The 57,671-nt window shown below is 41.5% G+C and carries 57 protein-coding genes (1 of these 57 running past the window's edge); 29 read left to right on the forward strand and 28 right to left on the reverse strand.

Annotated elements, in window-relative coordinates; translation table 11 throughout:
• Nucleotides 1-202 precede the first annotated feature (202 nt).
• The 3 genes from hppD to uvrC form a co-directional block, all read right to left on the reverse strand.
• A complete protein-coding gene (gene hppD, locus Q0993_RS11515) occupies nucleotides 203-1,345 on the reverse strand; it encodes a 4-hydroxyphenylpyruvate dioxygenase (RefSeq protein ID WP_299533119.1) in 1,143 nt (380 codons plus the stop codon).
• A 280-nt stretch (nucleotides 1,346-1,625) separates the two neighbouring features.
• Nucleotides 1,626-3,890 carry a patatin-like phospholipase family protein gene (locus tag Q0993_RS11520; protein ID WP_299534004.1) on the reverse strand — a complete coding sequence of 755 codons (2,265 nt, stop codon included), beginning with the start codon at nucleotides 3,888-3,890 and terminating at the stop codon, nucleotides 1,626-1,628.
• Between the two features lie 23 nt (nucleotides 3,891-3,913).
• Complete coding sequence (uvrC, locus tag Q0993_RS11525; RefSeq protein WP_299533121.1) at nucleotides 3,914-5,701, reverse strand: excinuclease ABC subunit UvrC; 1,788 nt, start codon at nucleotides 5,699-5,701, stop codon at nucleotides 3,914-3,916.
• A gap of 526 nt (nucleotides 5,702-6,227) precedes the next feature.
• Here uvrC and Q0993_RS11530 point away from each other — a divergent pair.
• On the forward strand, nucleotides 6,228-6,797 hold the full coding sequence (locus tag Q0993_RS11530) for a 5-formyltetrahydrofolate cyclo-ligase (RefSeq protein WP_299533123.1): 570 nt from the start codon (nucleotides 6,228-6,230) through the stop codon (nucleotides 6,795-6,797).
• Here the strand turns inward: Q0993_RS11530 and Q0993_RS11535 are convergent.
• From Q0993_RS11535 to ileS, 3 genes are all read right to left on the reverse strand, one after another.
• The gene (locus Q0993_RS11535; RefSeq protein WP_299533125.1) at nucleotides 6,776-7,438 is read right to left on the reverse strand and encodes a lipoprotein signal peptidase; all 663 of its coding nucleotides are present in this window, start codon (nucleotides 7,436-7,438) and stop codon (nucleotides 6,776-6,778) included. The genes Q0993_RS11530 and Q0993_RS11535 overlap by 22 nt on opposite strands.
• Nucleotides 7,439-7,722: 284 nt before the next feature.
• The gene (locus tag Q0993_RS11540) at nucleotides 7,723-8,106 is read right to left on the reverse strand and encodes a TraR/DksA C4-type zinc finger protein (protein ID WP_299533128.1); all 384 of its coding nucleotides are present in this window, start codon (nucleotides 8,104-8,106) and stop codon (nucleotides 7,723-7,725) included.
• 4 nt (nucleotides 8,107-8,110) lie between these two features.
• Nucleotides 8,111-11,512 (reverse strand): isoleucine--tRNA ligase, encoded by a 3,402-nt coding sequence (gene ileS / locus Q0993_RS11545; protein WP_299533130.1) that lies wholly within the window; start codon nucleotides 11,510-11,512, stop codon nucleotides 8,111-8,113.
• Nucleotides 11,513-11,707: 195 nt separating this feature from the next.
• On the opposite strand from ileS, the gene Q0993_RS11550 reads away from it, so the two are divergent.
• Entirely contained in the window at nucleotides 11,708-12,037 is a 330-nt protein-coding gene (locus Q0993_RS11550) for a hypothetical protein (RefSeq protein ID WP_299533132.1), read from the forward strand.
• Nucleotides 12,038-12,091: 54 nt separating this feature from the next.
• On the opposite strand, the gene Q0993_RS11555 is transcribed toward Q0993_RS11550, so the two are convergent.
• The 4 genes from Q0993_RS11555 to Q0993_RS11570 form a co-directional block, all read right to left on the reverse strand.
• On the reverse strand, nucleotides 12,092-14,521 hold the full coding sequence (locus tag Q0993_RS11555; RefSeq protein WP_299533135.1) for a TonB-dependent siderophore receptor: 2,430 nt from the start codon (nucleotides 14,519-14,521) through the stop codon (nucleotides 12,092-12,094).
• Nucleotides 14,505-15,224 (reverse strand): DNA repair protein RecO, encoded by a 720-nt coding sequence (gene recO / locus Q0993_RS11560; protein WP_299533137.1) that lies wholly within the window; start codon nucleotides 15,222-15,224, stop codon nucleotides 14,505-14,507. Before recO ends, Q0993_RS11555 begins: the two co-directional genes overlap by 17 nt.
• Before the next feature lie 107 nt (nucleotides 15,225-15,331).
• Nucleotides 15,332-16,675: an NADP-specific glutamate dehydrogenase gene (gene gdhA / locus Q0993_RS11565; protein ID WP_299533139.1), complete on the reverse strand. Its 1,344-nt coding sequence runs from the start codon at nucleotides 16,673-16,675 to the stop codon at nucleotides 15,332-15,334.
• 367 nt (nucleotides 16,676-17,042) lie between these two features.
• Nucleotides 17,043-18,197 (reverse strand): cystathionine gamma-synthase, encoded by a 1,155-nt coding sequence (locus Q0993_RS11570; protein WP_299533141.1) that lies wholly within the window; start codon nucleotides 18,195-18,197, stop codon nucleotides 17,043-17,045.
• A gap of 81 nt (nucleotides 18,198-18,278) precedes the next feature.
• On the opposite strand from Q0993_RS11570, the gene Q0993_RS11575 reads away from it, so the two are divergent.
• Nucleotides 18,279-19,022: a DUF3298 and DUF4163 domain-containing protein gene (locus Q0993_RS11575; RefSeq protein ID WP_299533143.1), complete on the forward strand. Its 744-nt coding sequence runs from the start codon at nucleotides 18,279-18,281 to the stop codon at nucleotides 19,020-19,022.
• A gap of 1 nt (nucleotide 19,023) precedes the next feature.
• Here Q0993_RS11575 and Q0993_RS11580 read toward each other — a convergent pair whose 3' ends face one another.
• Nucleotides 19,024-19,485: a DinB family protein gene (locus Q0993_RS11580; protein WP_299533145.1), complete on the reverse strand. Its 462-nt coding sequence runs from the start codon at nucleotides 19,483-19,485 to the stop codon at nucleotides 19,024-19,026.
• A 74-nt stretch (nucleotides 19,486-19,559) separates the two neighbouring features.
• Here Q0993_RS11580 and Q0993_RS11585 point away from each other — a divergent pair, with 74 nt between their 5' ends.
• From Q0993_RS11585 to Q0993_RS11605, 5 genes are all read left to right on the forward strand, one after another.
• Nucleotides 19,560-19,862: a helix-turn-helix transcriptional regulator gene (locus Q0993_RS11585; protein ID WP_299533147.1), complete on the forward strand. Its 303-nt coding sequence runs from the start codon at nucleotides 19,560-19,562 to the stop codon at nucleotides 19,860-19,862.
• 68 nt (nucleotides 19,863-19,930) lie between these two features.
• Nucleotides 19,931-20,071 (forward strand): hypothetical protein, encoded by a 141-nt coding sequence (locus Q0993_RS11590; protein ID WP_299533149.1) that lies wholly within the window; start codon nucleotides 19,931-19,933, stop codon nucleotides 20,069-20,071.
• Between the two features lie 199 nt (nucleotides 20,072-20,270).
• Nucleotides 20,271-20,969, forward strand: a complete 699-nt coding sequence (locus tag Q0993_RS11595; protein ID WP_299533151.1) for an aspartate/glutamate racemase family protein — start codon at nucleotides 20,271-20,273, stop codon at nucleotides 20,967-20,969.
• 148 nt (nucleotides 20,970-21,117) lie between these two features.
• Nucleotides 21,118-21,471: an arsenate reductase family protein gene (locus tag Q0993_RS11600; protein WP_299533153.1), complete on the forward strand. Its 354-nt coding sequence runs from the start codon at nucleotides 21,118-21,120 to the stop codon at nucleotides 21,469-21,471.
• Nucleotides 21,468-22,364: a DMT family transporter gene (locus Q0993_RS11605; protein ID WP_299533156.1), complete on the forward strand. Its 897-nt coding sequence runs from the start codon at nucleotides 21,468-21,470 to the stop codon at nucleotides 22,362-22,364. The genes Q0993_RS11600 and Q0993_RS11605 overlap by 4 nt, the downstream gene beginning before the upstream one ends.
• Nucleotides 22,365-22,409: 45 nt before the next feature.
• On the opposite strand, the gene Q0993_RS11610 is transcribed toward Q0993_RS11605, so the two are convergent.
• The 10 genes from Q0993_RS11610 to Q0993_RS11655 all read right to left on the reverse strand — a co-directional run bounded on the left by Q0993_RS11610 (nucleotide 22,410) and on the right by Q0993_RS11655 (nucleotide 33,008).
• The gene (locus tag Q0993_RS11610; RefSeq protein WP_299533159.1) at nucleotides 22,410-23,369 is read right to left on the reverse strand and encodes a sugar phosphate isomerase/epimerase; all 960 of its coding nucleotides are present in this window, start codon (nucleotides 23,367-23,369) and stop codon (nucleotides 22,410-22,412) included.
• Nucleotides 23,370-23,444: 75 nt separating this feature from the next.
• On the reverse strand, nucleotides 23,445-23,987 hold the full coding sequence (locus Q0993_RS11615) for a D-lyxose/D-mannose family sugar isomerase (RefSeq protein WP_299533161.1): 543 nt from the start codon (nucleotides 23,985-23,987) through the stop codon (nucleotides 23,445-23,447).
• 13 nt (nucleotides 23,988-24,000) lie between these two features.
• The gene (locus tag Q0993_RS11620) at nucleotides 24,001-24,417 is read right to left on the reverse strand and encodes a VOC family protein (RefSeq protein WP_299533163.1); all 417 of its coding nucleotides are present in this window, start codon (nucleotides 24,415-24,417) and stop codon (nucleotides 24,001-24,003) included.
• Between the two features lie 56 nt (nucleotides 24,418-24,473).
• Nucleotides 24,474-25,757 (reverse strand): MFS transporter, encoded by a 1,284-nt coding sequence (locus Q0993_RS11625; protein ID WP_299533166.1) that lies wholly within the window; start codon nucleotides 25,755-25,757, stop codon nucleotides 24,474-24,476.
• Nucleotides 25,747-26,385: a GntR family transcriptional regulator gene (locus Q0993_RS11630; RefSeq protein WP_299533169.1), complete on the reverse strand. Its 639-nt coding sequence runs from the start codon at nucleotides 26,383-26,385 to the stop codon at nucleotides 25,747-25,749. Before Q0993_RS11630 ends, Q0993_RS11625 begins: the two co-directional genes overlap by 11 nt.
• Nucleotides 26,386-26,510: 125 nt before the next feature.
• Nucleotides 26,511-27,752 (reverse strand): DUF763 domain-containing protein, encoded by a 1,242-nt coding sequence (locus Q0993_RS11635; protein WP_299533171.1) that lies wholly within the window; start codon nucleotides 27,750-27,752, stop codon nucleotides 26,511-26,513.
• 44 nt (nucleotides 27,753-27,796) lie between these two features.
• Nucleotides 27,797-28,270: a thioesterase family protein gene (locus tag Q0993_RS11640; protein WP_299533173.1), complete on the reverse strand. Its 474-nt coding sequence runs from the start codon at nucleotides 28,268-28,270 to the stop codon at nucleotides 27,797-27,799.
• Nucleotides 28,271-28,516: 246 nt separating this feature from the next.
• Complete coding sequence (locus Q0993_RS11645; RefSeq protein ID WP_299533175.1) at nucleotides 28,517-28,960, reverse strand: thioredoxin family protein; 444 nt, start codon at nucleotides 28,958-28,960, stop codon at nucleotides 28,517-28,519.
• Nucleotides 28,961-29,085: 125 nt separating this feature from the next.
• Nucleotides 29,086-31,446, reverse strand: coding sequence for a TonB-dependent receptor (locus tag Q0993_RS11650; protein ID WP_299533178.1), 2,361 nt, complete (start codon nucleotides 31,444-31,446; stop codon nucleotides 29,086-29,088).
• Between the two features lie 338 nt (nucleotides 31,447-31,784).
• A complete protein-coding gene (locus tag Q0993_RS11655; RefSeq protein ID WP_299533180.1) occupies nucleotides 31,785-33,008 on the reverse strand; it encodes a GTP-binding protein in 1,224 nt (407 codons plus the stop codon).
• 211 nt (nucleotides 33,009-33,219) lie between these two features.
• Here Q0993_RS11655 and Q0993_RS11660 point away from each other — a divergent pair, with 211 nt between their 5' ends.
• Complete coding sequence (locus tag Q0993_RS11660; RefSeq protein ID WP_299533183.1) at nucleotides 33,220-33,600, forward strand: Fur family transcriptional regulator; 381 nt, start codon at nucleotides 33,220-33,222, stop codon at nucleotides 33,598-33,600.
• Between the two features lie 275 nt (nucleotides 33,601-33,875).
• Nucleotides 33,876-34,394 carry a dCTP deaminase gene (dcd, locus tag Q0993_RS11665; RefSeq protein ID WP_299533185.1) on the forward strand — a complete coding sequence of 173 codons (519 nt, stop codon included), beginning with the start codon at nucleotides 33,876-33,878 and terminating at the stop codon, nucleotides 34,392-34,394.
• Nucleotides 34,395-34,495: 101 nt separating this feature from the next.
• Here the strand turns inward: dcd and Q0993_RS11670 are convergent, their stop codons facing one another.
• Nucleotides 34,496-36,382, reverse strand: a complete 1,887-nt coding sequence (locus Q0993_RS11670; protein ID WP_299533187.1) for a metallophosphoesterase — start codon at nucleotides 36,380-36,382, stop codon at nucleotides 34,496-34,498.
• 511 nt (nucleotides 36,383-36,893) lie between these two features.
• Here Q0993_RS11670 and Q0993_RS11675 point away from each other — a divergent pair.
• From Q0993_RS11675 to Q0993_RS11705, 7 genes are all read left to right on the forward strand, one after another.
• Complete coding sequence (locus Q0993_RS11675) at nucleotides 36,894-37,487, forward strand: DinB family protein (protein ID WP_299533189.1); 594 nt, start codon at nucleotides 36,894-36,896, stop codon at nucleotides 37,485-37,487.
• A 97-nt stretch (nucleotides 37,488-37,584) separates the two neighbouring features.
• Nucleotides 37,585-38,298, forward strand: a complete 714-nt coding sequence (locus tag Q0993_RS11680) for a hypothetical protein (protein WP_299533191.1) — start codon at nucleotides 37,585-37,587, stop codon at nucleotides 38,296-38,298.
• Between the two features lie 224 nt (nucleotides 38,299-38,522).
• Nucleotides 38,523-39,926 (forward strand): TIGR00366 family protein, encoded by a 1,404-nt coding sequence (locus Q0993_RS11685; protein ID WP_299533192.1) that lies wholly within the window; start codon nucleotides 38,523-38,525, stop codon nucleotides 39,924-39,926.
• Nucleotide 39,927: 1 nt separating this feature from the next.
• A complete protein-coding gene (gene argE / locus Q0993_RS11690; RefSeq protein ID WP_299533193.1) occupies nucleotides 39,928-41,094 on the forward strand; it encodes an acetylornithine deacetylase in 1,167 nt (388 codons plus the stop codon).
• A 102-nt stretch (nucleotides 41,095-41,196) separates the two neighbouring features.
• Entirely contained in the window at nucleotides 41,197-42,474 is a 1,278-nt protein-coding gene (locus tag Q0993_RS11695; RefSeq protein WP_299533194.1) for a dipeptidase, read from the forward strand.
• Between the two features lie 11 nt (nucleotides 42,475-42,485).
• Nucleotides 42,486-42,995 carry a DUF6702 family protein gene (locus Q0993_RS11700; protein ID WP_299533195.1) on the forward strand — a complete coding sequence of 170 codons (510 nt, stop codon included), beginning with the start codon at nucleotides 42,486-42,488 and terminating at the stop codon, nucleotides 42,993-42,995.
• 1 nt (nucleotide 42,996) lies between these two features.
• Nucleotides 42,997-43,581 carry a HupE/UreJ family protein gene (locus Q0993_RS11705; RefSeq protein WP_299533196.1) on the forward strand — a complete coding sequence of 195 codons (585 nt, stop codon included), beginning with the start codon at nucleotides 42,997-42,999 and terminating at the stop codon, nucleotides 43,579-43,581.
• Nucleotides 43,582-43,823: 242 nt separating this feature from the next.
• Here the strand turns inward: Q0993_RS11705 and Q0993_RS11710 are convergent, their stop codons facing one another.
• Both Q0993_RS11710 and Q0993_RS11715 read right to left on the reverse strand, forming a co-directional pair.
• Entirely contained in the window at nucleotides 43,824-44,165 is a 342-nt protein-coding gene (locus tag Q0993_RS11710) for a helix-turn-helix domain-containing protein (RefSeq protein ID WP_299533197.1), read from the reverse strand.
• A gap of 136 nt (nucleotides 44,166-44,301) precedes the next feature.
• Complete coding sequence (locus Q0993_RS11715; protein ID WP_299533198.1) at nucleotides 44,302-44,730, reverse strand: helix-turn-helix domain-containing protein; 429 nt, start codon at nucleotides 44,728-44,730, stop codon at nucleotides 44,302-44,304.
• A 119-nt stretch (nucleotides 44,731-44,849) separates the two neighbouring features.
• Here Q0993_RS11715 and Q0993_RS11720 point away from each other — a divergent pair, with 119 nt between their 5' ends.
• The gene (locus Q0993_RS11720) at nucleotides 44,850-45,230 is read left to right on the forward strand and encodes a nuclear transport factor 2 family protein (protein WP_299533199.1); all 381 of its coding nucleotides are present in this window, start codon (nucleotides 44,850-44,852) and stop codon (nucleotides 45,228-45,230) included.
• 47 nt (nucleotides 45,231-45,277) lie between these two features.
• Here the strand turns inward: Q0993_RS11720 and Q0993_RS11725 are convergent, their stop codons facing one another.
• Nucleotides 45,278-46,258 carry a hypothetical protein gene (locus Q0993_RS11725; RefSeq protein ID WP_299533201.1) on the reverse strand — a complete coding sequence of 327 codons (981 nt, stop codon included), beginning with the start codon at nucleotides 46,256-46,258 and terminating at the stop codon, nucleotides 45,278-45,280.
• Nucleotides 46,259-46,677: 419 nt separating this feature from the next.
• Here Q0993_RS11725 and Q0993_RS11730 point away from each other — a divergent pair, with 419 nt between their 5' ends.
• The 5 genes from Q0993_RS11730 (at nucleotide 46,678) to Q0993_RS11750 (ending at nucleotide 49,045) form a co-directional block, all read left to right on the forward strand.
• Nucleotides 46,678-47,583: an AraC family transcriptional regulator gene (locus Q0993_RS11730; RefSeq protein ID WP_299533203.1), complete on the forward strand. Its 906-nt coding sequence runs from the start codon at nucleotides 46,678-46,680 to the stop codon at nucleotides 47,581-47,583.
• Nucleotides 47,584-47,657: 74 nt separating this feature from the next.
• Nucleotides 47,658-48,020 carry a DoxX family protein gene (locus tag Q0993_RS11735; protein ID WP_299533205.1) on the forward strand — a complete coding sequence of 121 codons (363 nt, stop codon included), beginning with the start codon at nucleotides 47,658-47,660 and terminating at the stop codon, nucleotides 48,018-48,020.
• A gap of 51 nt (nucleotides 48,021-48,071) precedes the next feature.
• Nucleotides 48,072-48,485, forward strand: a complete 414-nt coding sequence (locus tag Q0993_RS11740; protein ID WP_299533206.1) for a hypothetical protein — start codon at nucleotides 48,072-48,074, stop codon at nucleotides 48,483-48,485.
• A gap of 1 nt (nucleotide 48,486) precedes the next feature.
• Entirely contained in the window at nucleotides 48,487-48,804 is a 318-nt protein-coding gene (locus tag Q0993_RS11745) for a DUF3817 domain-containing protein (protein ID WP_299533208.1), read from the forward strand.
• Nucleotides 48,788-49,045, forward strand: coding sequence for a hypothetical protein (locus tag Q0993_RS11750; RefSeq protein WP_299533210.1), 258 nt, complete (start codon nucleotides 48,788-48,790; stop codon nucleotides 49,043-49,045). Before Q0993_RS11745 ends, Q0993_RS11750 begins: the two co-directional genes overlap by 17 nt.
• A 59-nt stretch (nucleotides 49,046-49,104) precedes the next feature.
• On the opposite strand, the gene Q0993_RS11755 is transcribed toward Q0993_RS11750, so the two are convergent.
• Nucleotides 49,105-50,193: a Gfo/Idh/MocA family oxidoreductase gene (locus tag Q0993_RS11755; protein ID WP_299533212.1), complete on the reverse strand. Its 1,089-nt coding sequence runs from the start codon at nucleotides 50,191-50,193 to the stop codon at nucleotides 49,105-49,107.
• Between the two features lie 149 nt (nucleotides 50,194-50,342).
• Here Q0993_RS11755 and Q0993_RS11760 point away from each other — a divergent pair, with 149 nt between their 5' ends.
• Nucleotides 50,343-51,317 (forward strand): nitronate monooxygenase family protein, encoded by a 975-nt coding sequence (locus tag Q0993_RS11760; RefSeq protein WP_299533213.1) that lies wholly within the window; start codon nucleotides 50,343-50,345, stop codon nucleotides 51,315-51,317.
• 123 nt (nucleotides 51,318-51,440) lie between these two features.
• Here Q0993_RS11760 and Q0993_RS11765 read toward each other — a convergent pair whose 3' ends face one another.
• Nucleotides 51,441-51,716, reverse strand: a complete 276-nt coding sequence (locus tag Q0993_RS11765; protein ID WP_299533214.1) for a UBP-type zinc finger domain-containing protein — start codon at nucleotides 51,714-51,716, stop codon at nucleotides 51,441-51,443.
• A 135-nt stretch (nucleotides 51,717-51,851) separates the two neighbouring features.
• Between Q0993_RS11765 and Q0993_RS11770 the strand changes: the two genes are divergently transcribed.
• From Q0993_RS11770 to Q0993_RS11780, 3 genes are all read left to right on the forward strand, one after another.
• Nucleotides 51,852-52,856 carry a bestrophin family protein gene (locus Q0993_RS11770; RefSeq protein ID WP_299533215.1) on the forward strand — a complete coding sequence of 335 codons (1,005 nt, stop codon included), beginning with the start codon at nucleotides 51,852-51,854 and terminating at the stop codon, nucleotides 52,854-52,856.
• A complete protein-coding gene (locus Q0993_RS11775) occupies nucleotides 52,856-53,818 on the forward strand; it encodes an alpha/beta fold hydrolase (RefSeq protein ID WP_299533216.1) in 963 nt (320 codons plus the stop codon). The genes Q0993_RS11770 and Q0993_RS11775 overlap by 1 nt, the downstream gene beginning before the upstream one ends.
• A 75-nt stretch (nucleotides 53,819-53,893) precedes the next feature.
• Nucleotides 53,894-54,376, forward strand: a complete 483-nt coding sequence (locus Q0993_RS11780) for a cytochrome c (protein ID WP_299533217.1) — start codon at nucleotides 53,894-53,896, stop codon at nucleotides 54,374-54,376.
• 531 nt (nucleotides 54,377-54,907) lie between these two features.
• On the opposite strand, the gene Q0993_RS11785 is transcribed toward Q0993_RS11780, so the two are convergent.
• Nucleotides 54,908-56,134, reverse strand: a complete 1,227-nt coding sequence (locus tag Q0993_RS11785; protein WP_299533218.1) for an endonuclease/exonuclease/phosphatase family protein — start codon at nucleotides 56,132-56,134, stop codon at nucleotides 54,908-54,910.
• A gap of 381 nt (nucleotides 56,135-56,515) precedes the next feature.
• Here Q0993_RS11785 and Q0993_RS11790 point away from each other — a divergent pair, with 381 nt between their 5' ends.
• Complete coding sequence (locus tag Q0993_RS11790) at nucleotides 56,516-57,283, forward strand: alpha/beta hydrolase (RefSeq protein ID WP_299533219.1); 768 nt, start codon at nucleotides 56,516-56,518, stop codon at nucleotides 57,281-57,283.
• A 48-nt stretch (nucleotides 57,284-57,331) separates the two neighbouring features.
• Nucleotides 57,332-57,671, forward strand: the 5' portion of a protein-coding gene (locus tag Q0993_RS11795; protein ID WP_299533221.1) for a VOC family protein. Its footprint extends 86 nt past the window's final position; the window shows 340 of its 426 coding nt (coding positions 1-340); its start codon is at nucleotides 57,332-57,334; its stop codon lies off the right edge, out of view.

Below are 57,671 nucleotides of genomic sequence, written 5' to 3' on the forward strand. Positions count from 1 at the left end.
CAGGGCTTTCCTAAATAACCAACCAAACTTTAAATTATGAAAAACCAATACTTAAAGTTGTAAGGGAACCACCCCTTACACCAACAAATTTAATACATCACACTTATGTAATGTAGGGTTTTAACGTACTTTAACTATTCCCTTAACACTTATTGGCATGGTCCGCGGCGAATTGGGAAATCATTAAGAGTAAATCAACGAACTATAGTGTACCTCTTGATTCCTGCTCCCTTTCTATGGCCTCAAAAAGTGCTTTAAAATTTCCCTTCCCGAACGATTTTGCTCCTTTGCGCTGTATAATCTCTATGAACATGGTGGGCCTATCCAAAATCGGTTTGGTGAATATCTGTAACAGATAGCCTTCTTCATCCCGGTCTACCAATATCCCCAAGTCGCGTAAAGGGGTCAAATCTTCATCTATTTCTCCAACCCTATCCAGGACATCTTCATAGTAACTTACGGGAACGGTTAAAAATTCCACTCCCCTATTGCGCAGTGAGGTTACGGTTTGGATAATGTTATCGGTAGCCAAGGCCATATGCTGAACGCCCGCCCCATTATAAAACTCGATATATTCCTCTATTTGAGATTTTTTACGACCATCTGCAGGCTCATTAATTGGAAATTTTATCCTTCCATTGCCATTGCTCATAACCTTGCTCATTAAGGCTGTATACTCCGTGGAGATATCCTTATCATCAAAGGAGACCAACTGGGCAAATCCCATAACCTCGGCATAAAACTTGCACCATTGGTTCATTTCGTTCCAGCCTACGTTTCCTACCATGTGATCTATATATCGCAAACCCACATCTTTTGGCGAATAATATGGTTTCCAAGGTCTATAACCTGGCATAAATACTCCCTTATAACCTTTCCGTTCCACAAAAACATGGACGGTCTCCCCGTAGGTGTGGATACCGGAAAGTATTACCTGCCCATATTCATCCCTAAGAAGCCTGGGTTCAAAATAGCTATTGGCCCCTCTTTTTACAGTTTCCCCATAACTCTTGGTAGCATCATCTACCCATAGGGCGATGGCCTTTACACCATCTCCATGAGCGTTGATATGCTTATTTATTTCTCCTCCCGACTTTAGGGGCGATGTTAGTACCAACCGTATCTTGTCTTGTTGTAGTACATAGGAAACCCTATCCTTTAATCCTGTTTCCAAACCGGCATATGCCAATGGTTGAAAACCCCAAGCGGACATGTAATAGTGGGCGGCCTGTTTGGCGTTACCTACATAAAGTTCTACGTAATCAGTCCCCAACAAAGGCAAGAAATCCTGTGCTTCCGGATTTTCCTTAGGCAGTTGTAATGAAGTGTTATCTGAAATTGACATGATTCTTTTATTGAATGGATTGAAAATGTTTAATATGATACAAAACTGCTTTACAAAGCGAGTTATGCACGGGTTCAACCAAGTTAAGTATCCCGTTTACCACATGGCCCTAAGGTGGGAAGTAATATCAATCCTTTTCTTTCTCATTGATTCAATAAAGTACTGTTTACAAATATCGGGAAAAAGAAGTAAATACCATGTTAAGGATTCCCCACATTCTATGTGAGGCAACATCCGTGAAGGCTTCGTATCACACACTTAAACCCCTACCGCTTACCGATTAGAACCAATGACCCACACTAAAAAAGAAATTCCCGGTATCTCCTTCCGGGGACCAAGAATACATAACTTGTACCGGTCCTAAAAAAGATTCCCAACCATAACTAATGCCATACCCCGAAAAACTTGGTTCGGTAAACCATTCGCCCAATCTAAAAATGTCATCATCTACATTGGCAAAATTCGCGGAAAACATCAAATGGTTTTTCCGGGCAAACTCCCAATCGATTCTGGCATAGGATTTTACAAAACTATTACCGGGCAAGCTCAGAAAATCATAGCCGATAAATGGTATAAAATTATTGATCAAATCGGTACCAAACCCTCCGAGTACGAAATCAAAGGTAGTGACATTGGACGTTCCCAATTTAAACCCTCCTTCGGATTCAATATTCAATGATAGATTTTTTAAAATTGGGAAAGCGCCTCCCAATCTTGCCTGGGCTACCGAAAATTCCTTGAAGTTATCGTTGAAGTCAGAGGAAAAAATATAAAAATGAAAATCGCCATCAAAAAATAGGCCTTTTGACGGAAAATATTTGTCGTCATAGGTATCCAAGGTAAGTCGGCCAAAAGCACTGTAAAAATCACTTTTTTCGAAAAAGGTTCTTTCACCGGAGGACCTTACAGCCGTAAGTGCCTCTGTTTGTGGTACATTTCCCAAGGTCCTTGTGCTATACTTCAAAAATTTATGCTCTATGCCCGTGGTAAAGGCAAACTCTTCCCTAAGCACGGTCTGCACATAAACTTGATTGGTGACATCTGTAATGTCCAAATTAATACTGTTTATATTGGGATCATCCACTACATCAAAATTACCCCTGATCAAATCATAATCTACTTCTTTCTCAAATGCATTGAATCTTGAGTTGATTCCAAAACTCCAGTAGGTCCCTTTGTCCACGTAGTACTGAAAGTTGTACCTCACATTATCCCCTAGAATCAAATCGAACGAGGCAAGGTCATCCTTAGTCAAAAGCCTTTTTTTTGTCAGATTGATTATTGCGGCACTCTTATAAAGGTCATCATAATGTGCTCCGAGACGCAGCAGGGTCCTGTTCGGATTTTCATCTAAATTCAGTATAAGATCTTCCCCAATGCCATTGGAAGTAAGCCGATAATGTATCGTTTTAAAATTTCCCGTGGCGGATAGATTACCAATCCCCTGTTGGAATTTTTCGAACTTTAGTTCTTCTCCAAGGTCAAATCTTAATTTCCCCTTTACGTAACCCCTTGAATAGTTGTCGTTGTCACCAGATATGACCAGTCTGTTCACAATGAGTTTGTCATTGAGTCCTATTGGATTTATCGTCGTTTTGGAACTGTTTTGATTCATGGAAAGTTTCTTTAGTTCCGCAAACTTTTCTAGAGCGGCAATCTCGCCGTTCTCCAAAATATTTTCCCTTTCATTAAAATCGATCACGGAGAAGTTTTCCATCTCAGGTTTTATATAGATATCGGTCCTTTCGGATTTCTCGCCCATATCCCTTACGGTCCTGAAATTGTTTATCTGCAAAAGGATTTCCGTAGCGGAAAGCAATTCTTCCCTATCGGACAGGCCATGTTGGACATCTACTCCAATAATGACATCGGCCCCCATGCTCCTTACCTCATCAATCGGGTAATTGTTAACTACACCTCCGTCTATCAATATCATGTCATCAACCGTTGTAGGTTCAAAAAGTGAAGGTAAGGCACCACTTGCCATAACGGCTTCTGGCAAATATCCTTTGTTGAGTAATACTTCTTCCCCGGTTTCGGCATTGGTAGCTATACATAGGAACGGAATGGGCAATTTGGAAAAATCCTTTACATCCCTTACATGGTACAATAACCTTACCAATTCGTTGTAGATATTCTGTCCGCCCGAATATGCCGGAGGTACGGAGATTTTGAAATTATTGAAAGGTAAGGTTATGGCATATCTTTCCGAATCTTCCTTCTCATAAAAAGTCTTGGCATCCCTAGGAAGATTGTCCTGAATCAAGTTAGTAAAGTCGATTGCCCTAAAAATCGAGTCCAGTTCAACCGCCGAATACCCTGCGGCGTATAGGGCTCCTACAATGGCCCCCATACTAGTACCGCCGATGTAATCCACTTCCACTCCGGCTTCCTCTATTACCTTTAATGCCCCTATGTGTGCCATACCCTTGGCGCCCCCACCACTGAGCACAACACCCACCTTCACTTTTTCCTTAGCTGAATCTTGGGCCGTTAGGATGAGGGAGAATAAAAAAGTAAATATGATTGGAATACGTCTTGGCATCATTTTACGTTGGTTGCCCCATATCAATGAAATGATTCATAAATCTTTTTAGCCTTGGCCATTCCCACGGTCTCTGCCAGGTTATCAATTGTGGCTTCCTTTATACGTTTTACCGATTTAAAGCTCCTTAATAACTCTTGTGCGGTCTTTTCTCCAATACCTTCAATACTCACAAGTTCAGAATTGATAGCTGATTTACTCCGTTTCTTTCTGTGAAAGGTAATTCCAAATCGGTGAGCCTCGTTTCTAAGTTGCTGGATAATCCGGAGGCTTTCCGATTTTTTGTCCAAATAGAGCGGAACGGAATCTTCGGGGAAATAGATTTCCTCCAAGCGCTTGGCTATACCGATTATAGCTACTTTCCCTCTAAGGTTCAAAGCATCCAAACTTTTTAGAGCGGAGGATAACTGTCCTTTTCCGCCATCTATGATGATTAATTGAGGTAATTGGGCTTCTTCCGCCAACAGTCTTTTATACCTTCTATATACCACTTCTTCCATTGAGGCAAAATCATCCGGGCCTGTTACGGTTTTGATATTGTAATGTCTATATTCCTTTTTGGACGGTTTGCCATTTCTAAAAACCACACAGGCCGCGACCGGGTTACTTCCTTGAATATTGCTATTATCAAAACACTCTATATGCCTAGGTTCATTGGACAGTCTAAGGTCTTTTTGCATTTGTGCCATAATCCGGTTCGTATGCCGGTCTGGATCCAATATCTTAATTTGCTTAAACCTTTCCTGTCTAAAAAATTTGGCATTCCGTTCCGATAGTTCTAGAATTTTCCGCTTGTCACCGAGTTTGGGAATCGTCACCTTCAATTGCGGTTCAACAATTACCTCGAACGGGAGGTACAATTCCTTCGATTCGGATTTGAATCTTTGTCGTATTTCCACTATGGCCAATTGTAAAAGATCTTCATCCTTTTCATTAAGTTTCTTTTTTAGTTCCATCGTATGGGACCTTACTATAGATCCATGGGAGAGCTGTAAAAAATTAACATAACCATAGGCCTCATCCGAAATAATGGAAAACACATCCACATTGTTGATTTTAGGATTTACTATGGTGGATTTCACCTGATAATTTTCCAATACTTGGACTTTATCCTTAATGCGTTGTGCCTCCTCGAATTTCATGTCATCCGCCAAGGCCTTCATCCGTTTTTTGAAATATTGGATGGAGGATTTAAAATTTCCTTTTATAATCTCTCGAATATCATCCATCTGTCGGTGGTATTCATCTGCAGTTTGCAATCCTATACAAGGTCCTTTGCAATTGCCCAAATGATATTCCAAGCACAGTTTGTACTTCCCTGCCGCTATCTTTTCCTCAGAAAGGTCATAGTTACAGGTGCGCAAAGGATAAACACTTTTAACGAGGTCCAATAATGTCCGTACAGTGCCCATGCTCGTATATGGACCATAATATTCCGACCCGTCCTTGATAAGTTTTCTTGTGGGAAATATTCTTGGAAAACGCTCTTTTTTGATACATATCCAAGGATAGGACTTGTCGTCCCTGAGCATTACATTGTACCGAGGTCTGTACTTTTTTATAAGGTTGTTCTCCAATAATAGGGCATCCGATTCCGTGGGTACGACTATGTGCTTTATCCGGTTTATTTTCTTTACCATCACCCGGGTCTTTCCATATTCGTGGTTCTTGGCAAAATAAGAGGTAACTCGCTTTTTTAGATTTTTTGCCTTTCCCACATAAAGCATTTTCTCATCAGAATCAAAAAACTGATAAACACCGGGATTATCAGGAAGGGTGCTTAGCTGTATTTGAATGGGTACTTGGGGCATATTTTGAAGTGGAATCGCGTTTCTTAGACAAAGTTAAATTACTTTGTTTTATTGAAAGGCAGGGGAGTTTTTATTTTTTTAACGCATATTGAGGCGTTCGCCTTTAAGTAAAGTTTATTCCTAGAGAAATTTTTTACAAAGAAAGATTTTGGAGGCAGAAATGATTCATAAACAATATTCTACACGGCATTTTACGACATTTATAATCAGTAATCCTTATGTAAGTATTTAATTTTCAATTATTTACATTGAATTTCTGTTTAACTTAAAATTATAATAGCTTTATTAAAATGTTAAAAATTGCCTAAAAATGTGCATTTCATCGATAAAAAAGAGCATTTAGTGGGGGCAATACGTTTTTTTTTCGCTACATTTAAAGCATAAAATCAATGAATGCATGGACAGTTATCTTATCACTTTGGGCACCTACTTAATATTGATGCTTTTTTTTAAGGTCTATTTTGCGGTAGCAGCAAAGGATTGACCCCTCTTTCTCACCCTCTCGTAGAAATCTTAATCAACCCCAATGTTGAAAAAAGATTTACGAAAGCAATACTCCAAATTAAGGGAAGAGATTTCCGTACCATCGCTAATTAATTCCAGCTTACATATTACCAACAGGCTTTTACAACTCCCCATATGGTCCTTTGATTATTATCATATTTTTCTGTCCATTGCGCAGAAAAAAGAAATTGATACCTCCTTTACGCTTTCCATTCTTCAGGGAAGAAATAAAAATGTTGTAGTTCCCAAAGTAGACTCCAATAATAGACTTTTAAATTGCTTATTGTCCGATAATACAAAACTTAAAAAAAGCGTTTGGCAGATTCCCGAACCCGTAAAATGCAAAGAAGTTGCTTCACAATTAATCGATGTTGTTTTTATTCCGCTGTTGGCCTTTGATGTCCAAGGAAACAGAGTAGGGTACGGAAAGGGATTTTATGACAGATTTTTGAAGGAGTGCCGATCGGATATTATAAAAGTGGGGGTTTCTTTATTCGAAGCAGAAAAAAGCATTACCGATATTAGTGCCGAGGATATTCCCTTGAACTATTGTGTAACCCCGGAAGAAATCTACACATTTTCTCCTTCCTGATTTGTTTCGGCAGGTGTTCTCACATCTTCTTTTTTTCCGAAGGCCTTTTTGTTAAAGACCAATAATATTCCCACACCCGTGCTTATAGCCGTATCGGCAACGTTGAATACGGGTTCAAAGAAGCGAAAGTTGTTTCCCCCAAAATAGGGTACCCATTCGGGCCAAGTAGCATCAATCATTGGAAAATACAGCATGTCCACTACCTTGCCATAGAAAAGACTTCCATAGGGTTCATCGGAAAACATAGTGGCTACCTGTCCGGTACTATCGTTAAATAACATGCCATAGAAAACAGAATCGATGATATTTCCCAAAGCTCCGGCAAAAATTAGGGAAACTGCTAAAATCAAGGTTCTGGAAGAGTTCTTTAATATAGTATCGTAAAGCCAATATCCTATTCCTGCTACGGCAAATAATCTAAAAATTGTTAAGATCAATTTTCCTATGGATTCGGAAATCGGTAAAAAATCACTCAACTTTGCCCCCCAGGCCGCTCCGGAATTTTCTATGAACAATATTTTAAACCAACTAAGAACATCTACAGATTCTCCAAGTACAAAATGAGTTTTGATATATATCTTGCTAAGCTGATCTATAATCAGAACTATCAATATAAGTAAGACAGATTTCTTTAAGCCCATTGATTATAGTGCTGTTAGAGTGGGCAAAAATAGTTATATTATTTGGTTTTCCTCAGATAGATATCTCCTGTTATCCTGCTTATTTGCCATTTGTTGTTTCAAGTGATTTTCCAAAACTAATTTGTTGTCAACTTTTATTTGAAAAGAGAGCAAAAAAACGAAATGCAAACGGTCGAGAAGTTCGATTAAATCCGAAATACGGCGTTATCTCCACCCTAAAACCAAAAAACCCATGGTATCCAATGAAAACCATGGGTTAATTTTGTTTCCTCGTAACGGATTGATTATTTCTGCATGTTCTTGGCCTCTATACTCAAGGTAGCATGGGGCACAAGTTTTAATCTTTCCTTATTGATAAGCTTACCCGTTACCCTGCATATCCCATAGGTTTTGTTTTCAATGCGTAAAAGGGCATTTTTTAGGTCCCGGATAAACTTTTCCTGTCTAATGGCCAATTGGGTGTTGGCCTCTTTGCTCATAGTCTGCGAACCTTCTTCAAAAGCCTTAAAGGTCGGTGAGGTGTCATCCGTACCATTGTCACCATCGTTCATATATGAACTCTTTAAAAGATCTAAATGGCTTTTGGCCTTCTCTATTTTTTCCTCTATAAGTGCTTTGAATTCTGCCAAGTCCTTATCGGAATACCTAACTTTTAAATCTTGTGCCATATCCTTAGTGTTTTTCAATCAATAATTTTGTATTTATCTCATCAAAGGCTACTTCAGTACCTTTTTCCAATTTTTCCTCAAAACCCAGCTCAGCAGTCAAAGTTTCAGTCTTTATATACTTCAAATTGCTTTCCACCGCTTTTTCGACCAATCCATCCTTAAGGATTTTTATATCGATTTTATCGGTAACCTCAAAGCCAGATTCTTTTCGCAGATTTTGAATACGGTTCACCAATTCCCTGGCAATACCCTCTTTTTTTAGCTCGTCGTCTATAGTTACGTCCAAAGCTACCGTTAAAGTCCCGGAACTGGCCACAAGCCAACCTTCTATGTCCTGCGAGGAAATCTCTACATCATCTAACTGTAATTTAATAATTTTATTTTCAATGTCAAGCGATATTTCGCCGTCCCGTTCGATTTTTTGGATATCCTCTTGTCCCAAATTCCCAATAGATCGGGCAATGTTTTTCATATCCTTCCCAAATCTTGGGCCCAAAATCTTGAAATTTGGTTTTATTTGCTTGACAAGGATGCCGGAAGCATCATCCAACAATTCTATTTCCTTTACATTTACTTCTGATTTTATCAAATCCGAAACAGCCTCTATTTCCCCTTTCTGTTTCTCGTCCAAGACAGGAATCATAATCTTTTGTAATGGCTGACGTACTTTTATCCTCTCTTTTTGACGAATGGAAAGCACCAAGGATGATATATGCTGTGCTTTTTCCATTTTGCTTTCGAGCACTTCATTGATCATCGAAGCATCATATTCCGGGAAATTGGTCAAATGCACACTTTCAAAAGCTTCCCTGTTTATGGCCTTTGTCAAATCCTTATATAACCGATCCATAAAAAAGGGTGCTACCGGAGCTGAAAGCTTGGCTATCGTTTCCAAGCAAGTAAACAAGGTTTGATAAGCCGAAATCTTGTCCTTTTGATAATCTCCCTTCCAAAAACGCCTTCTACAGAGACGAACATACCAATTACTTAGATTCTCCTGCACATACTCTGATATGGCCCGGGTGGCCCGGGTAGGCTCGTAAGCGGCATAAGCCTCGTCCACCAGTCTAATCAAGGAGTTCAATTCTGAAAGAATCCATCGGTCTATTTCGGGTCGTTCATGTAAAGGTATTTCCTTTTCCGAATAATCGAATTCGTCTATATTGGCATAAAGTGCAAAAAAGGAATAGGTATTGTACAGTGTCCCAAAAAATTTGCGTTTTACCTCTACAATGCCCTCAACATCAAACTTTAGGTTGTCCCATGGATTGGCATTGGAAATCATATACCAACGCGTGGCATCGGGACCATGCTCTTCCATTGTCTCAAAAGGGTCTACCGCATTTCCATAGCGTTTGGACATCTTTTTCCCGTCCTTATCCAGCACCAATCCGTTGGATACCACATTTTTATAGGCTACTGAATCAAAGACCATGGTAGCTATGGCATGTAAGGTATAAAACCATCCTCTGGTTTGATCCACACCTTCGGCGATGAAATCTGCAGGGAAGGTCTCTCCGTTATCAACCCATTGTGCATTCTCAAAGGGATAATGCCACTGCGCATAGGGCATTGAACCACTATCGAACCATACATCGATAAGATCGCTTTCCCGCTTCATGGCCTTGCCCGATGGAGAGACCAAAACAATTTCATCTACGATGTTTTTATGGAGATCTACTTTTTCGTAATTCTTCTCGGACATATCCCCAACGACAAAATCATCGAAGACATCCTTCTCCATCAATCCGGCTTTGACAGATTTGTTCATTTCCTCTTTCAACTGTTCCACTGAACCAATAATAATTTCCTCATTACCGTCCTCTGTACGCCAAATAGGAAGTGGGATTCCCCAATAACGTGATCGGGACAGGTTCCAATCATTGGCATTGGCCAACCAATTTCCAAACCTGCCCTCGCCGGTAGCCTTGGGCTTCCAATTGATTTGTTGGTTCAACTCATACATCCTGTCCTTCACCTCGGTTACCTTAATAAACCAAGAATCCAAAGGATAATAGAGTATCGGTTTATCAGTCCGCCAACAATTTGGATAGCTATGTACATATTTCTCCACCTTAAAGGCCTTGTTTTCTTCCTTGAGCCTTATAGCGATCTCAACGTCGACAGATCTTTCGGGAGCGGTACCCTCATTATAATACTCGTTCTTTACATATTTGCCCGCCAATTCTTCCATTTCCGGTCGGAATCGGCCTTGAAGGTCTACCAAAGGAACCGGATTGCCATTTTGGTCCAAGACCAGCATAGGTGGAACGGGGGGTTCCGCTTTTTGGGCCACTTGCATGTCGTCCGCGCCAAACGTAGGGGCGGTATGCACAATTCCCGTACCATCCTCGGTAGTTACAAAGTCCCCAATAATAACGCGAAAGGCATTCTCCGGATTTTGATAGGGCAGGGCATAGTCCAGCAATTGTTCATAGCCAATGTCTACCAAATTTTTCCCTTTGGCTTCTGCCAATACCCGATAAGGGATTTTCTTATCAGCTTTGGTGAAATCAGCAAAGTCACCTTCATTTTCGGTTTCAAAAAATTTACCTCCAAATTGTTTCCCTAGCAAAGCTTTGGCCAATATCACATGAACAGGTTCAAAAGTGTATTGATTGAATGTTCTGACCAATACATAATCGATTTTGGGTCCTACGGTGAGCGCCGTATTGGAAGGCAACGTCCAGGGTGTGGTAGTCCAGGCCAAAAAGTAAATATCTTCCTCAAAATCCTTGAGAAAATCCGGAAGGGTTTCCTTTTTTGCCTTAAACTGCGCCACAACGGTAGTATCCGTGATATCCTGATAGGTGCCGGGCTGGTTGAGTTCATGTGTGCTCAATCCTGTACCTGCCTTTGGGGAATACGGTTGAATGGTGTATCCTTTGTAGATAAGCCCTTTATCATAAATCTGCTTCAACAACCACCATACGGACTCCATGTATTTGGATTTGTAGGTAATGTAAGCGTTCTCCATATCCACCCAGTATCCTATCCTTTCGGTCATCTCGTTCCAGACATCCGTATAGCGTAGAACGGCTTTTTTACAGGCGTCGTTATAGTCCTCAATCGTGATTTTTTTACCAATGTCCTCCTTTGTGATGCCCAATTCCTTTTCAACACCCAGTTCCACAGGCAATCCATGGGTATCCCACCCGGCTTTTCGCTTTACCTGAAATCCTTTCATCGTTTGATAGCGCGGGAATATATCCTTGATGGTACGGGCCATAACATGATGGATTCCTGGCATGCCGTTGGCAGAAGGGGGACCCTCATAAAACACATAACTTGGCTTACCTTCCCTGGAGGACACACTCTTTTCAAAGATGTCCTGCTCTTTCCAGAAGTCAAGTACTTCCTTGGCCACTTTTGGCAAATCCAACCCTTTATATTCCGAAAACTTCATATCGGTCTTACCTATACTACAAATTGAGGCTGCAAAATTAAGAATTTTGATTGGATTACTTGATTGGCAACCCTATGAAAAACAACCATAAGAACGGTCCAAGGCTTATTTGTCAATACTTTGGCGTCCACGAATCCTATTTCAGCGTATATCATTGCATCATTAACTGGTAAACAAACATATAAACTTAAAAACATGAAAAAACTAATTGTAATTTCCATTTTGATGCTAGCCTTAAGTTTTGCCTTCGTATCCTGTAGGGAAACTGCGGATAAGGCAAAGGATGCCGCCGAACAAACAGAGGAGGCCCTAGAGGAAACCGGCCAAGATCTTAAGGAAATGGGCGAAGATGCCATGGAAAAAGCCAAAGAATTGGGAGAGGATATCAAAGAAGGTGCGGAGGATGCCGCAGATGGTATAAAAGTGGCCGGAGAAAACGCTTTGGACAAGGCCAAGGAAGCAGGCGAAGATGTTAAAGATGCAGCCAATAAAGCAAAGGAGGCCGTAGACGGTGGTTCCAAGTAAATCCTTGGCAAAAAGTTTACGTAAACCCTTGACCATTGGTCGGGGGTTTTTAATTTAAAAACGATAACCCAGTCCAAGGACAAAATTAATCCCAGGAGCGCTTATTCCCGAAGAATAGGGACGGTATCTTTGGTCCGTTAGATTTTCCAGATTCAGGGATGCCTTTATGGCATTGGACACAGCGAATTGTGAACGGAAATTTAAAGTATACCAGGAGGGAGAAAAAGGGTTTCCATTGGAATCAGTCGCATAGATATAGTCCTTGCTTCGCTCGGATGGGGCCAGATTTTCGAAGGCAATTTCCCCATTGTAGTTCAAAAAAAGATCTGTACGTAATCTTTGGTTTTTCCAAACAATATGAAAATCGCCAAATGTAGGGGCCACATGACGGGCGGGGGAATCCGTACCATCTGCCTCTTCTTCTATACCTTCCGTAATGGTAAGATTGGAGGCTATGGACCAGTTATCGGACAAAAATGCCTCCAAGCCCAATTCAAACCCATAAACATAGGCCTTGGCGGCATTCTGGATGGCCTGGACGTTGCTTGGTTCCCCATTATACTCGATCTGGGTCTCTCCATTGAACTGATAGTCCCTCCTTACCAGCGCATCCACCAGATAAGTATAAAAGGCCGCGCCTTTTAAAACTACCTTATCATCAAAATTCTTTTGTATCCCCAATTCCGTATTATAGGCATACTCAGGTTCCAAATCCGGATTTGGAACGACCACAGATCCTGGTTCGGAATCAAAAATTTTTCCGACATCATCAATGTTAGGAGCCCTGAACCCTGTAGATCCGTTCCAGGTTATTTGAAGATTGGCCCTTGGAAACCAACTAAATCCCAAACTTCCGGTGAGGGCACCGGTACTTAAGTCCGCCGTATCAAAAGGAAAGGGATAAAAGGTCTTGTCAAAAATGGCATTGACCCATACATGGCTATATCGCAAACCGGAAAGCAATACAAAGTTGGGTTTGGCCTTATACTCCCCGTTTACATATCCTGCAACAGTCTGCCAAGTGGATCCATCCGGATAGCGTGAAGCAGCATTAGATAGTACATTCGTTTCAATATCTCTTTGGCTTCCATCAGAATGCACCTTGTTAAAAACATAGCCCGCTCCATAATAAAGCCTAAGGTCCCCTATTCTCTTGTTTTCAAAATCGACATTGGCGGATAATGCATCTACTTTTTCCTCCGTGGTAAACTGGGTGGGTTCACCAAAATTCCGATTGTTTCTACTTTCCTCAAAACGCTGATAAGCCGCAGTTACTTTTAGTCCATCATAGAATTTGTTTTGTCCTTTTTTCTCGATTTGTAAATTCCCCATAAACCATTTCTGTGGGCCATAGAGCCATTCCGCCGATCTAAACTCGTTTCCATTGTTCCCGGGCCGTATTAAACGATCGTATCTTGCATAGTCCGAGGTTTCGGAATAATGAAGCCCTAGGCTGTAATCCCAAATTTTGTTGGGTCTAAAGACGATTTTCTGCATCAGATTGATTTGATTATATCCAGAGGGAACCTGTTCCCTGGGATTTTGATTGGCAACCACCCTGTCCTCACCGTTGCGCGTGGTTACATAACTTCTTCTTAAATAGGAATCCGGGCCGTGGGACCCCATTTGCAAGTTTCCAAAATCATTATAGGAAGTGCTGGTTAAAAAAGCCCATTTTTGTTTTCCAAAGCTTACATCGGCATGTATGGTATTTTCCAAATTGGCCGAGGCAAATCGGTAAAAGGCATTCCCGGAAACCAAAGCACTATCGGTTTCTGCAAAGACTGGTTTTTTCGTATAAAAGTTCATTACCCCCCCTATGGCATCACTACCATAAATTACCGATCCCGGACCAAATATCACTTCCGTATTTTTTATGTTAAACGGATCAATGGAAATAACGTTTTGAATATTGCCGCCCCTAAAAATGGCGTTGTTCATACGTACCCCGTCCACCGAAAGCAACAATCGATTCGTTGCAAAACCCCGTATCATTGGGCTGCCACCGCCCAACTGACTTTTTTGGACAAAAATCTTCCCGCTATTTTGTAGAAGGTCCGCAGAGGTCTGCGGATTGATCTGGGCGATTTGCCTTGCATTTATGGCAATTATTTTTTGTGGGATATCTTTCTTCTGTTGTTCCCATTTGGAAATGGACATAACCACTTCATCCAATTGTTCCGCTCGCATTATAAGGAAGACTTTTCCTCCTCGCCTTAAAATCTGTGTCTTGGTGAGCTTCTTCACCTCATAGCTTAAATGTTTAAAAGTAATACGCTCATGTCGGTCAAAATTGGTAAGATCACACTTCCCGTTATAGTCGGATAGGACCGTCTTGCTCTTATCCAAATTGTAAACGGCGACATTTAGGATAGGTGCCCCAGTATCCAAATCCAAAATGCTAATTTCCTGTGCAGATATGAAATAGGACATCAAAAAGCTACAAATGAACGCTATTCTGTACATACTAGCGGAATACTTCATTTAATACGGCAAGCGACTTGGGCCTTCGAAACCCCTGTAAATGCAATTCATAATATAGGACCAGGGATTTTAGGAGTTCTTGTCGGTCGGTTTTGTTCATTTTAATTGTGTGTATCCCATCAAAATTTATGCCCAAAAACTTTTTGAAGTAATCCAAATTTTTGCCGGCCAAACTCGGGTGAAGTGATGGTATTTTGGTAAACTCTCCTTCCAAAAGATCAAAATTAGGTTCGTGTATCCTAGATATATCCGGATAAAAACCCAAGTATTTCGTCAAATCCAATAAGAAAAACAAGTGAAAGTTGGAGATTTCATGATGTGCATCCAGCCATTGCATAGACGCCTCCAGAAAATGGAAAAGTCCTGCATTGGGTTCCTCTTCATGGATACTACTGCCCAGCATTTCGGCCAAAAAGAGGGTCATGGCATTCTTGGCGATATCCATATGTAATGTTTGATATGGATAATACACCTTAACCTCGCGAATGCTTTCCAAGGTTCCTTTATTCTTGTGGTTCGCTACTAATTCCAATTGGGTCAACGGTTGAAAATAGGCTGATTTCAATTTTCCCTTTTTAGACGCCAACACTCCCTTTAGCAGGTAGGATTTTAATCCATCCGACAAAGTATAGGCTTTAACAATTAAACTGGTATCTCCATATTTTATGGACGAGAGGACAATGGCTTTGGTGGTGACTTGCATTGGTTCCGGTTTGGCATAGGTAAAGATAATCGGAAAAAATAGGAAGACCTGTCAGGTTTAAAAACCTAACAGGTCTAATTTCGATTAGGAACGTCTAAAAATATCGATTAAATGACCCCTTGGGCCAACATGGCATCGGCAACTTTTACAAAGCCCGCAATATTTGCACCTTTTACATAGTTACAATAACCGTCTTCTTCCAAGCCATGCTCAATGCAGGAATCATGGATGTCCTTCATTATGCCCTTTAACCTTTCATCTACTTCTTCCCTTGTCCAACTGATACGAAGGGAGTTTTGGGACATTTCCAATCCAGAGGTCGCCACGCCTCCCGCATTGGAGGCCTTACCTGGCGCAAATAGGATTTTGGCATCTTGAAAGGTATGTACAGCTTCCAAGGCAGAAGGCATATTCGCTCCTTCCGCTACACAAATGCAGCCATTTTTGATTAAGGTTTTGGCATCTTCACCGTTAAGCTCGTTTTGAGTAGCACAAGGCAGTGCTATATCACAAGGTACTTCCCAAGGTGTTTTTCCCTTGTGATATTCAGCGGATGGATACTTATCCAAATATTCGGAAATCCTTCCACGTTTGTTGTTCTTCAAGTCCATTACAAAGGCCAGTTTCTCCTTATCTATGCCTTCTTTATCGTAAATATATCCTCCGGAATCAGAAAGCGTCACCACTTTGCCACCTAGCTGTAAAGTTTTTTCCGCAGCAAACTGCGCCACATTCCCGGAACCGGAGATAACTACCTTTTTCCCATCAATGTCATCATTTTTGGTAAGTAACATATCCTGTGCAAAATATACGGTTCCATAACCTGTTGCCTCGGGACGTATTTTAGATCCGCCCCATGACAGTCCCTTTCCTGTCAAAACCCCGGTGAACTCGTTTTGAATCCTTTTGTACTTTCCAAAAAGAAATCCGATTTCCCGGGCTCCCACTCCGATGTCCCCGGCTGGGATATCGGTAAAAGGTCCAATGTGCCTAAAGAGTTCCGCCATAAAGGCATGGCAAAACCGCATAACCTCATCATCGGATTTGCCCTTGGGATCAAAATCGGACCCTCCTTTTCCTCCGCCCATGGGTAATGTGGTAAGGCTATTTTTGAAAACCTGTTCAAAGGCCAAAAACTTTAGAATACTTGCATTGACGGTTGGATGAAAACGAAGTCCGCCCTTATAGGGTCCAATAGCCGAATTCATTTGTATGCGGTATCCTCGGTTTACATGAATTTCCCCATCATCATCCACCCAGGCTACCCGAAAAGAAATGAGACGTTCGGGCTCTACCATACGTAACAAAATATTCTTTCCGTTATATATTTCGTTATCCGCTATATATGGAATAACGGTATCGGCAACTTCCTGTACCGCTTGGAGGAACTCCGGTTCATGACCATTGCGGGCCCTTACCTCGTCCATAAAGGCTTTTATTTTTTGTTTCACACGTTTAAATTTTTGTAATTAATTGAAAATAAAATAATTAAAAAATTGAGAACACATGTAACCACTACGTTCTCGCATTAATAATTTTAAACATTACCCTTTGTGAAGTAATTATTAAAATTCCTTAATGCTCGTTTCATAAACTTATATATTCATGGATTATTGATGAAAATAAAATAATGGGGCGAAATTATGACATTTCAATAATTTAAACCCTCTTTTTTCTAAAATTTGATAATTATTTTACTTGACATCTATTTCATATTAACCTTTCCATCCCCTGCGGGAAGAGCAAAATATGGACTTGCGAAAACTTAATCGGGGGGTAACGGACATTTTCTTCACCTTGAATAAAATCAAGGTTAAACTATACTATGGCCTGTTCCAAATCAGCAATTAAATCATCAATATCCTCTATACCCACGCTTAATCTTATCAAGGCATCAACAACTCCGCTTTTCTCCCGTTCTTCCTTAGGAATGCTGGCATGGGTCATACTTGCCGGATGACCGGCCAAACTTTCTACCCCTCCCAGAGATTCGGCCAAGGTAAAGACCTGGAGTCTTTCCACTATCTTGACGGCATCGGCATAATTGCTTCCTTTGGTCACAAAGGACACCATTCCACCAAAGTCCTTCATCTGTGCTTTGGCAATTCCGTGATTGGGATGATCCGTAAAACCGGGCCAATACACTTTTTCAATTTTAGGGTGCCTTTTTAAAAATTCGGCAATTGCCTTCCCATTCTCGCAATGTCTTTGCATGCGTACATGTAACGTCTTTATACCACGAAGTACCAAAAAACTATCCATTGGCCCGCAAACCGCACCACTGGCATTTTGAAGAAAATAGAGCTTATCCGCCAATTCCTTTTCCTTCACGACCAAAGCACCTACCACTACATCACTGTGACCTCCCAAATACTTCGTAGCCGAGTGCATAACGATATCCGCACCAAGATCTAAAGGTTGTTGCAAATAGGGTGTCGCAAAGGTGTTATCTACCGCTAGTAAAAGTGCATGTTTTTTAGCCAAAAGAGAAACCGCCTTTATATCCACAACGTTCATCATCGGGTTGGTGGGGGTCTCCACCCAAATAAGCTTTGTTCTATCGTTGATGTGTTTTTCAATTGCGTGGACATCCTGCATTCCTATGAAATGAAAGGCTATACCATATTTTTCAAAAACCTGTCTAAACAAACGATAACTTCCCCCATAAAGGTCGTTCGTAGAGATTACCTCATCACCGGGATTCAATAATTTAATAACGGCATCCATGGCCGAGAGACCGCTGGCAAAAGCCAGTCCATATTTTCCGTTCTCAATACTGGCAAGGGCATTTTCCAATGCGGTCCTTGTGGGATTGGCACTACGGGAATACTCATAGCCCTGATGCCCTCCCGGAGTAGTCTGGGCATACGTTGAAGTTTGGTATATCGGTGGCATTACCGCACCATAGGCCTTGTCCGGTTCTTGCCCGCCGTGGATGGTCTTACTGTTGAACTTTAACTTTTTTTCGCTCATATCATATAATTATGGATGCAAATGTATCGTTATCTTTGGAAGCATACAATTACGCCCCAAACATTGAAACACTTACATTACATGAGACCTATATTTAGCTTTATCCTCTTGTTCATATTGCTTATAAGTTGCAAAAACCAGGACAAACTAACATTTGAACCCTTTGTTTTACATGGCGATTCGTGTGCGGACTGTCCTGAAGTATCAGTTTCTATCCCCAAGGCATTGGAAAATACCAAACTGGCCTCCACGATCAACACTGCCCTGGAAGAAGAGGTCATCGACATTCTTAATTTTGATGAGGACATAGCGGCCTCTAGTCCGGAAGAGGCCATCGAATCCTTTAAAAATGGCTATCTGGAGCTGAAACGACTCTATGCGGACGAGACCATAGGGTGGGAAGCCAAAATTGAAGGGCGGGTTATCTATGAAGATGATGTTTTTCTTACCCTGGAACTCAACTCCTATATCTTTACCGGAGGGGCCCACGGATATAGCTCAAAACAGTTCTTGAATTTTGATAAAAATAAAGGGAAGGAACTTGAAAATCGACAACTTTTTATAAATCAGAAAGACTTTGAACGTTTCGCGGAAACCAAGTTCCGGGAACAGGAAAAAATTCCCATGGACAAGTCCATTAACCATACTGGATTCATGTTCGAGAAGGATTCCTTTTATCTTCCCGAAAACATTGGCTTTACCGAAAAAGGCATACAACTGCGCTACAATCCCTATGAAGTCGCTTCATATGCAGATGGTCCACTAGAACTGACCCTTCCTTATGAAGAGGTAAAGAAATATCTGGCGAAAAAGGCCAAATCCTAGATTAGCTTGCCAAGGCTTTCTGTAACGAACGTATCGCACCTAAATGTAAGCCTTCGTGAAAAACATTGAAGGCAATGGCGTCCTCAACATTTTTTAAGGTTACCCGGGCACTGGTCGTATATTCATTAAATTCTGTAAATATCCCTTTTTTAAAATCCTCTTCCGTACGCTCTACGGTGGAAATCAAAAGTGAAGCGATCCGTTCCTTTTCCCCATCCTCCATGGTACCATCGGGCACGGTCCCCTTTTTGAATTTGTCCACTATTTCTGGGGTAACAAGCATAGGTACGTTACTTAGATTATATACCAATAATTGTTGGGTGACCACTATATGAGCAATGTTCCACCAAATACTGTTTCGATAGCCCTTTGGAATCTTTATCAGCGTTTCCTTTGAGGTATTTTCCAGAATGCCAAGGAGGTTCTTTCGGTTTTGTAGGGTAATGCTAAATAGTTTCTTCAAAATATAGGTTTTAAAAGTAAGTTAAAATACATATCTATTATTCTAGATATATAAATATATCGTATGTTTGTCTCATGGACATTGTCGAAATTAGTAAAGTATTATCAAACGAGACCCGGGTAAATATCTTAAAGTGGTTAAAAGATCCGGAATCGAATTTTCCACCTCATCAGGATATCGATCATTTTGACGATGGTGTTTGTGTCGGCTTTATTCAGGACAAGACCGGATTATCGCAATCCACTGTCTCTACATATCTTACCGCCATGCAAAATGTAGATTTAGTTATCCCTACACGACATGGAAAATGGACCTATTACAGAAGAAATGAAAAAATAATCGAAGCCTATATCAATTCCTTAAGCAAGGAGTTATAGTGTTTTTTTAGATTAATAAATCGATAATTAGCGAAATATAAATATGTTAACCTTTAACGAGCAACGACATGAGAAATAAACTGGAATGTATGCTTCCCGATTATGACTATCATTTGGAGAAAAAAAGCTATAAAACCATTCTCTTTATCAAGGATTGGCTGACATCGGCAACAATCGATGGAGCTTCGGAAATGTGCAAAACAAAATAACTTTGGAAACCATATGAAATGAGCACAAACAAAATTAGTTTTTTGAATACCAACCAAAATATTTAGTTTTTAGTGCGAACTTGCCCGCCGACGACAAAACTATTAATGGCCAACGGTAGCATAAGCGGTTGGTCTAAGCAGTGCCTACAGCCATCGGGACTGTTATGCTCATTATCATGAAAAAAAATTTTTTAAATAAATGAAAACAATCGGATTAATCGGGGGTATGAGTTGGGAATCTTCAAAGATATATTACGAGTATACCAATACAATGGTCAAAGAACGTTTGGGCGGGTCACATTCCGCAAAAAGTATTATGACCTCAGTTGATTTTTCGGAAATCGAAGAGCTTACCTTCAAGGGAAACTGGAATAAAATTGGTGATCTTATGGCCAATCATGCAGTTAAACTGGAAAAGGCCGGGGCGGATATGACCCTCCTTTGTACCAATACCATACATTTAGTAAGCGACCGCATAACCCAATCTACCGCTATCCCCTTTCTACATATTGCCGACGCCACCGGAGAGGCAATCCAGGCCAAGGGTCTAAAGAAAATTGCCTTATTAGGCACAAAGTTTACGATGGAAAAGGATTTTTATACCAAAATTTTAGAAGACACTTATGGATTGGAGGTTATCATCCCATCCGAGCAGGAAAGGCAAGCCGTCCATACCATTATCTACAACGAATTGGTAAAGGGCAGATTTATGGAGAGTTCAAAACAGATCTGTATCCAAATCATTGAAGGTCTAACCAAAAAAGGTGCGCAAGGCGTTATTTTGGGTTGCACGGAACTACCCTTGTTGATTTCGGAATTGGACGTAGCCATCCCCACATTCAATACAACCCGCATCCATGCGGAAAAAGCGGTGGATTTTGCATTGACCGATTCCTAGATTACCATTGAAAAATATGGATTATCTTACTGGAAATTGGTTTCTTTGTATTCAGCTAAATGAAAGGTACCTATTTCGACTTTTTCCCACTTTACCTCATGTTCGGGTAGGCATGCATACCATCTTTTGAAAATTAAAAACATATCCTATGCGAAAAATATACCACTTAAGTACATGCACCACCTGTCAGCGTATTCTCAAGGAATTGGAACCTCTAAAAGGTGTAGTACTACAGGATATAAAAACGGAACCCATTACTCCTTCGCAATTGGATGAGATGCATGGGCTATCCAACAGTTATGAGGCCTTGTTCAGCCGTAGGGCCATGCTTTTTCGGCAGCGTAATCTTGGGGAGCAAAACCTGACCGAAAATGACTACAGGGATTTAATTTTGGGTCACTACACTTTTTTGAAACGCCCTGTGATTTTGGTTGATGGCCAGATTTTTATTGGAAATAGCAAAAAAGTGGTAGCGTCCGCTAAAGGAGCCATACACTCTTGAACAAGCGAACACTTGCCATATTAGCCGCCATAGGCGCCACTACTATCTATGGCATTAACCACACTATTGCCAAAGGGGTGATGCCTCATTATGTACAACCTTTTGGTTTTATTATGTTTCGCGTTGTAGGGGCATCCATTTTGTTTTGGATTATTTCAGTTTTTGGACCTAAGGAGAAAATAGAGAAAAAGGATTATCTGCGCATGTTGGTCTGTGCCATTCTGGGCATGGGCGTAAACATGTTGGTCTTTTTTAAGGGACTTGCCTTATCCACACCCATCAACAGTGCGGTTTTAATTACGATTACGCCTATCATCGTTCTAATATTGTCCGCCCTCTTGATCAAGGAAAAAATTTTTCCCCAAAAAGTTTTGGGTATTGCCATTGGTCTTCTGGGTGCTTTGGGGCTTATTGTATTTGGTTCCGAGATCAGGCAGGACGCACCCAATATCCCATTGGGCAATTTTTTGATTTTCATGAACTCGGTTTTCTATGGTTCCTATCTCATTGTGGCCAAAATACTGATTGCCAAATACCACCCGTTTACCTTTATGAAATGGTTATTTACCCTTGGAATCCTAATTTGCCTCCCTTTTGGATATACCGAAGTTATGGAAATCGATTGGCTCAATCTGCCTTTTGAAGCCATTTGGCGCATTGTTTTTGTGGTAGTAGGCACTACCTTTTGTACCTATCTCTTCAACATTTTTGCCTTAACCCAATTAAAGGCATCTACTTTAAGTGCCTTTGTATATGTACAACCGTTAATTGGAATTCTATATGCCGTTGCAACAGGAAAGGACAGCTTAACTACCATTAAGCTTCTAGCGGCATGTTTGGTCCTATTGGGCGTATATCTCGCCAGTAGAAAACCCAAACCGCAATTGACTTAAATAGATTACTTTCCTGTTCCCAGCTTCAACAGGGTATAAAACCATCTACAATCTGTAGATTTCCTTCCGTACCAATTGCATCAAATCCATATGCTTTTCCTCATACATCAATTTTCGATATTTTTTACGATCAAGTTTATCCACCAGATTCCAAATGGCGAGGTTAATTTCCGCATGTTCGGAAAAAAATCCGATCATATCAAAAATACGTGGGGAGGCATCGGCGGTAAAATATTTATCATACCCGTATTCCTTGGCGTAAAATAGAAATTCCACCGTATGGAGAAAATTTCGGGAACCTGAAATCAAGTCCCAATCAAAGTTAAAATCGTTGTCATTGGTGTGTAAGTAGTAATCCGTCCCCGTTTCCTCACAAAGGGCAATCACCTGCGCCGGATTTTCCTTGGCGAGCAGTGCATGGCCAAAATCAATAGTCACCCCTGTAGCCTGATTGCCCACATCCTTTAAGAAGAGTATGGTCTTGGCGCAATTGTCCAATTGGGCATGAACCCGGGTCTCATTGATCTTATATTCAATAAACAAAGGGATTTCCGGAAGATAATCGGCGGTCTCGGCAACCGAATCCACCATATATCGCCAGGCCTTGGGGTAGTCTACCTGAAAGAGATTATCGTATCCATCGGATAGGGGACAACAGGTCACCAAAGGCGCCCCGACGGCCTTGGCATATTCCTTGGCTTCCTTTATGATTTCTATGGCTCCTTTTCGTAAATCGGAATCCGGTCTTGAAAGTGCCCCGGGAACCCATTGGGTCTCCTTTTTGATATTGGCATTGACCGCGGCAAAACTCAAGCCTCTCTCTATGAACATTTTTTTGGTGAATTCCGCCTCTTCGGTTTCATAGGGATATACGATTTCCACCCCGTCCACCCCGGGAATTTTGACGACGAGATCTAAACGTTCCTCCAAGGAAGTAGGATTTTGATATTCCGAAAATCGATCTTGTGTCCGACCCAAAAAAGCGGTTATGATACTTTGTTTCATGTGTTTAAAATTTCAAATGCCCCCTTGAATACAACTTTGGTTTCCAAGGAAAGCACTGTTTAAATATATCGCTTACTATTCTTCAATTTTTGTTTCCCTTACAATATTGGGGTCGGTAAACTGGTCTAAAAGGTCGGTTACCTTTGTTGAAAACGAGTACATAACCGCCCCCCGTTTTCCTGCCTGAAACCAATGTTTGGTGCCCGGAGGTAATATTAATTGATCCCCCGGGGCAATGGCTATCTCATGGCGCATGGTGTAGCATTTTTCCTTTCCTCCCACTATAAAACCTTCTTTCATATTGTCTTCTCCAGGAATGTAAAAGGTAAGGTCTCCCCAAATTCCGCGGATAACTTCTTCCTTTCCCGGATCATCCCCTACAGGTGGATGCCAATGTTCAGGCTCGGTTTGGTAGGGAAGCAACACCAGAATCTTTGCGGCCATGCGATCCGTATCGAATAGGGTAAGGATTTGTACACCTTCTTTCTTAATATTGTTTAGACCAAAATCAGCAGCAGTGATATTCTTCTTGTCTTCTTCCGTTAGGTAAATTCCAGCCTCCTGAATCATCTCCAAGGATTTTTGGCACACTTCCTTAAAATCTTTTCTTGTAATCATTGATAGTCAACTTTTACTTAGGTAGGACTCCTTTATTGATTCGACTCGGTTCCAACAGGTCCCACTTGTTCCCGTATAAATCTTCAAACACGGCTACTTTGCCATATTCTTCTTCCTTTGGCGGCCTTAGGAAGTTAATCTTGCGATTCACCATTTTGTGATAATCCCTCCAAAAGTCGTCTGTAAACAGAAAAAGGAAGACCCTCCCTCCGGATTGGTTGCCAATACTTTGCCGTTGTTCTTCATTCGCCGCTTTGGCCAACAAAAGACAGCAGTCCTTGGCGCCCGGTGGCGCCAATAGGACCCATCTTTTTTCTTCACTCAATTGGGTATCCTCAAGAAGAACAAAGTCTAGTTTTTGAGTGTAAAACGTTATGGCTTCATCATAGTCCCTAACGACCAAGGCAATATGTGCTATTTTTTGCTTCATTTTAGTGTATACCCCTACTTTCTATTTTTCCGAATATCATTAAGGCCCATATCGTACTAGGCGTCTGTAGAGGCCTGTATTTTTAACGGCTGCTGCGGCCTTACCCTCATCCATAAAACTATTGCCAAAAGGTTCAGTCCAGCGGCCAGATAGAAAAACGGGACCTCCGTACCGGTTAGCTCCAACAAATAGGGAAATGCCAGAGCGGTCAAAAACGAACCTATATTTCCGGCCATATTCATGGTGCCGCTTACCGCTCCGGAGAATTGCTTTCCAACATCCACACAAACCGACCATGACGGGCTTAAGGTCATATCCGCTCCAAAAACCGCAATGGAAATGAGTATAATGGCCGGCGTAACCTCATCCATGTATACACTGGCGACTATGCCAATGGATGCCAGAAAGAATCCAATGATGGCAGGGATTTTTCGTGACAGGGCCCATCGGTTTTTCTTATAGATAGTATCTACGAGGAATCCCGAAAACCAATTTCCAAGTGCTCCAAAAATCAGGGGTGCGGAGGCGTAAAATCCAGCTTCCAATGCATCCAATCCATATTTTTCCTTAATATGTGGAAACAACCATGTTAAACAGAAAAAGAACGTAAAGTTGCTGGCAAAATACTGTCCCATCAACTGCCACATCGTTTTAGATCGGAACAATTTTCCAAAATCTATTCTGACCTTTTTCTCTTCCTTTATGTCCCTATTTGTATGTTCCCGAATGTAATTCACCTCGGACGCGGACATCCCCTCATGGTCTTCCGGATTGTCCCTAAACCAGAGATACCATAGGATACCCCATAAAATCCCTATGACCCCCAGCAATAGAAATGTCATGCGCCATCCGACTATATCCATCAGCCAGGCCACCATAGGTAAGGCAAAAGCGGCTCCTATACGACCTCCCGAAAAATTAATCCCGTTTACAATTCCCCGCTCCGATAGCGGAATCCAACTATAAATGGCGCGGGCCATACCAGGAAAGGCCCCGGCTTCTCCCGCTCCAAAAAGAAAACGGACGATCAATAAAGTAACATAATTCCAAGCGGCACCGGTCAGGGCCGTAAAAATAGACCATAAGGCCACCACCGCTGTCAATATTTTCCGAGGACCGTATTTATCCGCCAATAATCCGGCAGGTGTCTGGAATAAGGCGTAGCCCAAGGCAAAAATGCTCATGGCCCACCCCATTTGTGTATCGCTTAACTGAAGGGATTCCCCTACCGGGTCTTTAGCAACAGAGAGCAAAATACGGTCAAACAATACAATCATGGCCAATAGGAAAGTACCGAAGACCATTTTATACCGAGTAGGGACCATGGGTTTATCCCTCATTTTTTAGTTTTTTACAAATCAGTTGCTTTGATTTGTCCAAATGTTCTCTTATAAGACTTTCAGCCAGGTCGGCGTCACGATAACGGATGGCCGAAACAATATCCAAATGTTCCTCCAAGGTCTCCTGCGGTGGACGCACCAATCCGATCATATCAATACAGACGAGGAGATTTCCCTTCCGGAACAGATTATACAAAAATTCGTTCCCGCAGTTTTTTATGAGGGAATTATGAAACTCGCTATCCGCTCTTTGATAAGCTCGGGTATTGATTTTTCCTCTTTCAAAGGGCAATAGCAAACTCCGCAACCTATCTATTTCTGATTGGGTAGCCCTTTGTGTGAAGAGTCTGGTCGCCGTACTTTCCAGGGCTATTCGGCAATCGTAAATTTCAATGATTTCAACATCGCTAAATTCCCTGACAATGACCCCCCTTCGCGGTATGGATTTAATCAACGATTCCGACTCGAGCATCTGTAGGGCGGAACGCAAAGGAGTTCTGCTGATACCCAATTTGTCCGCTAATTGTTCCTGGACGATTTTTTGGCCAGGTAACAGCTTTTTGGAAACAATCATCTTCTTGACCTTCTTATAGGCCTGTTGACTCAATTCATCAGCCGAAATACGCATGTATCAAAAATACTAAATTTTGTATACGGTATACAAAATTTAAGTAATAATAATTTTGTTTCACCCCACTGTGTCCAAGGTTGTGGCTTAAACAGAAATAATACCATTAAAAAATGAAAAGTATATTATCCGTCTTTGATAGTATCAAATAGATTCAATTGGGAGTTAGCTTTTGGTTTGGCAAACCCATAAATACTTCGTCCCCCATATGTATAGGATTCCTCCCTTTCCTTTCTGACCAATGCATCAAAATTTGCATTCGGATGAAAACCCTTTTCTGCCTTTTGGGCCAAATCCGTAAGTTTATGAATGGCCTTAATTTTATCCGTATTGCCAATTTTTGCCTGTTGAACCGCATCCTTCAAACCGGAAATAGTCTCATCGTATACCCTGGTCGGCACCGGAAACGGGGTGGCATCCTTTCCTCCATGGGCAAAGGAGAAGCGGGCTGGGTCTGAAAATCGCGATGGCGTCCCATGGATTATTTCACTCACTAAGGTCAACGACTGCAAGGTTCGGGGCCCCATTCCCTTCAGCAACAAAAGCTCTTCAAAAGTTTTTGTTTCGTTCTCCTGGGCTAACCAGAGGATACTGCCCAAACGTTTTAAATCCACATCCTTTGCCCTAACCTCATGGTATGTGGGTACCAAAAGATGTGGTACTTCCTTCAAGATTTTATCAGGGTGCTCCCTGGAAATATCCAAAATGGCCTTTCGAGTAACTCCTGCCTCTTTATGTACCAAATTTAGAAGTGGACCCAGATTTTTACCACATACTGCCGTATGCGGCTCCTCCACAAAAGAGTTCAAGTTTCCGGAATGCCAATGATACCTTCTGGCCATGCCATTGGAGTTATGCATTCCCTGTTGGATTACGGACCATTTGCCGGTATCACTCACGACAAAATTGTGTAGGTAAAGATTAAAACCATCCTGCAAGGCTGTATTGTCTACCTTCGCACTTAGCTTGCTGCATTGGGCCAAATGGTTACCATCCAATCCTGTTTTATAACCCACCTCTATAAGTTCAATTGGGGTTTGAAGCGACTTCTTCCCTTTTCCACCGCATATAAAGATTCCCAATTCCTTAGAAACGGGATTTATTGCCTGCTTTAAGGCACGTACAACAGCGGTGGTTACCCCGGAAGAATTCCAATCCATTCCGATAACCGTCCCAAAACTCTGAAACCAAAAGGGATCGGCCAACCGCTCCAGAAAATCATCTTTTCCATTTTGGATGATGATGGCTTCTACAAGAGGCAAGGTAAGTTGCTTCATCCTGTTAAAGAGCCATGGTGGGATGGCTCCGCCATGTAATGCCAAATCTGCCGTACCTGAGCGCTGCATTGAAATATGGAATATTGCCAAATATATGGATTTTTTCCAATATTAAGTATCTACTACAGGGATAATTAAAGGTCTTTGGGCTCCTTGGCAAATTTTCGGGTATCCTCTTTCGTCAGAGTGCGATAGCTCTTTGGTTTTTCCGTTGCATTGAATACTCCAAGCAACTTCTCGGGAAGACTGATTAGTTTTCGGGATTCCAAGCTCATCCATGCTCCCATCATCTCGCAATGGGCCACATTCCTTCCTTTGGCATCATAAAAATTATGGTGGAACTCGAAGAACTTTCCATCCTCGCTCATCCCCATTACTTCTAGCGAGACCCGGATGGGTTTTCCTGGAAATACTTCCTTAAAATAGTACATATGCTCATAAAAAACGACAGGACCAATTTGATGTTTTGCCATCATCCTTTGGTCAAAACCCAATTCCAAGAGATAACTCATCCGGGCATGACTCATAAAATTGATATAGGCACTGTTGGCCAAATGCCGATTGGCATCAACATCGCTCCAACGAACTTCAAATTCCTTTAGATACATTTTTTCAATCTTTTGTTATGCGTGCATAGAAGTTTCAAAAATACATCCTTTTGGAAAAACAAAATCATAGCTTAAGTAAATTTTGCCGTCCCACTAGTTTTAGGAGTTTCATCTACGTGCTCGTGGTAAGGATTGGAAATACTGAAGCTAGTGTTTTGTTTGCGACTACAATTGTAAAGATGGCAATTAGTAACCCTAGTTGGCTGCCGGTAATCCCTGTAAAATGTGCCCTTGGTTTTACACGACCTAATCCTCCAAAGCTTCTAGCATTTGCATTGGGGAAAGGTATTCGAAATATCTTTCGGTCACCTCAAATTTTTGGTTAAGAACTATTATGGCGGGAAGGGAAAAAGGGTAGTTTTCCCGAGAGGCCAAAAGCAGCGGAATCTCATGGGTCGGGTTTCTTTTCTTTTTCAATTGATTGTTCACAAAAGTCTCCCCTCCAAATACAATCGTGTCCGTTGTCTCGGCGTTCATTTTTACGGCATAGTAGTCGTTGTTCAATTTGGAAATCACCCTGGAGTCCCTGAAGGCGGCCTTGTCCATTTTTTTACAGTAGGCACACCAGTCTGCGTAAAAATCTATGAAAACCTTCTTTGGTTGTGTGGCAAGTGAGTCTTCCAACTGCTCAAAACTAAGCCAATTGATATGATTTTCCTGAGCCCTTGCCGGGCATGAAAAAAGCAACATTATACAACAAATAAAACCAATTGATCTATAATTCATCATATCTTGTGATAAAGACCATCTACTTTGAGGCTATAATCAATTTTGGATATGCTTGCCATTGTCTCTCCAAAAAGTTAATCCCGCCATCAATGCAATTTACCAAACTTTAGCCCTAAAAAGAAAGCCCTTGGCGCATCGGGGCCATAAATATAGTCCGAGTCGCGCGTAGGACCGGTTTCAAAATCGTCCTGATAGCTATTGAAAAGGTTAGTTACCCCTCCTGAAACGGTAACCATAAAGGAATCACTGAAATCGAAGTGAGTTTCCAACTTAATGTTCAGGTCAAAAAACGCATTGACCTCGTTTAACTCCAAAAAACCCGTATCACTAATCACCCTAGGCACCGTCATTCCTCCGGTATATGTCCCCGTAATGTCCACATTAAAGGCTTCACTCGGAATCCAGGTCGTATTGAGGTATCCGTAGAAGTTGGGAACGCGTACAAATTCGTCGATGATGATGTCACTCTCACCAGGTGTACCATCACTTTCAAAAAGGATTTGGGGTTCGTCCCATTCGGTCCTTTGTACGGTACCTCCCAGTTGAAAGCGCCATTCCGGATCTGGGGAGACCCCTAGTTCAAAATTTGAGCCATATACCCGTGCTCCCTCCCCGTTTCGCACTTCCTCTAGGATAGAGCCATTCGCTAAAACGGCACCCGTGCTTACCAGGGTGAAAGGATCTTCCAATGTGGTATAAAAACCTTCCGCCAAAAAGTCTATTTGTAGCAAATCCACCGTTTTGGAATAATTTAAGGAAGCCGTAAATGCGTTCGAAAACTCCGTATCCAAATCATCGGAGAGGATGACAAATTGTGGTTCCCCCCCTACACTGGAAATGTGAAGGTCTTCATTAAACGTCTGGGGAGCCCTAAAGCCACGTGCATATCCCCCTCTTAAACGTATTTCCTCGGAAATCTGATAGGACAGGGTGAGTCTGGGCGAAAGTGCGGTCTGGCTCAAATCCAATGCCCTTTGAATACCCCCAATGGCATAGTCCCCTTTTACATTAACATTGTCCAATCTCGCCCCTAGTAGTGCCGTGAAATGGTCTGTGGGTTTCCATTCGTATTGCGCATAACCCCCCAAGGAATTGACACTTTGGTCCACCAGCCGGTTATAACCCGGAATCTGGTCTTCGGTAGTGCTATAATTGTATTCGGCACCGGCCGTAAGTACATCATTGTTTTGAAACGCCTTGGTGAACTGAAAACCGTTGACCCAGGCCAGGTCTTGGGTGGTTCCAAAAGCATTATTGGCCAAGAGACTGTCTTGCCGGGTGCGTGCTCCACCAAGTCCTCCGTAGTAACTATCCCGATTTGTGTAAGATGCGGAAGTGTACACTTGAAACTTTCTGGTATTGTCCGCACTGTTCACGTCATAATCTGCACCGCCGATAAACGTATCATGGTCGAGTTCTTCGGTAATATCGGTGAATTGCGGTGCCAGATCCAGACGGTCACCTCCTCTTCGGTACTCCCGAATCGCGTTGAGGTTTATGGATAACCTGCTTCTATCCGAAGGCTTTACAAAGGCTTTAGCTCCTACCGTAGTATTCCGCAATTCTACCAATTCCGTAAAGCCATCGTCGTTGGCGTCGTAAGATTCCCGATTTCTATAGGCTCCGAAAATAGTAACCCCACTGTTGAGGTCATCGGCCACTATAGAGCCATTGAAGTTAAGGATACGATCTAGGGCATCTCCATCTATCAAAGCCATATTACTCCCTATTTCCCAAGTGTTCAAAACGGGGTCTTTTGTAATAATATTAACGGTGCCAGCTATAGCATTGGAGCCATAGAGTGCCGAACCCCCACTGCGTACAACCTCAACACGCTCAATGATGTTGGTAGGAATCTGTTCCAACCCGTAAACTCCCAAAAGTGAGGTAAATATGGGCCGACTATTGAGCAGTATTTGGGTATAGGCACCATCCAATCCGTTAAGGCGTACTTGCGTAAACCCACAGTTTTGACAGTTGGTCTCCACTCTAACGCCCGGGGCAAAATTGAGACCTTCGGCTACAGTAATAGATTGTGTGGCGGTCAACAACCGTGGTTTTAATGAGGACACCACAACCGGGGCATTCCTTCGTTCTACTCGATTTCGTGTGGCACTGATAACCACCTCTTCAAGGCCCAGGACATCTTCCAAGAGCTCAAAATCAACTTCTTGGTCCGTATTTGCCGCAATGGTCAGCTCTTTTTCCTGGGTCCGAAAGCCTTGTGCCTGTACTACAAGGGTAATATCTCCTGTCGGCACATCCAAACGATAGTTGCCATCCACATTGGCATTGGTTCCTTCGGTTCCACCTTCAACATAGACGCTGGCAAAAGGTACCGGTTCTCCTTTGCTAATGACCTTGCCCGATATGGAAACAGTCTGCGCGCAAAGAAAGTTACCAAATGCTACTAAAAGGAATAGAAGGAGAAAATGTAGGTTTTTCATATTAGAAATTCATTTAAAAATACTTGGAAAGGACACACTTCATACTATAATCATCGAGGAGTCTCTTACAATTTTGTTTATTCGAATTTATTATTTAGACAAATCTAAATAATTATTTTGGGATATAAAATACATTTTTGTTGTTGAAATAAATTTAACATTCACATGACCTTGGGCTGAAAGCATTGGAGTAACCAACAAGATTAGGTAACATGTGTTCTTCATAGGCGTAACTCCTGTTCTGGCCGCAATTTTATTAAGATTAACTTTAAATAAGGTTACCTAATTGTAAATAATCTTCAAATAGTATCAAGGCGAATAGGTTATAGGAAGCTTTTTTATTCCAGTGCATATGCCCTTTGTAAGGGCCATTGATCATCATAGCCATTTTCCCATCTCCCAGTAGACAGTTCCTTCTCCCTTAGGAGACAAGCATTTAGTTCAGCAGTAATATTTGCTTCGTCCATATTCTGACCAATAAAGACAATCTCATTCTTTCGGTCTCCAAATATCTTGTCCCATCCCAATTCAATTTCCCTTTGGTTTTCTATGAACGCCAAATACTGTGTGCGTTTTTGAAAAGGCATGCTACTCCACCATACTCCGGCGCTATCTGGCTGTAGCGAACCTCCTGCCTGATTCCATATCAAAGCTTGTTCAGGACGGGAAGCAATCCAAAACAAACCTTTGCTCCGTATAATCGTCTTTGGGAATTTATGATTAACATAGTTCCAAAAACGTTCTGGATCAAATGGTTTTTTGCTTCTGTACACAAAGGAACCGATCCCATATTCCTCGGTTTCCGGGGTATGTTCTTCCTTATCCAGTTCGTCTATCCAACCAGCGCTTTGTTCCGCTTCCTCAAAATCGAAAAGACCTGTATTGATTATTTCCTTGGGGTCTACCTTGCTAAAGGTAGATTCAATAATTTTAGCGGAAGGGTTCAGCTTATGAAGGATCGCTTTTAGAATACCCAAATGTTCCTCACTAACCAAATCGGTCTTATTCAAAAGAATCACATTGGCAAATTCGATTTGGTCGGTCAATAAATCTACAATGGTTCTAAAGTCTCCTTCAATATCCGTGAGGTTCCTATCAATTAAAGTTTCCGGACTTCCAAAATCCTTGAAAAAGTTGAAGGCATCCACTACCGTTACCATGGTATCCACGTAGCTAAAACGGGATAGGTCAATACCACTTTCTTCGTCAACAAAGGAAAAGGTCTGGGCTACCGGTATAGGCTCGCTAATGCCAGTACTTTCAATAAGAAGGTAGTCGAATCTGTTTTCTTGGGCCAAACGCTCTACTTCAATCATCAAGTCTTCACGAAGGGTACAACAGATACATCCATTGCTCATTTCCACCAGTTTTTCCTCGGTCCGGGAGAGTGTATTTTCGTTTTTTACCAATTGGGCATCCACGTTCACCTCACTCATATCATTAACAATAACAGCTACCCTTAGACCTTCCTTATTATGGAGTACATGGTTGAGCAAGGTCGTTTTCCCAGCGCCAAGAAACCCGCTTAATACGGTTACAGGAAGTTTGTTTTTTACTAGCATGTTCTTTTAAACCAATTTAGTATGGCCTGTAAATGTCGTTTATTCTGACTACCTTGAAAATTACATTTCGATTTTCACGATTTTAGAGCCTCCTCCATATATATTCTCCAATGTAGAGGTAAGGGTTTGTTTCTTGCCCACTTAATGCAACCGAGTTGCAAAATTAAATGATTTGCTTGTAAATGCAACCGTATTACAATAAATTTGCGTGATGGGAATAATCAGAAAGACAAAATCGGTAGATGCCTTACTTCACCTGATTGAGCAGACCGATCAGGCCCTGTCCGTGGTTGAACTTGTGGACAAGCTCCAATTGGAAATGAACAAGACCACGGTGTACCGAATTCTTGATCGATTGGAAGATGATGGTACGCTTCATTCCTTTATAGGCAGGGATGGGTTGAAATGGTATGCCAAGTGCAAGGGATGTTCACCTTCACACCATTTGGACGCCCATCCTCATTTTCAATGTAGGGATTGTGGAAAAACCGTGTGCCTGCCCATGGAAGTTTCGATTCCGACCGTTCCCAACCATAAGATTGAATCCGTTTCGCTCTTGTTGATAGGTAGCTGTGAAGATTGTATTTCCTAGTATTGACAGCAATCAATACATGGATAGTGCAGTTCCTTAAAAAGTTCCGTGTGTTCTGAAGATCTAAGAATGGTGCATTATGAGACTTGTGTTCCTGGTGTTTTATTATATCTGCATTGAAAAAGTCGCCATATAGACCATAAGAAAGGCAGAGTGTCATATGGTTTGGGTGAATTGGGCATTTTCTTCCGGGAAAAATGCGGGAAGATTATTCCTTCAATAAGAGACATTGAAAAGGAAAAGATTGGGGTTTTTTAATACTTAAAAAAAAGATAATGATATTAAGTGGTTTGGAAATAGCGGCCCGAATGGGTAAGGATATCAGTATTGAGCCTTATGATCCCGCACAACTTAACCCTAATAGTTATAACCTACAGCTTCATGAGGAACTGTTGGTATATGATGCTCCCGTGTTGGATATGAAACTGGAGAACAAGGTATCCAAGCTTACCATCCCGCCTACCGGACTACGTTTAAACCCTGGCAAGCTCTATCTAGGCCGTACACTGGAGCATACCCGTTCCGATAAGCTAGTGCCTATGCTAGAGGGCAGAAGCAGTATTGGTAGGCTAGGTATGTTCGTACATGTAACGGCAGGCTTTGGTGATGTAGGTTTTACGGGGTACTGGACCTTGGAAATATTCGTGGTGCAACCGCTTATTATTTATCCTAATGTGCAGATTTGCCAAATTTATTACCATCATATAGATGGTAATTACACGACCTACAGTAACGGAAAATATCAAGACAATACGGGCATACAGCCTAGCAAACTTTATCAGGATTTCAAATAACAAGTACGATCTGTCGTATGAAACGCCAAAGAAAACCATACTTTGGTACCCGTATGCCAGTGAACTATTCCTAAGGTTTTCTACCAAGTCTAAGGAATGACTTAGTCATAAAACAAACTTGTTGTAGGAAACGCATGCTTCTCACCGTTTTCGAGCAACCCCGTTTCCAAGTTATGCCCATGATGATTGTCAAAATAACGCACTTCAATCCTGTGATATCCCTTTTTAAGATAAATGCCGCCATTTACTAATCGCATTGAGTGATCACCATCATTATCCACCACAAGAATATCATTGATCAACAATTTAGAACCATCATCCGAACGGGTAAAAAAGTGATATACCCTGCTCTGCTCCGCGTAATAATATCCGCTAAACACCACGCCCCAAGAATCTTCCCGTTTATTGAGCCCCTTAATGTCAAAACCTTTCACTTTCCCCTTCGCCAAGACAGAAAGGCTCTCAAAATCGGGCAATTTTTTCCACTCGCCCTCATAATATTTATAGGAGATGCCCTGCTTTAATTTACCGGTTTTCAGTGCCTTTGATATTGGTACATGTACAATGTTTTTGGTCAATACCCTACTTGTGTTTCCGTTTTTATCAACGGCAATGGCCTTTAAAACAGTGGTTTTATAAATACGTACGGGCTTGGTGTACCGGGTCGATTCGGTTGTAGGCCTACTTCCATCAAGCGTATAAAAGATTTCGAGGTTTTCAAACCCCCCTTCCAACGAAAACGAAGTCTGTTCAAAAAACTCGTTTTCCGCAGCTTTTACAATCGGGGCAGGTGGTTGTACCACAACGGTATTGTCTTCTTTGGTCAGCTGAAAGGTATCGAACAAACGTCCTTCGATATCAATGGCCTTAAAGATGACCGTTTTGTTGAAAATGGTAAACGTACAATAGTGATAGACCGGACGCTGCTCCAAACTGAACCAATTCCGTGTGGGAGCAAACCCTTCAATTGGACCTCCGGCCCCTCCTGAGTTGATGTAAACCACACCGTTCTCCTGATCGACCATGTTATCCTTAATAGGCCAAGTTCGCTCATACATATGTACATGGCCGTACAAACAAAAATCTACCCCGTATAACTCGTATAAGGGAACTAGGTCTCGGATAGCCGTAACACCGTAAGTGGATAATCCAACATAGGTATCCCCATTATCGTTCTCCTCCGAACTATAGGGCGGATGATGATGCATTGTGATTTTCCAAGTGGCGGTCGATTTTGCCAAGGCCTGTTCCAGCCAATTGTACTGTTCTGAATTTTCGGTAACATCGCGATTAGTATCGATTACAAAAAACTCGGCATTGCCATAAGTAAAGGAATAATAATATTCCGGCTTCGGGTTAGCCATGTACTGGTAATAATATTCTGAATCGTTTTCGTGATTTCCCAGGGCCGTATACATAGGAATGCGACTCATTAACTGATGACCATCGGGTAAGAATTGTTCGGTCCAATCGGTAACCCTCAGTCCATTGTCGACCAAATCCCCAACATGGACCACAAAATTTGGTCTGCTGTTCCATACCCTTTCCGAAATTCGCCTCCACACGATCGTATCTTTTACTTTTCTTTGGTTTCTTTGGGAGTCGCCGACCAAAGCGAAGGAAAAAGCGGTGTTTTCCTTTACATTGGTCTTAAAGGTCGACACCGGGCTCGATAGGGTATTTCCATTTTCCGATGTAATGTCGACGCTCCAGAAATAGTTGGCTTCAGTGTCCAAACCAATAAGTTCTATTTCATGCATGGTTTTATGGCCTTTGTCCGAAACACTCAATGACAAATTGGGAACTTTTGCGTTGGCCAATGCATTTCCATAACGAACAACGGCCCTTGTGGGCTCTTCGGTTTCAAATAGAATTCGCATGCTGGTCTTGGTCGCATATTGAAGATATGGCTTCACCTTGAACTCTTGGGCACTTAGTTTGGGAAACAAAACCCCTAAAACAAGGAGTATGGCTAGTTCTTTTTTCATTGGTCAATAGGCTTTAACAAGTAATATATCTGAAAATAAATTTACTATTAGTAAATAAAATTTACAAATAGTAAATATTATTATAGTGTTAATGTTAGAAGCAAGGCCTATACGGAATCCCCAAAACACAAAGAGGGACGGTCCACTAAAAGCCAAAAAAACAAGCACACTTTACAATGCCAACCCTCGGATATAGAGGACGGGTTCATCGAAGTCCCAAAAAATTTTACCTGGACTGAAAAATTCTATCTTCCCCACCTTTCTTTTGGTACTTTTAAAATTAAGACTCCTTGATTGCATTTATTGGCAATTTCGTATATTTTTATAAAGGGCGTGGTATGAACACATTTCTATAATGTTATTTTTACGCAAAACGCATCAAGTCAGAATTTGATGCATTTTTAGCTTTATGCCCAAACTTGATTTAAAAATGGAAGAAAGGCTATCCTAGCGATGCCTTCTAAAGGGGCTTATCTATTGGAATAAAATTTGGATTTTACTTAAATTTAATATGAACCGTACTGGCTTTCTTAAGAATATTTTTGGTTTAGGCCTTCTTTCGGTCTTGGGCTGTCAAATAGACAGCAAAAAAGCAAAATCCTCTACTCCTTTGGGGGATACCGAATCACTGGAAGAACAAAAAGCCATTGCAGTGCTCCGAGAAGAGCTGAAGACCGCCTGGCTCCGATCCGAAATCATGACGATGACCAATGTCAGTCAGATGCCATCCGATTTTTTCACTTTTAAGTATGCCGATGAAGCAATGACTTTTGCAGAACAATGGCGGCACTGTATTGTCTATACCTGTGGACAGCTGGCTGGACGAGCTGGCCTCAAAAACCCCTATGAAAACATAAAGCTTCCCGTACAGATGACCAAAGACCATCTTACTAAAGAGCTTAAAAAAATGTACGCTTTTGTACGGCAATCCATTGAGGTGCTTTCCGACCAAAAGCTGCTCTCCGATTGCAATTTTGCCGGTGATACAATACCCATCTGGCGCTTATATTATGCCATGGAAAATCACATTATCCATCATCGGGGACAATGTGTGGTATACCTACGCCTAAAGGGTATAATCCCCAAAGGATTCTATGGATGGTAATGAACAGACCGGTTGGTTGCGTTCCACGGAATTTTGGAAGGGGATATAGATTTTGTTAGATTGATAACCTTAAAATAAATATTTAAACACTTTAATTATGCTTCAAAGAAAATTCGATGAAATAGTAAAGTCCCACTTTCCGAACGCCATGGATGCCAAGGATACCTCCATTCATTACCTTGGAAAAATGCAAATTGAACACAAAATCGACATCTCTAAAGTATTGATGGCCACCTCTGTGTGTTCCGACGATATCAATGTTCCTTCCACAACCTTCTTCAATGTATTGTTCGGTCCATTTATTATGGGAGGATTGGGAGGGCTGCCTTTCGCAGGACAAACCGGTATGACGGCCTTCGCCCATCATATTCCGGATGAAGGTAGTGCATTTATCTTTTATGGGCCCCATATAGGGATTACGTTGGAAGGGGATTTGGGCAAGATGTACAGACCACGCCAAGAGCAGACCGGAAACTCCTGTGGTGCCTTAATGTTGGCTTTAAGCCGATTACAGGACGGGAGCTATAAACCGGTATTGAACGAAGATGACTATCAACAAATGAAGCTCGAGGAAAGCCTATTGCCCTATAGGGAGCAAATATTGGGCAGCGAAAACCTCGAGAAAGGAATTACGGAAGCAACGTATGACATTATCGATAAAAAGATTCATGATCATATAAAATCATGCAAGGGTGAGTTCCATGTGGATAAAGTGACGCTGTTGGGTGGCATCATCATCAACACGGACTACGGTTTGGATGATTACTTTGATGCCAAAAACTTTGAAGTCATTGATGTCAAAAGCCTCTGATATGGATCAATGAATTTCTGTGTTATGCGGTTCATTTTGTATGTGGGACAATAGGGCTGGCCTTTGATAGGCGACAAATACCAAAATAATTTGACAGGTATTCAATGTTATATGCCCAGATTTGATTGGTAGGGACTATTTTGGTTTAAATTGAACCGAATAAGTTAAATTCCAAATAAATTGATTCGCTAACGGGAAAATTCATGGATGTCCCCCAGAGATAAATGAGTACATCAAATTCTAAAGACCGATCTTTTTTTAATCGTATACCACATGCAGTAACCCTCTTGTTTGGCATAATCGTTCTTGTGACCCTATTGACCTATGTGATACCCGCCGGGACCTACGAGCGGGTTTTAATCGATGGCCGAAGTACGGTGGTTCCCAATTCATACAAGACCATTTCTCCCACCCCCATCGGATTCTTGGATATGTTCAAGGCCATACCTTTAGGCTTTAAGACCGCAGTAGAAATTATTTTTGTTGTCTTTGCAGGGGGCATTATGTTTGGTTTTATGGAGAAATCAAAGGCCATTGAGAATGCCGTTGGTACACTTGTGAAAAATTTAGGCCTTGGACACAAGCACCATATTATTGTTATAATGACATTTATATATGGTTTACTTGGTATTGCCGTAGGTTATGAAAACAATATTGCCATGGTTCCCATAGCGGCAGTGTTAAGTCTGGCATTGGGGGGCGATTTAATTTTGGCTACGGGTATTTCGGTCGGAGCCATGACCATAGGTTTTGGGTTATCACCAATTAATCCTTACACTGTAGGTACCGGCCACAAAATTGCCGAGTTGCCTTTGTTTTCAGGAGCCTTACTTCGCAGTGTGCTCTGTTTTATGGGATTGTGTATTATGGCTTTGTATAATGTGAAGTACTTCAAAAAGATTTCTTTAAATCCGGAAAAGAGTTTAGGTAGAGGTCTTGACATAAGCGAATTGACCTTGTCAAGACCACTTCAAGAATATCGAATGAGCGGAAACAATTGGATGGTCATTTCCTTATTTATTGCTGGTCTTGTGGCCATTGTATATGGGGTCTTCAACTTGAATTGGTACATTAATGAGCTTTCGGCGGTATTCTTGGTCATTGCACTTCTTTGTGGCTTAGTCTCTAAAATGAGTGCTACAAACATGAGCGAAACCACATTAAAGGCAGTTGCTTTGGCTGCACCCGGGGCCTTTATGGTAGGCTTTGCAACATCCATTAAGGTTCTTATGGAAATGGGAAACATTGGGGATACGATTTCTCATCAACTCTCCATCTGGTTACAGGATTTACCCCTGTACGCCTCCGCCATTTGTATGTCGATTTCCCAGGGCATCATCAACTTTTTTATCCCATCGGGAAGTGGACAGGCATTGGCCACCTTACCTGTTATGCTTCCGCTAGGTGAATCCCTTGGTCTTACCAGGCAAATTACCATTCTGGCATTTCAGATAGGTGATGGACTATCCAACCTTGTAAACCCTACCTTAGGTGGGCTTATTGCTATGCTCAGTATGTGTCGTGTCCCTATTGATCGATGGATTCGCTTTATATTTCCCGTTTTAATCAGCGTACTCTTTGTTGCCTTTTTGGCCTTGATTTTTGCCGTCGCAATACATTATAGCTAATATGACCGTTACAAACATTCTTGGAAAACTCGTTTCCTTTCCTGTACTGGGAGGTGAGAGCAATTTAAGCATCATTCATTGGATAAAGGAATACCTAGAATCTTATGGTGTTGATGTAAATTTGTTGCCCAATGAAAAAGGGGATAAGGCTTCATTGCATTGTAGAATTGGACCTAGTATCGATGGCGGCGTTATTCTTTCCGGGCACACGGATGTAGTACCCGTTGAAGGTCAGGAATGGACTACCGATCCCTTTGAGCTCACGGATAAAGGTGACGGAAAACTTTATGCCAGGGGGGCTTGCGATATGAAAGGATTTGTGGCCTGCTGTTTGGCCGTGTTGCCGCAAATGGTTAAGGCTAGCTTAAAAAAGCCGATATATTTTGCTTTTTCATATGACGAGGAGATAGGCTGCTTGGCCGGACCTGAATTGGCTAGAGCAATCAAGACACATTATGAGGAAACCCCAAAATATGCCATTATCGGAGAACCCTCCTTAATGGAACCCATTGTTGGACAAAAGGGCATTTACATCCTCGAGACCTACGTCAATGGCTCTGCAGGGCATAGCAGCCGCATAAAACAAGAGGTAAGTGCCATTCACGAATCAATGCGGTTAATCCTTTGGCTTGAAAATAAAATGAATCGATTGATCGCCGACCAACGATTGGATGAACGTTTTCATCCACCCTACTCAACTATTCATATTGGCAGGGTCGAAGGAGGAATCGCGCCAAATGTAATTGCCGATAAAGCTCATTTTTATTGGGATTTACGAACCATTCCTATGGACGATATCGTAGCCATTGTCCATGAATTTGAGGCCTATTGTGCCGAACGGGAAGAGAAATTACGGAATATCTTTTCCGATTTTTCAATAAAAACCATTGAAAATCATCCCCCCGTACCCCATTTGGATACCAAAGACGACAATGATGTAGTAGATCTGATCAAAAGAATAACCGGGAATTCAAAATTGAATACCGTGGCCTATGCCGCTGAAGCCGGTCAGTTTGCCAATGAAGGCTTTCATACCGCAATTTGTGGGCCGGGTTCAATTGTACAAGCGCATAGAGCTGATGAATTTATCGCCCATGAACAACTGGAAAAGGGGATGGAAATGTTGGGAAAACTTATTCAAGAATTATCTTCCGACCAGTTTAGTTAAGTATGCGGTAATTTAAAGTCCTCCAGAGGCACTAGCCAACGCTTCCCTTGATTCATTTAATATTGTACATTTAACCAAATTCAACCATTTAAGCCGGAATACATGTTTAAGACTTCGCAAAGCTATCCTATTCTTTTCCTTTTGATACTCCTAATAAGTGGCTGTAAGGAAAAATCCGCTTCGACGGACCCAAAAATGGAGGAAATGAAATTGACACAAAAAGCGCTTGAAATTCATAAGCGTGTGCTCACCTTAGATACCCACTCGGATACCCCTTTACGTATGATCGAGCCAGGTTTTGACATGGCGGAAAGACATGATCCGAGGGAAACAGGTTCAAAGGTTGATTATCCACGGATGATCGAGGGCGATTTGGACGCTATCTTTTTTGCCGCCTTCGTTTCACAGGATATCCGAGATGACGACGGCAACACCCGAGCTAAAGACTTATGTCTTCAAATGATAGATTCAATCGTGGCTTCTACCCAAAAAAATTCAAACATCGTTGGCCTGGCCCTTAACCCTGAAGATGCCTACACTATGGAAAAGGCCGGTAAGCGTGCCATCTATATCGGTATCGAAAATGGTTATCCGATCGGGGAGGATCTTTCCAATGTTGAACTTTATTTTGATAGGGGTGTGCGCTATATCACATTGGTCCATTCAGCAAACAATGATCTGGCAGATTCGGCCACTGATCCCAATGGCCCAGAGCATGGTGGTATCAGTGCTTTTGGAAGCGCGGTAGTCCAGGAGATGAATCGCCTAGGTATTATGGTAGATGTTTCCCATGGTAACGATAGCGTATTTTACGATGCAATTTCCATGTCCAAGGCACCGATTATTGCCAGCCACTCCAACGCCCGGTCCATAACCGATCACCAACGTAATATGACCGATGAGATGTTGGGGCTAATGGCGAAAAATGGAGGCGTGGTACAACTTACTATGTTGGCCAATTATCTGCGGGAAGCCCCGCCGAACAAAAAATTGGACTCGGCCTTAGCAACACTCCGTGGCAATATGAAACCTATAGAAGACATGACCTTGGAAGAACGAAACGCAATGCGACGATCCACCCAGGAACTCAATGAGCGGTACCCTGACCCGCCGGCAACAGTAAAACATGTGGCCGATCACATTGATCACATCGTTAAGGTGGCCGGGATCGATCATGTCGGAATTGGTTGTGATTTCGACGGAGGCGGAGGAATCGAAGGGGTTTTTGATGTAAGTGAAGTAATGAACATTACCATTGAATTGGTAAGACGTGGATACACCGAAGAAGAGATTCGAAAAATCTGGGGAGGAAATTTAATTCGTGTCTTCAAAGAAGTCCAAGCGGTTGCTAAACGGATACAGTCCGAAGAAAAGTCCTAAATTTTAAGGCAGTGTTGAAATGGCTATGTGTGGTATTCACCCTGGGACTGTCCACATCAATTGTGGACCATCCTTTAAGGTTGTCCTTATGTGAGATAGAGTATACTTCCAATAAACAAATTTTAAGTATCAACCTAAAACTGTTCTTAACGGATGTCAACGAAGCTATCGTCTTTGATCCCTACAGCAAGGAACTTGCCTTTTGTCAACCCAATGAATCGGCTCAAGCGAATAAAATGCTAATGGACTATGTAAATCGGTTTTTCTATGTTAAGGCGAACAGAAAAAAGGTAGACCTGAAAATAAAAAGTAAAAGATTAAGCGGTGAGGGAGAGAACACGGCCTTGTGGGTTTACTTTGAGCATCAACAACCACTGCCTTTAACATCCTTGGAAATTAAAAATGCCGTTTTTACGGATTTGTTCTTTGATCAAAATAATATCGTCTACGTCCATGTCAACGGAAAATCCAAAAGTTTGATGCTCAATAAAAAAACATCCGTCCACCAACTGAAATTCTGATATGCATCCTTTTGAATTTTACTTAAAGCTGGGTTTTGAACATATTTCAAACCTGGCCGGCTATGATCATATCCTCTTCCTTGTAGTGCTCTGTGCTGTCTACAGAATCCAGCAATGGAAAAACATTCTCATTTTGGTAACCGCTTTTACCATAGGTCATAGCGTTACCCTGGCCCTTGTATCCTTGGAAATTATTACAATACCTTCCAATATCATCAAATTTCTTATTCCGGCCACCATATTCGTTACCGCCCTCTACAATGTAATTGGTACAAATTTTACTGAAAAGTCCTCAAGAATGGGTCGAAACTATAGTATGGCCTTATTCTTTGGGTTCGTGCATGGCATGGATTTTTCCAACTATTTCAGAGCACTGATAATGGACCCTTCCGACATTGTGGTACCCTTATTGGGCTTCAATCTGGGAATTGAACTTGGGCAGCTATTGGTTGTATTTTTTATTGTAGGTGTCGCCTTTCTCTTTCTCAATGTCATTGGAGTAAAACATCGTGATTGGAATGTCTTTATTTCAGGGGCCGCTGCAGGAATGTCTTTAATATCCATGTTGGACAATAAATTTTGGTAAACACTTTTTTATGATAAAAAACATGGCAATGCTGATTAAGCATTCATTTGTGGATTTTCCTTGTTAAAAACCAAACAGTGCCATAAGGTTGCCCCAAAATAAATCTATGGGTTTCGGATATGATCCATATATCGGAACATTACCCTTGAGAAAGGCAACTACTGAACAATATTATGCTTTAGGACCTCGTAAAACACTACGCTCGCAAGAAACGTCAAAAGAATACCAAGAGAAAAAATATTTCAATTATCCCTATCCATAAAGTTTTTGGCCCAAGTGTGCCGAGCCCAGCCGCCTAGAGGTGCTAGCAGCTCATATAGCTCTTTGCCATGTGGGGTAAGGGTATATCCATCCAATGTTCTTTCTATCAGATAGGATTCTCGAAGTTCCTTTAGACGCTTGTTCAAAGTAGTTGGTGAAATGTATTCGCAATACTCCTGAAGTCTTCTAAATGTACTTGGGCCCTGGTAAAGATGCCAGATTATGCCCATGGCCCAATTACGGCCCAGTAAATCCAACAAGGCCATAATGGGCTGCCCAGTTTTAGAACCCCTTACGGGTTTGCCAGGAGTTGGTATTTTCATAATTACTACATATTTTGTAGCGAACGTACGAAAAAAGAAGTAGCTTATCAATCTTAAAACCTCTTCATTTCAAAAAAGTCGCTTGGGATTAGGATCCTTGACAACAATCTATGTCCATGGTGCCATGGTCCATACATTAGGTTGTAGCCAGTTTTTTAGTGTAATTCTCGATTAGCTCTCTACAATATTTCTCCTTATTTTTCTTAATCTGTTCTAACTCTTCATAATCCCCAATGGTAGGGTTTAGGGTTCTTATGTTTTCGTGACTCCATAGTGCCAGTTCAATGATTACCGGGGTCAACGCTATTCCTTTTGCTGTAAGATGGTAGTAATTTGTCTTCCTATTATCCGGTTTCTGGGATTTTGAGATAATTGCCAATCCTTCCAAGAATTTGAGTTTTGCCGAAAGGATATTTGTTGCTATCCCTTCTTTACTTTCCGTAAAATCCTTAAATGTTTCCGCATCTTCAAAGAGCATCTGCTTAACAATGACCAAAGCCCATTTATCTCCTAAAATATCTATGGCCGATGTTATGGCGCAACTACAACGGAAGGTCGGTTCCATATTTGATTTTTTCTCTTGCATACAACGATTAAGCTTAAAATAACTTGCATTGTGCAAGTAATATTTATATTTTTACTTGCAAATTAAAAGTAATAATCATATTTCTAAAATCCAACAAAATGACATCCAATGAACAATCATTCAATGAATATGAAGCCATTGAGCAGGCATTGAAGTCTTACATTGCATCGGCCAAAACAGGTGACGCAAGTGGTTACAGGCAAGACTGGTACGACCACACCCGTGTGGTTGGCTGTCTTGATGGGCGGTTTTATAATATCACCAGGGATGAAACCATAAAATTTGCGGAGCAATTAGGTGGATCACATGATGTTAAAAGCCGTATTGCTTACATAGATTATCAGGGGAACGCAGCAGTTGTAAGGCTTGAGTCCTTGAACTGGGGTGGTGTTCGATATACCGATTTTTTTATCCTAAGCAAAGCTGAAGGTGAATGGAAGGTCAGTGGCAAGGTATTTGACGCCCATGATAGAAATTAAATAATCGAATCCAGAAAATACCGGCCTTCGTACGGGGTAGGCGGTGGTTATTCATTCAAATTTTCACTCCATGTTGACATAGATAATCGTTGATTGCCATTTTCATCCAATAGGCCCGTATCACGCCATAATTGACCCAAGTTTTTTAAATCATCAGGAAATGTCTCCCAAAGTTCATCGAAGTCGCGATGTGCCCACCAAATGATAAACTCATAATTATGTTCCTGGGCATTCAAAAGTAAGGTTTGCAGATAGTCATTTTGCCCGGTTTCATCTCCGTTAATGGATAGGTTAAAATCTGGAACCACTAAATTTTCCGCAATATGACCACTTTCAACAAATGCAATAGGCCTATTGATGTTTTGATGTAGAAAGTCAAAAGTTTCCTGAAATTCGGATTTTGAATGCTGGTTTTTGAGGAATGGGTAAAAACTAATTGCTGCAAAATCCATTTGATTTATATAGCCGGTTATCTCATTGATGTAATTTGTTGGGTCGGCAACATCCGGTTCGTACAGGTTGTGGAGCGATATGGATTCCGAAATCGGTAAATTTGGGTACAGTTCCTTAATTCTCGATTTTACATTTTGAATCAGGATTTTATAGGAACCCCATTTGCTTTCAGCCCGTAGTCTAAATTCATTGACCTCAATAGCAATTACCAAAAAATCCGGTGCAAGTCGATCAACTAAATAGTTGATGTGTTCAAAATAGGCCTCTTCAATTTCAATATCAGCCAAGTCTGTATATGACGGTATTGTTCCATCGAAATCTTCGGCAATCTCATCTCTATTTGAATTGAAAAGACCAACGGAAAGCAATAGTTGATTGCTTTCTATTTTCTTATTTACCCTACCCGATATTTCATTCGTGAATTCCAAGGGTAAAGGTGAGTCGTTCATCCAAGCCTTCCAGGGAATTTTGTTATCAATATGTTCAGCGTAAATATCAGAATTGCTTTCAATAAAGGAATAGGTGTCATCCACATCCTTTTGATCCGGGCCAAAACTCCAAGTAGTAAATCCCATTTTAAAATTTCGGCTTATGGATTGAGAAGAATCATCATCCTTACTACAACTTAGCAAAGAAATGGAGATAGTCACCAGAACTATATAAAACCTGTGCAACATATTTGTTTTTGTGCTAGTCATTGCAAACCAGTGGGTATATGACGAATTTTACGTATCCCCAATCTTAACGATTAAAATGGGATACTATTTTAGTCCAGACCAAGATATTCTCATAAGGATGCCTGATCCAATTTTGTAAGTATGGTGAAGGTTTGAAGGATTGATTTTAAAAAATCCTCATTTTACAGAACCGGAACTTATAGGGCTTTTCCCTTTTAGGCCCCTTCTTGTCTTCTTTTACGTGTTGGAAACCCAAAATCAGCCGTAAATTTGTTAAATAATAAATGATTGAATAGTTATATAGATGCCTAAATAAAATGAATATAAAACAGTATAGCACCGAGAAGTTCAGAAAGCAATTCACCTATGCAGATGAATCTTTGGATCAACTTTTTAGGGACGACTATGTATTCTATTTCTGTATCGAGGTCGAAAAGGTCATTCCATTTGCCAAAACACCTATCCCACCTGTAAAGGAACAAAGTCATTCTATAATTTACATTGCCGGTGGTGTATTTGAAATCACAAAAGGAAATAAGCATTTTGTTATCAAAAAGGGTGAGGGTATTGCGATTCCAGCCGGTGAGGTGTTTTCCATCGATTCCATTTCCAAGGATCTGAAAGGATACAGTCTTCACTTTTTGCCCGAGTTGTTAATGAGCGGGGAAAGTGTTGTTGAGCTATTGCCCAAGTTCGATTTTCTTGTTCCCTATTCCAACGTAATCTTTCGCCCTAGGCCCAACGATTCATCATTGGAATACTTGTTGAAGCGGGTAAATGGGATTTATACCCGATCCGGCTATGAAAAGCGGACACTGGTCCAATCCTACATACTCACTATCTTAGCCGAGTGCGATAATTGTAAGAGTAACGCGCCGGTCGGTACCGCTCAATATCAACTCATCACCAATAAATTCAAAAGCCTCTTGTTTAATCATTTTAAGATTGAACGAAGAACCACTTTCTATTCGGGCAAACTGGGTATCACACCAAATCATTTGAACAAAGTACTAAAAGAGACTACCGGAAAATCCACCAGCGAATGGATAAATGAGGCCATCATTTTAGAATCAAAATTCTTGTTGTCCCAAACAACGATGCGGATCAGTGAAGTAGCGTTTGCTGTGGGCGTCGAAGACCCATCTTATTTTACCAGGCTTTTTAAAAAGTCAGAGCATCTTACCCCAATCGACTATAGGGATAAAATGATTGAAAAATCCTAGCAATAGTATTTGTTGTCCTATACGATTTTTTAATTACAGCGATAGTTTTGTGCTGAGTTCTAAATATTAGGCCCATGAGCATTTTACTCTGGATATGTCAAGGACTTTTGGCGCTGCTATTCGTCCTTATAGGTGTTATGAAAATAGCATTGCCCATTCCAAAATTATCAGAAAACATGAAGTGGGTATTGGATTTCCCTTCCTTGGCCGTAAGAGGTATTGGCACGTTGGAAATAATTCTCGGAATTGCCATTTTATTACCTCGATTTATGGGTACTGTCCCGATTTCAATTTCTGTTTACGCCGGTTACGGCATTGCGGCCATAATGATAGGCGCTATCATAACCCATGCCGCCCGTGGCGAATATCCCTTTATTGCAATGAACGTGATTGTATTGGCTATGGCACTTGTTGTAAGTTTTTATATAATCAAATAATGTATGTATGAATTCCTGTTGAATTTTCATTCAATATTCAGATATGCCGTTATGCTTAGCCTATTGTTTTCCATTGGGGTCGCTTACGACGGATATAGGAATAAAAAGCGGTTTACCAAGTCAGCCGATACATTGAGACATTGGACGGCCACAATTGCGCACATTCAATTGATAGTAGGTTTTATCCTCTATTTTAAAAGTCCGATAATTTCTTTTTTCTATTCAAATTATGAACTAGTATCGGAAAGTTGGAACACCATCTTCTTTGCTGTAGTACATTTTGCCATAATGTTGATCGGGATCGTGATTCTGACCATTGCTTCCGCGATGGCAAAGAGAAAACCTTCAGATGAACTAAAGTTTAAAACAATGCTAGTTTGGTACAGTGTCTCCCTAATATTGATAGTAATCGCGATCCCCTGGCCTTTTTCTCCACTCTCGGAACGTCCACTGATTCGTTATTGATGTGAGGTTGTTGACTACCAAAATAGGACGCTTAAGAGTTATCGGTTTTTTAGAGGGTATTTCCCTCTTACTAATGGTGTTTGTATCCATGCCGCTTAGGGTAATTTATGGAATATCTGAACTGTCACATATCCTAGGTCCTTTACACGGCGGTCTATTTCTGCTGTTTATATTCAACGCCTTAGGTGTAGGTATAGAGTATCGATGGAAGTTTAGAAAAACAACCTGGAAGGTTTTGTTGGCATGTATTGTACCATTCGGAACTTTCTACGTAGACCGCAAGATATTAAAAGCCATGTATAATGAAGAAATATCTTAATAGCGTTGAATTTTATCTATTTAAAACGAATGTTTCCCGACCTTGGGACATCTCCAGAATATCACCATACTTGAACGGAATTGTGGAATATGGTAAGTGGAGTTTTGATTTAGAGGATGATGATAAAGTGTTATGCCTACACTGTACGCCGGAAATCAAGCCTAAAGTTGAACACCTGATGAGAGTAAGGGGTTTTACAGTTGAGGAATTGCACTACTTGGAAAATGAGGTACAGGGTTAAACAACGCAATCAGTTTTTAGTATTTCGGCGATTATTTTTAAAAGGAATTTCCTTATGTTTTACGATAGTCTTACAGGTTTTCCGGTTCTGGCCGATTCGTTAATGGCCTCTACAACAACAATATCTTTCATACCGTCCTCACCGGGAACAAGTACAGGAGTGTCCTTTAAAATGGCCAAGGCATCATCATCCATCTGGCGTGCCTGTTGATTTTCAATGTAGGTATCCAAGAGCATGCCGTCACTGGCCTCGCCCTTTACCCCCCTGTAGGATTGAAAGGGTTGCAGTCTGTACCATCCTTTTTCACAATCGGCCTGTAGAATATTGATACTCCTTGATGCGGTAGTTTGTCCATTGGCCTTGATTCCATTTGAAAAATCAATCTCAAAAATACTCGTTTCCGGTACTTCCTTATAGACCTCCGGTCGGGAATTCTCATGATGCCCCTTTACGGAAATAGGTTCCATTCCCGTGGTATACCGCATGGCGTTTATTGCATAGACCCCAACATCATAGAGCAGACCACCTCCCAACTCGGCATCCATACGCCAATTGTTTGGGGGATTAACAATATTGAAGCCTACTTCGGCCTTTACTTTTTTAATATCGCCGAACGGCTTGGTCCTGGCCCATTGTATGACTTGTTGTGTATTAGGTTCATGTTGCATACGATACCCAATGGATAGCTTTACCTTGTTTTTAGTACAGGCCTCGATAATCGCCAGGCATTCCTTGGCCGTCTTTGCCATCGGTTTTTCGCACCATACGTGCTTTCCCGTATTGGCCGCTTTTATGGCGTATTCCGCATGTAATCCCGTAGGCAATACGATATAGATAACATCGATATCCGGGTTATCCGCAATACTATCCATATTTTGATAATTGTACACATTCTTGTCGGGAATATCATAGCGCTCTTGCCAGACAGGAATTTTTTCGGGACTACCGGTAACAATTCCTGTGAGTAGGCAATGTTCGGTACGTTGTAGGGCGGGAGCCAATATGGTAGAACTATAGTTCCCCAGTCCTACCAGACACACCCCCAATTTTTTCTTTTTAGAATGTAATGTAAAGGCGTAATGCGTTACTATTCCGAGTCCTCCGAGAAACAGTCCCGATTTTTTTAGAAATTCCCTTCTTTTTTGCATGCTTCAAAATTCTTGGATGTTCCCTAAATGTAATCACACGCATGGGAACACCCTCCTCTTTTTACACAACTTTATGACTTTGTCACTCTCTTTTGCATATCAGCGGAATTGAGCGTAGTTTTAAGGGCAACCGCCAAAACTCCGGCCTCATGTCATTGAAACCCGATTTTATCCATAATCTCTCCCTGCCTGCCATAGCGGCCCCAATGTTTTTAATATCAGGACCTGAATTGGTCATCGAGTGTTGCAAAAATGGAATCGTTGGCACCTTTCCGGCACTTAACCAACGAACTAGTGAAGGTTTCGAAGAATGGCTCCTGGAAATAAAATCGGAACTCCAAAAGTTTGAGGAAGAAACGGGTAAGAAGCCCGCTCCCTTTGGCGTGAACCTCATTGTACATCCCACCAATCCTAGATTGGAGGCCGATCTAAAGCTCTGTATAAAGCATCAGGTTCCTTTGGTCATTACGTCATTGGGGGCCGTAAGTCAAGTTGTGGATGCCGTACATAGTTATGGCGGATTGGTTTTCCATGATATCATCAAAAAGCGACACGGGGAAAAGGCCGCCCAAGCCGGAGTTGATGGACTCATATTGGTGGCGGCAGGTGCTGGAGGCCACGCCGGTACTATTAACCCCATGACCTTAGTCGCCGAAATCAAGGCATTTTTTAATGGGCCCGTTGTGCTTTCCGGCTGTATTAGCACAGGGAGGGATATTGCCTCCGCCCTTCAAATGGGAGCGGACTTGGCCTATATGGGTACCCGATTCATCAATGCCGAAGAAAGTAAGGCCCCTGAAGCTTACCAACAAATGATCATAGAGGCAGGTGCCAGTGATGTGGTCTATACTGCAGCCATTTCTGGGGTACATGCCAATTTCCTGGGTGCCAGTTTAAAGGCAGCAGGTTTAAGCGATGCCGATTTGAAGAAGGGTACCAAAATAGATTTTGGAAAGGAATTGGACACCGAGGCCAAGGCCTGGAAAACTATATGGTCCGCAGGGCAAGGTGTGGCCACCATTCATAATTCACTTCCGGTTTCAAAATTGGTAGATATTTTAAAATCCGAGTTTAAATCGGCTATTGAGGAGCACATCAAAGTTTTGGAAATTTATCCCAAATAACTGAATCCGCTTAACGAACTGCATACAAAACTTTACCAACCAGAAAGAAATCAAGAGTGTCAAGCTTCAATGTTGCGGTCACCAATTCCGGAACATATGAAATTGGTAATAATTCTCGAATCTTTAGTATCGGGAAATCTGTTTATGGACATAGCACCACATCCATCTTTCATTGGGCTCTGCTGAAATGATTACCGGATGTTCATGCGAAAGGGCGTGCTTGCTCGCATGCTTGTTGGGCGAACTATCACAGCATAAGGTAACCCCACAGCTCTGGCAGGTGCGTAAATGAACCCAGGTATCACCTGTCTTTACGCATTCCTCGCACTCATAATTGCGCGGTTTCCGAATCGTTTCCACTGCTTGTACATGTTCACATTTCTTAAATCGAAGAGCCATGATTTAAAAATACAACAATCTTCGTAATCCTATTTTCAAGTTTGTATCGATTATGAAAGTTTTAAGTACTTTTAGGTGATATGTTCTTCCGGACCCGTATGGGAAATACGTTTTCACCTCTTAATCCAGACCAAAATGTATATAAAACGAAATATTAGTTGGGGTATAATTCTAAGATATGCTTGGAAAAATGTGATTTTCTTTACCCTATGGGCGGCTCTCATTTTTTCCGCTTACTACTATTTGGGGTGGAAACATCTGGATATCCCCTTTCAACCTTTAACGGTTATAGGAGTTGCCGTGGCCTTCTATATCGGTTTTAAGAACAGCCAAAGCTATGATCGCTTTTGGGAGGCCCGGAAGATTTGGGGAGGTATCGTTAACTATTCACGCACATGGGCCAATAGCGTACTCAGTTTTGTCGAGGATAACCATGAGACCAAACGTATCCTTATTTATAGACATATCGCCTGGATCAATGCCCTACGAATCCAATTGCGACAACCTACAAGTTTCTCCTTAAAAGAGAACAAATCCGTTGAGAAATTATTCAAGCGGCATGGCGAACGAAATCCGGTATGCTCCGTTTTGGATGATTTTTTAAGCCCGGAAGAGGATGAGGAATTGGAAAATCGGAAAAATGTGGCGACCCATCTCATAAAAAATCAGGGGCTACACTTAAAACAGTTACTACAGGAAGGGAAAATCACGGAGTTTGATAAATTGGTCTTTCATAACACCTTGGAAGAACTGTACAATTTGCAAGGAAGATGCGAGCGTATAAAGAATACCCCTTTCCCCAGGCAGTATGCTTATTTCAGCACCTTATTTACCTGGATTTTTGTACTGTTGCTACCCTTTGGCCTTCTTTCCATTTTTGAGGGTGAAATCAAGGAAATACGTACAGATCTGCAACAACAACTTTTTTTGGGTTTTATGATTCCGTTTTCCGTTTTAATCTCGTGGATTTTTAGTACCATGGAAAAGGTAGGCAGTAATAGTGAAGATCCTTTTGAAGGGCGCATCAATGATGTACCCATGACAGCGCTCTGCCGGACCATTGAAATAGACCTGCGGGACATGTTGGACGAAACAGATCTACCTCAAAAAATACAGCCTAAGGATAACATTCTCTATTAATGCCCTTTGTATCGTCCAATTATAATCCACCGCTTTTATTTAAAAGCGGCCATTTTTCCACCGTTTATTCGGGATTGATCCGCAGGGTAAATGGATTAATACAAGAACGTGAACGATTGGAATTGCCGGATGGTGATTTTTTGGATATGGATTGGAGCTATGCCCGCAAGACCTCCAATAGGGTTGTCATCCTTTTACATGGTTTGGAAGGTCATGGCCAAAGACCTTATATCACTGGAAGCGCCAAACATTTTAACCAAAATGGCTATGATGCCTGTGCTGTAAATTTTAGGGGATGCAGCGGGGAGACCAATAAGATGTACCGTTCTTACCACTCCGGGTCTACCGAAGATTTGGATGCCGTAGTGCAATATATTCTGCGTTTGCAAAAGCATTCTGAAATTTACATCAAAGGTGTAAGTCTTGGAGGTAATTTGGCCCTGAAATATATAGGCGAAAGGAGTGAAATCCCAAAAGAGATCAAGGGCGTAATCGGTATTTCCGTACCCTGTGATTTGTACAGCTCCCTAAAAGAATTATTGAAACCGAGGAACTACCTCTATGCCGAACGTTTTAGAAGACATTTAACGGATAAGTTGCGGCTAAAGCTGCCTCTTTTCCCCAACAAGATTTCCAAAGAGGACATTAAAAGAATAAAAACGTTGAAGGATTTTGACGACATTTACACGAGTAAGGCACACGGATTTACCAATGCCCTGGATTATTATGAAAAATGTAGTTGCCTTCAATTCCTGGCCAATATCAAAATCCCGGCATTGATTATCAATGCACGGAACGACTCCTTTTTGGGACCGGAGTGTTTTCCTTATAAAGAAGCCAAGGAAAATCCCAAACTCTATTTAGAGGTTCCAAAATATGGTGGCCATGTCGGTTTTTATAATCGCACAAATATTTATCATAATGAAACAAGAGCAATAAAATTTGTTGAAGAGGTCATTTAAGCCCCGCTATTTCATATATTAGTAGCCCTAAAGTAACAGGTGCCGAAGTGGGTTCGGCTTAAAAATTTGGTCTAAATGAAAAAAGTATTCATGTTTTTGGCCTTGGGAGGCCTTATCGTTGGTTGCGGAGGAAAGGAAAAAAAAGAAGAAAGTGGGGGTTTTGAAATGAAACGCTCCAAAACGGAGGAAAAGGTTGCCGAAAAGTCCGAGGGCGTTCCCGTAGATATGGATAATGATGGCGTGGGTCCTTTTAAGGATATCAGTTTCCCTGATGAGATAGACGCTGAATTGGCGAGTGCCGGAGAAGCCAAATATAGCTCTATTTGTGTCGCCTGCCATATGGCGGAACAACGTATGATCGGTCCTGCCCTAAAAGGTGTCTATGAGAGACGAAGTCCAGCATGGGTCATGAATATGATCATTAATCCAGATGTAATGCTCAAAGAAGATCCCATTGCCAAAGCATTGCTTAAGGAATACAATAACGCTATTATGCTAAATCAAAACCTCACCGAAGATGAAACCCGTGCCGTAGCGGAGTATCTAAGGACATTATAAGGCGTTTCCCAAAAAACTTAATTAATGCTATTAATGCTAAATTTTATTGGATTGCGGCATTTTTTGTTTACCTGTCTAACTGGGCTAGAGCAGATCAACTTACCGGTAGAAAATCGTGGGGATCTTAGTGCTTGACTATCGGTCCTGAAGAACTTGTACTTTCCACAAACCAGTTTTAAGACAACAGAATCTTTTTTTAACAAAATTTTATCATCTTATCCGGGCTGCACGCGTCTTTATAATTGACAGGCCAATTAAAGCAGTTCGTTATGAAAGAGGGTACATCAGTTTTCGATAAGAGAAAAATCGCAGTGGAAAAAAATCAAAGTATACGCAAAGACATTCTGCTTAAATATTGGTTGGGATGGTCTGGCGGCTATTTTAATTCCAAGACTGAAGAAACCTAAATTAGTGATAAGCTTTACGAAATAATTCCCACCGTGGAAATTGACATACGTTTAAAGAAAAAACCTGATACAATTTGGTATCAGGTTTTTATAATTTAAGGAACTTGGAAGGGTTGGTTACACGTTAAAGTTCCAAGTCGATCCAAACCAATTTATGGTCGGAGGCGGTATTTAGCTCATTCTGGGCATCAGCCTCTGTAGGCCAAAACACCCCGGAATCTACAACTTTCAAGTTTGCCGATGGAAGAACATAGTCCACGCGCAAGTTCCCGGGATTCGTGTCCCCAAAATCTGCTGTATCGTAGGCCGGGTCCCCAATGTGGGTATCATTGATCTCCCCTTGTACAATGCTGGCCTCAGTACCTCCTTCACTTGAAGGGATTCTATTTCCAGTAAGTACACTCTGGTTTATTTTAGGATTGCTTTCAAATATGCCGATCGGATCGTTTGTAGCATCCCCATCAAAGGTATCCGCATTCATATCCCCCATTACCACAAAATGTGCACCAGAGGCCAACCCTCCGGTAAATCCGTTATCGTCATAAATGTAATTCTCATCATTAATGTAGTCACTAATGAACCGTATTTCATCATGGTTCCTTGTTCCATTACGGTCTTCGGGTCCATCAAATACGGGCGGGGTGGGGTGCGCAATCAAAGCATGGACAATCTTACTTTCGGTAACTTGAATGGGCATATCCACATGATTTTTGGAGGATAACCGAAATACTTCCAAAGCTTCTTCGGAATAGTATGAACTACTGTCCTCATTTACCGGTACTAGTGCATCTGGCATATCTTTCCACAGGAATTGTTGAAATGTCCGTATACCTTCTTTTTGGATTTTGTATTTGGATAGTATGGCAAATGCAAATTGCCCAGGGAAGAATCCAAATCCATAGGTATCGCCGGGAATTGAAACTTCACCATTACCATCTAAATCCACCTCGGCCAAAACCCCCGTATTGGATGACACGGAATAGGCATATTCGTACGTAACCGCATCCGCACCGTTTTGGCTTATACCCAAATAGTTTTTTTGAAAGAGATCAAGTGCTGTACCATTTGAATCATAATCGAACTCCAACAGGGCAACAACATCTGGGGTCTGCCGCTGAATAACTTCAGCTACCAATTTGGCCTTTGCATTGTTAGGCGTGGATAAATCCGAAATTAATTCTCCTTCGTTGGATCTATTCAAGGAGGCATTGTAAGTGGCAAATCGTACTTTAATATCATCGTCCCCTCCTCCAGGGTGACCTATAAAATCGTCCGTAATACAAGATGAGAGAAGAATCAGGGAAAAAAGGAAAAGAAGTTTTGTTCTGGGAAATGGCTTATGGGTTTTCATGTTGGAAGTAATTTTAATTAAATATTAAATTCTTTTACTTCCTAAATGTAGTAGCCAAGTCTTAAGTGCAAGTGAACCTAGCGTAAAGATATTGCCGTGTTTTTTTTTATGAATGTTAACTTTAGGTTCTTGGATATACCACCAACGGATAATCATAAAAACAAAATATCATGATTATATCGTTCTATAATTCCTGTTTTTTATGTGACTGGTTCCCCTTAATTTTAGACGACTTATTTTTATGTCCGGATGCTGGCACATATTTCCTTTTTTACAAGTCACCTTGTGATTAAAGCCCAAAAAAGTATAGCACGTAAAAGCAAGTAACTCTATATGGCTGTTGCAGGTAAAATAAAACTTCCGTTACTGATATTTTGTACCATGTTGCTACTTGGGTTAAGCTCGTGTAGGGAGGATAGGATATTTTCTGAATACAAAATCGAGGAATTTTCGTTCCAGGGACATCAAGCAAAAATTGTATTCCCCCATTCAAAGGGTGAAAATGGTTTCTGGGTCTGGAGGGCCAGGTTTTGGGGCGTTGAGCCACAAGTAGACAAGGCATTGCTAGAGAAAGGTTTCCATGTTGCTTATATAGATGTGGCCAATTTATTCGGAAATAGTGAAGCGGTTGCTTTATGGAACGATTTCTATGCCTTCATTACCAAAAAATATCATCTGAATCAAAAAGTGGTCCTGGAGGGGTTCAGTAGGGGCGGGTTAATCATTTATAACTGGGCGTCCCAGAACCCGAAAAAAGTAGCATGTGTTTATGCGGATGCCCCCGTTTGCGATATCAAAAGTTGGCCCGGTGGCCTGTATACGGGAAGTGGAAGTCCCAAAGATTGGGAAGTCTGTTTACAGGCCTATGGTTTGGATGAGAACTCGGTTATGGGTTTTAAGGGTAATCCAATACATACCTGTACAAAACTTGCGAAGGCCAAGGTCCCTGTCTTACATGTTTTCGGAGATGCGGACGAGGTAGTTCCCCATTTCGAAAACACGGAACTGTTGGCCAAGAATTTTGAGGAAGTTGGAGGAAAAATTGAATTGATCCAAAAAAATGGTGTGGGTCATCATCCCCATAGTTTGGAGGACCCAGAGCCCATAGTAGACTTCATTTTAAGTCATACTATTCATAAAGCACCGTAAATTTAAAAAGAGGGACCTAAACAATTAAAACATAAACGTATTCATAAGATGGACTTTCATATTGAATTTTTAGATCATGTCGCCATTAGGGTCAAGGATATCAATGCCTCCGCGGATTGGTATGAAAAAGTGCTGGGGCTAAAACGGTACCAGCTTCCGGAATGGGGGCCATTCCCCATTTTTATGCTAGCCCATAAATCCGGTATCGCTTTGTTTCCCGCCAATGAAAACCATAAACCCCTTGATGCGAATTCAAAAAATATTAAAATAGATCATTTTGCCTTTAATGTTACCCAGAATAATTTTGAAAAGGCAAAAAAGAAATACGAGGCGCTGGGGCTGAAATACGAATTTCAAGACCATCACTATTTTTATTCCATCTATACCA

It is taken from the genome of Ulvibacterium sp., from assembly GCF_028285715.1.
Taxonomy (GTDB): domain Bacteria; phylum Bacteroidota; class Bacteroidia; order Flavobacteriales; family Flavobacteriaceae; genus Ulvibacterium.

Coding starts and splice junctions, on each gene's coding strand:
- hppD (WP_299533119.1), bottom strand. CDS start 1,345: ATGTCAATTTCAGATAACACTTCATTACAACTGCCTAAGGAAAATCCG.
- Q0993_RS11520 (WP_299534004.1), bottom strand. CDS start 3,890: ATGCCAAGACGTATTCCAATCATATTTACTTTTTTATTCTCCCTCATC.
- uvrC (WP_299533121.1), bottom strand. CDS start 5,701: ATGCCCCAAGTACCCATTCAAATACAGCTAAGCACCCTTCCTGATAAT.
- Q0993_RS11530 (WP_299533123.1), top strand. CDS start 6,228: ATGTTGAAAAAAGATTTACGAAAGCAATACTCCAAATTAAGGGAAGAG.
- Q0993_RS11535 (WP_299533125.1), bottom strand. CDS start 7,438: ATGGGCTTAAAGAAATCTGTCTTACTTATATTGATAGTTCTGATTATA.
- Q0993_RS11540 (WP_299533128.1), bottom strand. CDS start 8,106: ATGGCACAAGATTTAAAAGTTAGGTATTCCGATAAGGACTTGGCAGAA.
- ileS (WP_299533130.1), bottom strand. CDS start 11,512: ATGAAGTTTTCGGAATATAAAGGGTTGGATTTGCCAAAAGTGGCCAAG.
- Q0993_RS11550 (WP_299533132.1), top strand. CDS start 11,708: ATGAAAAAACTAATTGTAATTTCCATTTTGATGCTAGCCTTAAGTTTT.
- Q0993_RS11555 (WP_299533135.1), bottom strand. CDS start 14,521: ATGAAGTATTCCGCTAGTATGTACAGAATAGCGTTCATTTGTAGCTTT.
- recO (WP_299533137.1), bottom strand. CDS start 15,224: ATGCAAGTCACCACCAAAGCCATTGTCCTCTCGTCCATAAAATATGGA.
- Q0993_RS11570 (WP_299533141.1), bottom strand. CDS start 18,197: ATGAGCGAAAAAAAGTTAAAGTTCAACAGTAAGACCATCCACGGCGGG.
- Q0993_RS11575 (WP_299533143.1), top strand. CDS start 18,279: ATGAGACCTATATTTAGCTTTATCCTCTTGTTCATATTGCTTATAAGT.
- Q0993_RS11585 (WP_299533147.1), top strand. CDS start 19,560: ATGGACATTGTCGAAATTAGTAAAGTATTATCAAACGAGACCCGGGTA.
- Q0993_RS11590 (WP_299533149.1), top strand. CDS start 19,931: ATGAGAAATAAACTGGAATGTATGCTTCCCGATTATGACTATCATTTG.
- Q0993_RS11595 (WP_299533151.1), top strand. CDS start 20,271: ATGAAAACAATCGGATTAATCGGGGGTATGAGTTGGGAATCTTCAAAG.
- Q0993_RS11600 (WP_299533153.1), top strand. CDS start 21,118: ATGCGAAAAATATACCACTTAAGTACATGCACCACCTGTCAGCGTATT.
- Q0993_RS11610 (WP_299533159.1), bottom strand. CDS start 23,369: ATGAAACAAAGTATCATAACCGCTTTTTTGGGTCGGACACAAGATCGA.
- Q0993_RS11615 (WP_299533161.1), bottom strand. CDS start 23,987: ATGATTACAAGAAAAGATTTTAAGGAAGTGTGCCAAAAATCCTTGGAG.
- Q0993_RS11620 (WP_299533163.1), bottom strand. CDS start 24,417: ATGAAGCAAAAAATAGCACATATTGCCTTGGTCGTTAGGGACTATGAT.
- Q0993_RS11625 (WP_299533166.1), bottom strand. CDS start 25,757: ATGAGGGATAAACCCATGGTCCCTACTCGGTATAAAATGGTCTTCGGT.
- Q0993_RS11630 (WP_299533169.1), bottom strand. CDS start 26,385: ATGCGTATTTCGGCTGATGAATTGAGTCAACAGGCCTATAAGAAGGTC.
- Q0993_RS11640 (WP_299533173.1), bottom strand. CDS start 28,270: ATGTATCTAAAGGAATTTGAAGTTCGTTGGAGCGATGTTGATGCCAAT.
- Q0993_RS11645 (WP_299533175.1), bottom strand. CDS start 28,960: ATGTTGCTTTTTTCATGCCCGGCAAGGGCTCAGGAAAATCATATCAAT.
- Q0993_RS11650 (WP_299533178.1), bottom strand. CDS start 31,446: ATGAAAAACCTACATTTTCTCCTTCTATTCCTTTTAGTAGCATTTGGT.
- Q0993_RS11655 (WP_299533180.1), bottom strand. CDS start 33,008: ATGCTAGTAAAAAACAAACTTCCTGTAACCGTATTAAGCGGGTTTCTT.
- Q0993_RS11660 (WP_299533183.1), top strand. CDS start 33,220: ATGGGAATAATCAGAAAGACAAAATCGGTAGATGCCTTACTTCACCTG.
- dcd (WP_299533185.1), top strand. CDS start 33,876: ATGATATTAAGTGGTTTGGAAATAGCGGCCCGAATGGGTAAGGATATC.
- Q0993_RS11670 (WP_299533187.1), bottom strand. CDS start 36,382: ATGAAAAAAGAACTAGCCATACTCCTTGTTTTAGGGGTTTTGTTTCCC.
- Q0993_RS11675 (WP_299533189.1), top strand. CDS start 36,894: ATGAACCGTACTGGCTTTCTTAAGAATATTTTTGGTTTAGGCCTTCTT.
- Q0993_RS11680 (WP_299533191.1), top strand. CDS start 37,585: ATGCTTCAAAGAAAATTCGATGAAATAGTAAAGTCCCACTTTCCGAAC.
- Q0993_RS11685 (WP_299533192.1), top strand. CDS start 38,523: ATGAGTACATCAAATTCTAAAGACCGATCTTTTTTTAATCGTATACCA.
- argE (WP_299533193.1), top strand. CDS start 39,928: ATGACCGTTACAAACATTCTTGGAAAACTCGTTTCCTTTCCTGTACTG.
- Q0993_RS11695 (WP_299533194.1), top strand. CDS start 41,197: ATGTTTAAGACTTCGCAAAGCTATCCTATTCTTTTCCTTTTGATACTC.
- Q0993_RS11705 (WP_299533196.1), top strand. CDS start 42,997: ATGCATCCTTTTGAATTTTACTTAAAGCTGGGTTTTGAACATATTTCA.
- Q0993_RS11710 (WP_299533197.1), bottom strand. CDS start 44,165: ATGAAAATACCAACTCCTGGCAAACCCGTAAGGGGTTCTAAAACTGGG.
- Q0993_RS11715 (WP_299533198.1), bottom strand. CDS start 44,730: ATGGAACCGACCTTCCGTTGTAGTTGCGCCATAACATCGGCCATAGAT.
- Q0993_RS11720 (WP_299533199.1), top strand. CDS start 44,850: ATGACATCCAATGAACAATCATTCAATGAATATGAAGCCATTGAGCAG.
- Q0993_RS11725 (WP_299533201.1), bottom strand. CDS start 46,258: ATGGGATTTACTACTTGGAGTTTTGGCCCGGATCAAAAGGATGTGGAT.
- Q0993_RS11730 (WP_299533203.1), top strand. CDS start 46,678: ATGAATATAAAACAGTATAGCACCGAGAAGTTCAGAAAGCAATTCACC.
- Q0993_RS11735 (WP_299533205.1), top strand. CDS start 47,658: ATGAGCATTTTACTCTGGATATGTCAAGGACTTTTGGCGCTGCTATTC.
- Q0993_RS11740 (WP_299533206.1), top strand. CDS start 48,072: ATGCTTAGCCTATTGTTTTCCATTGGGGTCGCTTACGACGGATATAGG.
- Q0993_RS11750 (WP_299533210.1), top strand. CDS start 48,788: ATGAAGAAATATCTTAATAGCGTTGAATTTTATCTATTTAAAACGAAT.
- Q0993_RS11755 (WP_299533212.1), bottom strand. CDS start 50,193: ATGCAAAAAAGAAGGGAATTTCTAAAAAAATCGGGACTGTTTCTCGGA.
- Q0993_RS11760 (WP_299533213.1), top strand. CDS start 50,343: ATGTCATTGAAACCCGATTTTATCCATAATCTCTCCCTGCCTGCCATA.
- Q0993_RS11765 (WP_299533214.1), bottom strand. CDS start 51,716: ATGGCTCTTCGATTTAAGAAATGTGAACATGTACAAGCAGTGGAAACG.
- Q0993_RS11770 (WP_299533215.1), top strand. CDS start 51,852: ATGTATATAAAACGAAATATTAGTTGGGGTATAATTCTAAGATATGCT.
- Q0993_RS11775 (WP_299533216.1), top strand. CDS start 52,856: ATGCCCTTTGTATCGTCCAATTATAATCCACCGCTTTTATTTAAAAGC.
- Q0993_RS11780 (WP_299533217.1), top strand. CDS start 53,894: ATGAAAAAAGTATTCATGTTTTTGGCCTTGGGAGGCCTTATCGTTGGT.
- Q0993_RS11785 (WP_299533218.1), bottom strand. CDS start 56,134: ATGAAAACCCATAAGCCATTTCCCAGAACAAAACTTCTTTTCCTTTTT.
- Q0993_RS11790 (WP_299533219.1), top strand. CDS start 56,516: ATGTTGCTACTTGGGTTAAGCTCGTGTAGGGAGGATAGGATATTTTCT.